The sequence below is a fragment of the Photobacterium sp. DNB22_13_2 genome (genome assembly GCF_052873915.1).
Window position 1 is genome coordinate 1 of record NZ_JBNNXU010000021.1, and the last position, 57671, is coordinate 57671.

Annotated in this window: 54 protein-coding genes, 2 tRNA genes and 1 pseudogene; 10 read left to right on the forward strand and 47 right to left on the reverse strand. The window is 47.1% G+C overall.

The window, feature by feature from the left end; translation table 11 throughout:
* The first annotated feature begins 249 nt into the window (after positions 1–249).
* From tnaC (ACVA58_RS22490) to ACVA58_RS22515, 6 genes are all read left to right on the forward strand, one after another.
* Positions 250–348 carry a tryptophanase leader peptide gene (gene tnaC, locus ACVA58_RS22490; protein WP_446512594.1) on the forward strand — a complete coding sequence of 33 codons (99 nt, stop codon included), beginning with the start codon at positions 250–252 and terminating at the stop codon, positions 346–348.
* Between the two features lie 208 nt (positions 349–556).
* Entirely contained in the window at positions 557–610 is a 54-nt protein-coding gene (gene tnaC / locus ACVA58_RS22495; protein ID WP_446512671.1) for a tryptophanase leader peptide, read from the forward strand.
* A gap of 204 nt (positions 611–814) precedes the next feature.
* Positions 815–2284, forward strand: a complete 1470-nt coding sequence (gene tnaA, locus ACVA58_RS22500; protein WP_446512595.1) for a tryptophanase — start codon at positions 815–817, stop codon at positions 2282–2284.
* 109 nt (positions 2285–2393) lie between these two features.
* Positions 2394–3647: an aromatic amino acid transporter gene (locus ACVA58_RS22505; RefSeq protein ID WP_446512596.1), complete on the forward strand. Its 1254-nt coding sequence runs from the start codon at positions 2394–2396 to the stop codon at positions 3645–3647.
* Between the two features lie 335 nt (positions 3648–3982).
* Positions 3983–4237, forward strand: coding sequence for a hypothetical protein (locus ACVA58_RS22510; protein ID WP_446512597.1), 255 nt, complete (start codon positions 3983–3985; stop codon positions 4235–4237).
* A 249-nt stretch (positions 4238–4486) separates the two neighbouring features.
* On the forward strand, positions 4487–5143 hold the full coding sequence (locus tag ACVA58_RS22515) for a LysE family translocator (protein ID WP_446512598.1): 657 nt from the start codon (positions 4487–4489) through the stop codon (positions 5141–5143).
* Between the two features lie 18 nt (positions 5144–5161).
* Here the strand turns inward: ACVA58_RS22515 and ACVA58_RS22520 are convergent, their stop codons facing one another.
* The gene (locus ACVA58_RS22520) at positions 5162–5677 is read right to left on the reverse strand and encodes a hypothetical protein (RefSeq protein ID WP_446512599.1); all 516 of its coding nucleotides are present in this window, start codon (positions 5675–5677) and stop codon (positions 5162–5164) included.
* Between the two features lie 432 nt (positions 5678–6109).
* Here ACVA58_RS22520 and ACVA58_RS22525 point away from each other — a divergent pair, with 432 nt between their 5' ends.
* The gene (locus ACVA58_RS22525; protein WP_446512600.1) at positions 6110–6979 is read left to right on the forward strand and encodes an Ig-like domain-containing protein; all 870 of its coding nucleotides are present in this window, start codon (positions 6110–6112) and stop codon (positions 6977–6979) included.
* 994 nt (positions 6980–7973) lie between these two features.
* Here the strand turns inward: ACVA58_RS22525 and ACVA58_RS22530 are convergent.
* From ACVA58_RS22530 to ACVA58_RS22640, 23 genes and pseudogenes are all read right to left on the reverse strand, one after another.
* Positions 7974–8417, reverse strand: coding sequence for a hypothetical protein (locus ACVA58_RS22530; RefSeq protein ID WP_446512601.1), 444 nt, complete (start codon positions 8415–8417; stop codon positions 7974–7976).
* A gap of 108 nt (positions 8418–8525) precedes the next feature.
* Positions 8526–8915 (reverse strand): hypothetical protein, encoded by a 390-nt coding sequence (locus tag ACVA58_RS22535; RefSeq protein ID WP_446512602.1) that lies wholly within the window; start codon positions 8913–8915, stop codon positions 8526–8528.
* A 667-nt stretch (positions 8916–9582) separates the two neighbouring features.
* Positions 9583–10086, reverse strand: a complete 504-nt coding sequence (locus ACVA58_RS22540; protein ID WP_446512603.1) for a hypothetical protein — start codon at positions 10084–10086, stop codon at positions 9583–9585.
* A gap of 172 nt (positions 10087–10258) precedes the next feature.
* Positions 10259–10948, reverse strand: coding sequence for a hypothetical protein (locus ACVA58_RS22545; protein WP_446512604.1), 690 nt, complete (start codon positions 10946–10948; stop codon positions 10259–10261).
* Positions 10949–10973: 25 nt separating this feature from the next.
* On the reverse strand, positions 10974–11636 hold the full coding sequence (locus ACVA58_RS22550) for a hypothetical protein (RefSeq protein WP_446512605.1): 663 nt from the start codon (positions 11634–11636) through the stop codon (positions 10974–10976).
* 333 nt (positions 11637–11969) lie between these two features.
* Positions 11970–12824: a tagatose bisphosphate family class II aldolase gene (locus ACVA58_RS22555; protein WP_446512606.1), complete on the reverse strand. Its 855-nt coding sequence runs from the start codon at positions 12822–12824 to the stop codon at positions 11970–11972.
* Positions 12815–14044, reverse strand: a complete 1230-nt coding sequence (gene nagA / locus ACVA58_RS22560) for an N-acetylglucosamine-6-phosphate deacetylase (protein WP_446512607.1) — start codon at positions 14042–14044, stop codon at positions 12815–12817. The genes ACVA58_RS22555 and nagA overlap by 10 nt, the downstream gene beginning before the upstream one ends.
* On the reverse strand, positions 14034–14474 hold the full coding sequence (agaF, locus tag ACVA58_RS22565) for a PTS galactosamine/N-acetylgalactosamine transporter subunit IIA (RefSeq protein ID WP_446512608.1): 441 nt from the start codon (positions 14472–14474) through the stop codon (positions 14034–14036). Before agaF ends, nagA begins: the two co-directional genes overlap by 11 nt.
* Positions 14475–14572: 98 nt before the next feature.
* On the reverse strand, positions 14573–15457 hold the full coding sequence (gene agaE / locus ACVA58_RS22570) for a PTS N-acetylgalactosamine transporter subunit IID (protein ID WP_446512609.1): 885 nt from the start codon (positions 15455–15457) through the stop codon (positions 14573–14575).
* A complete protein-coding gene (gene agaW / locus ACVA58_RS22575; protein WP_446512610.1) occupies positions 15447–16229 on the reverse strand; it encodes a PTS N-acetylgalactosamine transporter subunit IIC in 783 nt (260 codons plus the stop codon). The genes agaE and agaW overlap by 11 nt, the downstream gene beginning before the upstream one ends.
* An 18-nt stretch (positions 16230–16247) precedes the next feature.
* The gene (gene agaV, locus ACVA58_RS22580; RefSeq protein WP_446512611.1) at positions 16248–16721 is read right to left on the reverse strand and encodes a PTS N-acetylgalactosamine transporter subunit IIB; all 474 of its coding nucleotides are present in this window, start codon (positions 16719–16721) and stop codon (positions 16248–16250) included.
* A 37-nt stretch (positions 16722–16758) separates the two neighbouring features.
* Positions 16759–17916, reverse strand: a complete 1158-nt coding sequence (locus tag ACVA58_RS22585) for an SIS domain-containing protein (RefSeq protein ID WP_446512612.1) — start codon at positions 17914–17916, stop codon at positions 16759–16761.
* Positions 17916–19217, reverse strand: coding sequence for a D-tagatose-bisphosphate aldolase, class II, non-catalytic subunit (locus ACVA58_RS22590; protein ID WP_446512613.1), 1302 nt, complete (start codon positions 19215–19217; stop codon positions 17916–17918). Before ACVA58_RS22590 ends, ACVA58_RS22585 begins: the two co-directional genes overlap by 1 nt.
* Positions 19218–19225: 8 nt before the next feature.
* Positions 19226–20002: a transcriptional repressor AgaR gene (gene agaR / locus ACVA58_RS22595; RefSeq protein WP_446512614.1), complete on the reverse strand. Its 777-nt coding sequence runs from the start codon at positions 20000–20002 to the stop codon at positions 19226–19228.
* Positions 20003–20379: 377 nt separating this feature from the next.
* Positions 20380–21147 (reverse strand): transcriptional repressor AgaR, encoded by a 768-nt coding sequence (agaR, locus tag ACVA58_RS22600; RefSeq protein WP_446512615.1) that lies wholly within the window; start codon positions 21145–21147, stop codon positions 20380–20382.
* A 233-nt stretch (positions 21148–21380) separates the two neighbouring features.
* Positions 21381–21713: a DUF4156 domain-containing protein gene (locus ACVA58_RS22605; RefSeq protein ID WP_446512616.1), complete on the reverse strand. Its 333-nt coding sequence runs from the start codon at positions 21711–21713 to the stop codon at positions 21381–21383.
* A gap of 155 nt (positions 21714–21868) precedes the next feature.
* Complete coding sequence (locus tag ACVA58_RS22610) at positions 21869–22597, reverse strand: sulfite exporter TauE/SafE family protein (protein WP_446512617.1); 729 nt, start codon at positions 22595–22597, stop codon at positions 21869–21871.
* 180 nt (positions 22598–22777) lie between these two features.
* Positions 22778–23515 carry a hypothetical protein gene (locus ACVA58_RS22615; protein WP_446512618.1) on the reverse strand — a complete coding sequence of 246 codons (738 nt, stop codon included), beginning with the start codon at positions 23513–23515 and terminating at the stop codon, positions 22778–22780.
* 233 nt (positions 23516–23748) lie between these two features.
* On the reverse strand, positions 23749–24708 hold the full coding sequence (yidZ, locus tag ACVA58_RS22620) for an HTH-type transcriptional regulator YidZ (RefSeq protein ID WP_446512619.1): 960 nt from the start codon (positions 24706–24708) through the stop codon (positions 23749–23751).
* Positions 24683–25918, reverse strand: a complete 1236-nt coding sequence (locus ACVA58_RS22625) for an MdtL family multidrug efflux MFS transporter (RefSeq protein WP_446512620.1) — start codon at positions 25916–25918, stop codon at positions 24683–24685. Before ACVA58_RS22625 ends, yidZ begins: the two co-directional genes overlap by 26 nt.
* Positions 25919–26114: 196 nt before the next feature.
* Positions 26115–27158 (reverse strand): permease, encoded by a 1044-nt coding sequence (locus tag ACVA58_RS22630; protein WP_446512621.1) that lies wholly within the window; start codon positions 27156–27158, stop codon positions 26115–26117.
* A gap of 255 nt (positions 27159–27413) precedes the next feature.
* Positions 27414–27701, reverse strand: coding sequence for a hypothetical protein (locus ACVA58_RS22635; RefSeq protein WP_446512622.1), 288 nt, complete (start codon positions 27699–27701; stop codon positions 27414–27416).
* Between the two features lie 139 nt (positions 27702–27840).
* A pseudogene (locus ACVA58_RS22640) lies at positions 27841–29529 on the reverse strand (immunoglobulin-like domain-containing protein); the annotation flags it as partial.
* A 553-nt stretch (positions 29530–30082) separates the two neighbouring features.
* Between ACVA58_RS22640 and ACVA58_RS22645 the strand changes: the two are divergent.
* The gene (locus tag ACVA58_RS22645; RefSeq protein ID WP_446512623.1) at positions 30083–31531 is read left to right on the forward strand and encodes a cytochrome-c peroxidase; all 1449 of its coding nucleotides are present in this window, start codon (positions 30083–30085) and stop codon (positions 31529–31531) included.
* A gap of 206 nt (positions 31532–31737) precedes the next feature.
* Here ACVA58_RS22645 and ACVA58_RS22650 read toward each other — a convergent pair whose 3' ends face one another.
* From ACVA58_RS22650 to ACVA58_RS22720, 15 genes are all read right to left on the reverse strand, one after another.
* Positions 31738–32373 carry a DUF1190 family protein gene (locus tag ACVA58_RS22650; protein WP_446512624.1) on the reverse strand — a complete coding sequence of 212 codons (636 nt, stop codon included), beginning with the start codon at positions 32371–32373 and terminating at the stop codon, positions 31738–31740.
* Positions 32374–32384: 11 nt separating this feature from the next.
* Positions 32385–32801, reverse strand: a complete 417-nt coding sequence (locus ACVA58_RS22655) for a DUF350 domain-containing protein (RefSeq protein WP_255044786.1) — start codon at positions 32799–32801, stop codon at positions 32385–32387.
* 33 nt (positions 32802–32834) lie between these two features.
* Positions 32835–33467, reverse strand: coding sequence for a YjfK family protein (locus ACVA58_RS22660; RefSeq protein ID WP_446512625.1), 633 nt, complete (start codon positions 33465–33467; stop codon positions 32835–32837).
* 29 nt (positions 33468–33496) lie between these two features.
* Entirely contained in the window at positions 33497–34540 is a 1044-nt protein-coding gene (locus tag ACVA58_RS22665) for a potassium channel family protein (protein ID WP_446512626.1), read from the reverse strand.
* Positions 34541–34563: 23 nt separating this feature from the next.
* Positions 34564–35250, reverse strand: coding sequence for a PspA/IM30 family protein (locus ACVA58_RS22670; RefSeq protein WP_446512627.1), 687 nt, complete (start codon positions 35248–35250; stop codon positions 34564–34566).
* Positions 35250–35648 carry a DUF2170 family protein gene (locus tag ACVA58_RS22675; protein WP_446512628.1) on the reverse strand — a complete coding sequence of 133 codons (399 nt, stop codon included), beginning with the start codon at positions 35646–35648 and terminating at the stop codon, positions 35250–35252. The genes ACVA58_RS22670 and ACVA58_RS22675 overlap by 1 nt, the downstream gene beginning before the upstream one ends.
* Before the next feature lie 244 nt (positions 35649–35892).
* Positions 35893–36639, reverse strand: coding sequence for an ABC transporter ATP-binding protein (locus ACVA58_RS22680; RefSeq protein ID WP_446512629.1), 747 nt, complete (start codon positions 36637–36639; stop codon positions 35893–35895).
* On the reverse strand, positions 36639–37730 hold the full coding sequence (locus tag ACVA58_RS22685) for a FecCD family ABC transporter permease (protein WP_446512630.1): 1092 nt from the start codon (positions 37728–37730) through the stop codon (positions 36639–36641). Before ACVA58_RS22685 ends, ACVA58_RS22680 begins: the two co-directional genes overlap by 1 nt.
* Entirely contained in the window at positions 37727–38986 is a 1260-nt protein-coding gene (locus ACVA58_RS22690; protein WP_446512631.1) for an ABC transporter substrate-binding protein, read from the reverse strand. The genes ACVA58_RS22685 and ACVA58_RS22690 overlap by 4 nt, the downstream gene beginning before the upstream one ends.
* A gap of 240 nt (positions 38987–39226) precedes the next feature.
* A complete protein-coding gene (ptsP, locus tag ACVA58_RS22695; protein ID WP_446512632.1) occupies positions 39227–41716 on the reverse strand; it encodes a phosphoenolpyruvate--protein phosphotransferase in 2490 nt (829 codons plus the stop codon).
* A 19-nt stretch (positions 41717–41735) separates the two neighbouring features.
* The gene (locus ACVA58_RS22700) at positions 41736–42047 is read right to left on the reverse strand and encodes a PTS fructose transporter subunit IIB (RefSeq protein ID WP_317522793.1); all 312 of its coding nucleotides are present in this window, start codon (positions 42045–42047) and stop codon (positions 41736–41738) included.
* Positions 42048–42339: 292 nt separating this feature from the next.
* Positions 42340–43506 carry an AAA family ATPase gene (locus ACVA58_RS22705; RefSeq protein WP_446512633.1) on the reverse strand — a complete coding sequence of 389 codons (1167 nt, stop codon included), beginning with the start codon at positions 43504–43506 and terminating at the stop codon, positions 42340–42342.
* Positions 43507–43618: 112 nt separating this feature from the next.
* The gene (locus ACVA58_RS22710) at positions 43619–44461 is read right to left on the reverse strand and encodes a helix-turn-helix transcriptional regulator (RefSeq protein WP_446512634.1); all 843 of its coding nucleotides are present in this window, start codon (positions 44459–44461) and stop codon (positions 43619–43621) included.
* A 167-nt stretch (positions 44462–44628) separates the two neighbouring features.
* Positions 44629–44943: a PTS fructose-like transporter subunit IIB gene (locus tag ACVA58_RS22715; RefSeq protein ID WP_446512635.1), complete on the reverse strand. Its 315-nt coding sequence runs from the start codon at positions 44941–44943 to the stop codon at positions 44629–44631.
* Between the two features lie 23 nt (positions 44944–44966).
* Positions 44967–46025, reverse strand: coding sequence for a PTS fructose transporter subunit EIIC (locus ACVA58_RS22720; RefSeq protein ID WP_446512636.1), 1059 nt, complete (start codon positions 46023–46025; stop codon positions 44967–44969).
* A gap of 466 nt (positions 46026–46491) precedes the next feature.
* On the opposite strand from ACVA58_RS22720, the gene ACVA58_RS22725 reads away from it, so the two are divergent.
* Positions 46492–46582: transfer RNA gene (locus ACVA58_RS22725), tRNA-Ser, on the forward strand.
* 44 nt (positions 46583–46626) lie between these two features.
* Positions 46627–46703, forward strand: a tRNA-Asp gene (locus ACVA58_RS22730).
* Between the two features lie 465 nt (positions 46704–47168).
* Here ACVA58_RS22730 and ahpF read toward each other — a convergent pair.
* The 8 genes from ahpF to ACVA58_RS22770 all read right to left on the reverse strand — a co-directional run bounded on the left by ahpF (position 47169) and on the right by ACVA58_RS22770 (position 57574).
* A complete protein-coding gene (gene ahpF / locus ACVA58_RS22735; protein ID WP_446512637.1) occupies positions 47169–48761 on the reverse strand; it encodes an alkyl hydroperoxide reductase subunit F in 1593 nt (530 codons plus the stop codon).
* 214 nt (positions 48762–48975) lie between these two features.
* A complete protein-coding gene (gene ahpC / locus ACVA58_RS22740) occupies positions 48976–49533 on the reverse strand; it encodes an alkyl hydroperoxide reductase subunit C (protein WP_428455865.1) in 558 nt (185 codons plus the stop codon).
* Between the two features lie 234 nt (positions 49534–49767).
* Positions 49768–50244: a TetR/AcrR family transcriptional regulator gene (locus tag ACVA58_RS22745; protein WP_446512638.1), complete on the reverse strand. Its 477-nt coding sequence runs from the start codon at positions 50242–50244 to the stop codon at positions 49768–49770.
* A gap of 198 nt (positions 50245–50442) precedes the next feature.
* Complete coding sequence (gene tkt / locus ACVA58_RS22750; protein WP_446512639.1) at positions 50443–52434, reverse strand: transketolase; 1992 nt, start codon at positions 52432–52434, stop codon at positions 50443–50445.
* 80 nt (positions 52435–52514) lie between these two features.
* Positions 52515–53465, reverse strand: coding sequence for a transaldolase (tal, locus tag ACVA58_RS22755; protein ID WP_446512640.1), 951 nt, complete (start codon positions 53463–53465; stop codon positions 52515–52517).
* Between the two features lie 471 nt (positions 53466–53936).
* Positions 53937–55349, reverse strand: coding sequence for a YfcC family protein (locus tag ACVA58_RS22760; RefSeq protein WP_446512641.1), 1413 nt, complete (start codon positions 55347–55349; stop codon positions 53937–53939).
* A gap of 50 nt (positions 55350–55399) precedes the next feature.
* Positions 55400–56464: an alanine/ornithine racemase family PLP-dependent enzyme gene (locus ACVA58_RS22765; protein ID WP_446512642.1), complete on the reverse strand. Its 1065-nt coding sequence runs from the start codon at positions 56462–56464 to the stop codon at positions 55400–55402.
* 183 nt (positions 56465–56647) lie between these two features.
* The gene (locus ACVA58_RS22770) at positions 56648–57574 is read right to left on the reverse strand and encodes a LysR family transcriptional regulator (RefSeq protein ID WP_446512643.1); all 927 of its coding nucleotides are present in this window, start codon (positions 57572–57574) and stop codon (positions 56648–56650) included.
* Between the last annotated feature and the right edge of the window lie 97 nt (positions 57575–57671).

Sequence of the window (57671 nt, forward strand, 5' to 3'; positions counted from 1 at the left end):
CCCTCCCGAAGGGCGAGTTTTCTAAGCTTCTATACTGCGTTATTGTTTCTTGATTTAGAGCCACTAGATCTTCAAAATAATGCCTTGTCTATAAGCTTATAAATTCTCGCTGAACCTGCATCTTGAAGTCGCTTGGGTATACAATTAATTAAATTGCTTGTATCGGTCACATTTATCACAAATAAGTATATCTTAATAAGAATAACTATAGGATAGTTATAGCATTGCTTTTTCTTATAGGAACATTAGATGAGCGTGTACCTCAAATTGCAATCTACGTCGGTGCTAGCACTATTAGCCTGGTATAACTTAGATCACAAACTTTCCTTTCACCTGTCTTCAGAATAAACGTTAGAAGCGCATTCTTGCGCCACCTTAAAAACACTCAAAATATTTAAATTAATTGTTGATTTTTCAAGGGTTAAAATTGCGAAAGCAAAGGTGTCTTAACACTCTGAACCTTGAATACCGACTAAGTATCTTAATTTTCATGTGAGAATGTGAGGTGAATATGTGCTTTCAATGGGCAAGTCCATTGTTGCCGTTGCCATTGGTAATGCAGTGGTACAATGAAGACTATAAGCTATCTGACTTTTTTCCTTCAAGGTGAAAAACAGGAGTAGTTACACTCCTACTTTTTAAATTGAACTAATACTTTCGATATTTCGTTATTTATTTAGCGTGACTTTACTCGTCCATAAATATAATTAGATAAATGTAAGTTGAGAACTGTTATTAGTTGATACCTATTCATACAAAAAGAACACATATTTTATGGTGCTATTAAGCGCCAGGTAAAAATAAAGGCATTATTATGGAAAATTTTAAACATCTACCAGAGCCGTTCCGTATCCGTGTAATTGAACCTGTAAAACGTACGACTCGTGAATACCGTGAACAAGCGATTTTAAAAGCGGGGATGAACCCATTTCTGCTAGATAGTGAAGATGTCTTTATTGATCTGCTGACTGACAGTGGTACAGGTGCTATTACCCAGGACATGCAGGCAGCAATGCTTCGTGGTGATGAAGCATACAGCGGCAGTCGTAGCTACTATGCGCTTTCGAATGCGGTACAAGATATTTTTGGTTATGAGTTGACGATCCCGACTCACCAGGGCCGCGGTGCCGAGCAAATTTACATTCCAGTTCTAATCAAAAAACGTGAAAAAGAGAAGGGACTGGACCGCAGCAAGATGGTTGCACTGTCTAACTATTTCTTTGATACCACACAAGGTCACACGCAGGTGAACTGCTGCGTAGCGAAAAACGTGTATACAAAAGAAGCGTTTGATACTGCAGTCAATGCCGACTTCAAAGGTAACTTTGACTTGGTTAAGCTGGAAGAGGCGATCCTTGAAGCGGGTCCGGCAAATGTCCCGTACATCGTCAGCACCATTACTTGTAACTCTGCGGGTGGCCAGCCGGTTTCTATCGCTAACCTGAAAGCAGTGTATGACATCGCTCAGAAATACGACATCCCGGTGATCATGGACTCTGCACGCTATGCTGAGAACGCCTACTTTATTCAGCAGCGTGAGCCGGGTTACCAGGATTGGACTATCGAAGAGATCACTCGCGAGTCTTATAAGTATGCCGATGGCTTGGCAATGTCTGCCAAGAAAGATGCCATGGTTCAGATGGGCGGTCTGCTTTGTTTTAAAGATGAGTCCATGATGGATGCGTACACCGAATGCCGAACTCTATGTGTGGTTCAGGAAGGCTTTCCAACTTACGGCGGCTTGGAAGGCGGTGCGATGGAGCGTCTTGCAGTTGGCCTCTATGACGGTATGCGTCAAGAGTGGCTGGCATACCGCATCGGTCAAGTTCAATACCTTGTAGATGGTCTGGAAGCGATCGGTGTTGTTTGTCAGCAAGCTGGCGGCCACGCGGCATTTGTTGATGCAGGCAAGTTGCTGCCACATATTTCAGCTGATCAGTTCCCGGCCCATGCCCTGGCTTGCGAGCTTTATAAAGTAGCAGGTATCCGTGCTGTTGAAATCGGCTCGCTATTGCTCGGTCGTGATCCGGCAACAGGCAAACAGCACCCTTGTCCGGCTGAGCTGCTTCGCCTGACTATCCCGCGTGCTACATATACTCAAACACACATGGACTTCGTTATCGAGGCATTCCAGAAAGTGAAGGAAAATGCAGCGAATGTGAAAGGCCTCGACTTTACTTACGAGCCACCGGTTCTCCGTCACTTTACAGCCCGACTCAAAGAGGTTGAGCCTGTGAGACAGGAAGCGCCGAAGAAGGAAATGAAAGTCCTAGAAGAAGCTTAATAACAATAGAGCGCAACCCTTCGGGGTTGCGTTTTTTTCTTAAATATAAATAAAAACACAGTTTAAGTTCATTATTTTAATAACGTGAAATTATAAGAGTGACAGAATTATGGATAAGAGTTTGTCATTACAAGCACGCGACAGTGTTAAGGAAAATAATCCGTCATTAATAGGGGGTGCATGCATTATTGCTAGTGTCTGCGTCGGTGCAGGAATGCTAGGACTCCCGAGTGCGGGAGCAGGTGCATGGACAATTTGGTCAGTTCTCGCGATTACATTAACCATGGTCGTAATGACCGTTTCGGGTTGGATGCTACTGGAGGCATTTAAACATTATGACTTAAAGGTTTCCTTCAATACGGTAACCAAGGATATGCTTGGCGATAAGGTCAACATGTTCAATAACCTGACGGTGTACTTTGTTGGTGGTATTTTATTGTATGCCTACATCACCTCTTCCGGTCTTATTCTTCAAGATATTTTGGGTTTCGATAGCAAAATTGCCTCTATCTTATTTGTGTTAGTGTTCTCCGCCTTTGTGTGGCATTCAACTCGGGCTGTCGACCGGATCTCCGTTGTTCTCATCACATTTATGGTCTTAAGCTTTGTGTTCGGTGTGTCAGGGTTAGCTGTCAATGTCGATATGTCCATACTGTTTGATACGATTAATGAACAAACAATTTACGCACCTTATTCCATGGCAATGTTGCCTGTTGCATTAACATCGTTCGGCTATCACCATTCAGTGTCTTCAATGCGCTCATATTATGGCGAAGAGAGAAAGGCGAAAAACGCGATATTAGGCGGCACTGCAATCGCATTAGGCCTGTATATCTTATGGTTATTCAGTATTTACGGGAGTTTGCCGAGAAGTCAATTTGGTCCTGTGATTGAGCAAGGCGGTAACGTGGATGCATTGCTGACCGCATTAGGCTCAGTTATTGAGTCTGAAAAAGTAGCCAATGCGATCAATATTTTCTCAATGGCGGCAATTCTGTCTTCTTTTATTGGTGTCGGGCTTGGGGTGTTTGACTATTTGGCTGATCTGTTCAAGTTCGAAGATACCAAACAGGGTCGTGCAAAAACCTGGTTGGTGACTTTCTTACCACCTCTGATCATGTCGCTGCTGTTTCCTTTTGGCTTTGTTATTGCCATTGGTTATGCCGGTGCCGCTGCAACAGTTTGGACATGTATTATTCCAGCTCTGCTTGTGAGAAAGTCACGCACACTAGAGAAAGGCAATGAAGGTTTTAAAGCGCCAGGTGGCAACGCCATGATAATGCTGGTAATGGGCTTTGGTGTGTTAACGGCTGTGTTCCATTTCATGTCGATGCTAGGCATACTTCCAGCATTTACAGGCTAGTCAATTTCAATTCAATATCATAATGACTGACTGGTTACCTGGCACGATTAAAAGAAAAAGCAGAGGTAACCCGTCTATTGCAAATATAGGGAGGCAAAATGGTTGCCACAAAGGCTGCTTCCTCTTTGGCACCACCGAATGAGTGTCGCACTTATTATCTGAAATCAGGTAGAAGCACTACTTTAATAGTACAGATGCTAATCTGTAGCACCTTGGTGTTATTATGCTAAAGTGTTGATATTAAATGTGATTTGACAATGATATAACAGACGACCCTGAAAGCAGTGATATGGTTGGCTTATTAAGGTTCTTACATATATAAGTCAAATCAATCAATGAAAAAATATCTACTTGTCGTTTCTTTTGCGCTTCTAACGAGTTTTGCTAGCTACGCTAAACCCACTGTTATTGTTAAGCCTGGTAATGGTCATAAACATCCACCACACCGTGTGGCCAAGCAATATATGCCACCTAAAGGTAAATGCCGCCTGTGGTATACCGGAAGATCTGCTCACAAACAGCCGAAGGTAGGCAGTTGTAAAAAGCTTGGTAAGAAAATTCCACGTGGTGCAGTGCTGCTCCGCGGCTAAGTAAGAACTAAACAACCGAAAAAATTTAATAACGCTGGTGAGGATAACGTCCCTTCAGCGTTTTTTTTGCATCTTACAAAATAAAATTTGCTTCTTACATGCTAATAATCGAAGGCGGAAATTAGGCAATAGTCATCATGACTTATGATCAGACTACGGCTTTCTAGATCAATATCTTGCTTTATTATTTTGGCCATAGATACTGACAGAATATTTGGCTCTTGCCTGACTTTATAGGGATAGTGGGTAATGGAAGTTCTACTGGTTCTTGTTCATGTTGCGTTGATTTGGATACTCGCTGTAGCAACGCCTGGGGCTAATGTACTTTTAACCATTAATACCGCATTGCAATACAATCGTAAACTCGCGATGTTTTCTGCTTTTGGGGTCAGTACGGCAATATTGCTGTGGGCCTTTTTTGGTGGATCAGGCTTAGTTATCTTGCTGTCGACTTTCCCTCAATTGTTTAGCGTGATGAAAGTCGTGGGTGGCAGCTACTTATTGTACCTGGGTTTGCGCCAGATTTACCAAACCCGAAAAACGAAAAGGCTAGGTGAGCTGTTACAAGGTCATCAAAAGATATTGCCATCGAACAGAAAGGTGTTTATCTCAGCTTTTATTACCAGCATTCTCAATCCGAAAACCGGCTTCTTCGTTGTCAGTTTATTCAGCGTTGCTATGCCTGGAAGTATGCCAGGAAGCGAGCCTGGAACTATGAATACAACTATGATCCTAGCCATCATGCTAACCATGTCGTCAATCACGCTGTGCTGGCACTTATTTCTCGCAGTGGCATTTTCACATCAATCCGCGAAAAATGTTTATGCGCGTATTTCAGGTGTGATGGACTATGTGACTGGTGGACTCTTTACCGTATTTGGTATCAAAGTCATGGCCTCGTCATAAGGGCCATTGTCCCCCTTTTTAGGCCGTTCGCCTTATTTTACTTTTGGCTTTATCGAGCATAAAAGGGATAAGGAAAATAGCGAAACAGACCAGCCATGGTCGCACATCATCCTTTACATAAATTCCATACCCAGCTGCGGCCAGCAGGTAGATAAAGGGGATGGTTTTGCTGTGCGCCTTGAGTAATTTTAGCGCCAGAAAGTACCCCACTATCGCATTCAACGTAAGCCACACTAATGATTCCGTCGCACCAATCGATGAACTCAGCGGTGCTGGTAGATATATCTGCGAATAACTCCCCATTGGTGAAATGACATTAGCGGCTAGGTGAATACTGATCCCCGCACATAACCCTGCCGCAATAGGCTTGGCATAGTTTGAGCGCAGTATTAGCAGCATGAGTAATGGCAATAGCACGCTGTGGGTGAGGATAGAGCGGTGGTGCAGCAGGGACATCAGCTGCTTATCAACATCAGGCCAGAATAGACCGAGGTACAGAAACAGCGCGAAAACCACCAAGAGTAAGTGCTTCATGAAATGTCCCTTTCAAAAAGGAAATCATAACTTAGCTGGGCGAGGGTGGGTAGAGGGGGAATGTTGCGTGTATGGATGACTTGAAATTGTGATATCGATTCAGAGAGTATCATCAAAATAATTTAATAAATTATTTTCCACAATAAATATTAATTATTATGAATACTTATTGTTTGTGATGTTGATGCCAGTAACACTGAGAAATAGACAAAAAATAATTGCAAATGTAAATCAATATTCCTTTTTAAGTTAAATAAATAACATCAAAATATAGCGGTTTTTGTTTGAAGCAAATTTTTGCTAGAAACGATTTTTTTTAGGAAATGACTCTACTTGTCGTTATTAAAATTCAACTCATTTTAGAGTTAAATAATAATTTTAGTGCTGCCATATCTATGAGCAGCTATTTATTTCAGTAGGGTCATTTTAGTCATGTGGAAGTTAAATAAATTAGTCGTAGCAAGCATCATCGGCGCTATGAGCGTATCAGTACTTGCAGAAGAGCGAGAAGTGCTTGAAGTATTCGTAGCTCCTTATAATGTCACTATCGATACAGGTGTATCAAAGCCAATGACCGCCCGTGTTCTATACAATGATGGTTATGAGATGTACCCAGAAGGCGTGGTTTGGCATAGCAGTAATCCAGAGGTTTCACCTATATCAGAGAACGGTGTGGCATTTGGTGTTAAGAGCGGTTTGACCCTGATCTCTGCAACTTATAAGGGCGTTAACTCAAGCCAGCCGGCTACCGTTAAAGTTGGTGAGGCTGTTATTGATGAAATTACAGTAGAGCTAGCGCATCGAAATATGGCAGTTGGTGAAACACAGCAAGCTCAAGCACAAGCAACGTATTCAGATGGTTCCCAGCAAGATGTTACTAACTCTGTTGAGTGGCAAGTCGTTAACTCTTCGCAAGAACTTACAGTAACGGATGAAGGCTTAGTTACGGCTCATGAAGGTGGCTATGGATTGCTTATTGCCCGTGCAGATGGTGTGCGCTCACAAGAGATCCGCATTGATGTAAATGAAAGCCAATCAGAGTTCCAGTGGGTTATGCCATTTCCGAACAAAACAACCATGGCTGTAGGTTCTCAATTTACCCCATCTATTCGCGGTCTACACAACTCGGGAAGCCTTGTTGATATTGAAACAATTGATGGTTGGGTGATCGACAACCCTAGCGTTGTTCGCGCGACTGCTGGCAATCAAGCCATTACTGCGATTGGAGTAGGCTCTGCGACCGTTTACCCGATTGCTGCAGGTCTGCAAGCTATTGAACCGGTTATCGTGACTGTAGAATAAGACTCAACGTTTAGAGAGTTGGGGTCGCTGCTAAGCAGCTATACGACAAATAGTCACTTGGCTTTAATCCTTGGTGATTAGAGGCAATAATGCCGGCGCTTAGCCGGCATTTTTGCGCCTAGCTCTCTAGTGTGTTGCTTCGCTATATGTGCTTAGAGGAAAACCTATACCGCCAGAGTGTCGATGGTTGATGCGGATGTATTGTGTTCTTGAGCTTCACTCGCTCAGTGATGAATGGAGAGGTTGGATGTGAAAGCACCATGCGTTAAAGCCAGCTAGGCTGGTTAAGTGAGTCTATCGCTATCTAAATTTGGCCGCTTTTTACTCAAAGACACAAGCCTGAATATGTGAAAATGACAAATTATCGCTGATACGCGAATTAGTGTGCATCCATGCACTTTTTTATTTTCCAGTTCTACACGTCATGTAGAACTGGATTTATATCACGGCTTGGTGAGCTCTTTACAGGTCACTTTCCGACAAAGTTTTCTTCTAATATAGGTTTTGTTACAGTGGCAGCTATAACTGGAAATACAGCTTCCAAGACAAATGCACCACAGATGCAAATGATCAAGGAGCCAGACCTTAAGTATTCGGTTTTACCACATACCGGGCAGGTAAATTGTTCAGTCATAAATCCTATAAATTGATGAACACAGCAAAACCTTACTTGGATTTAAGCTGGGCCGCAGAACTCACGTGAATACTTTAGAGGCATCTCCAAATAGCGAGTCACACGCTACATTTGCCCGTATTACTCGACGGGGGAGGTTACGCTGCGAATATAAGTAATAGCTTGTATTGTTAGTCACGATACTAATCACAAATATCGAACGCAGCTAAACCATAGTCGCCTTTCTCATTGTGAACTGTCGGATAAAGGTATCTCATATTGTTTACTTATGAATTAGCCAAGATCCCACAACTGGATGCTACCCCCCAGACCGACTCGTTACGGGAGTGATGAAGAGCCCCAATAAATTTCCTATAAAAATTAGCGTTTCGACCTGAAACCATCGCTCCAAACTAGCGCCCGATAACAGGGGCCAACGGTATCGCTACATTCAGAAGAATGTACCGCAAGTAAGAGAACTGACTGCCCATCAAAATCGACAGTTTTCCATTTATTGGCAAGAAATTCATAGGGTTTTCCATCCACAACGACCCATAAGAACGTGCCACCAGAACCGCCCCACATAGAAGCCGACGTTGAGCAGGAGAACTGTGATGCGTCCACGATTTCTTCTGGTTGGCCATCACCGGTAAAGTCATGTAATGAGATGGCCTGTTCAGTTGCGTTGAACTCGCCATTCTCAAAACGAGCACATTCTTCTTTAGCTTCCTGAATAATCTCGTTCGCGGCCTGGGACTGATCAGCGCCAAAAGCAAACGGGGACAAACAAAGAAAAATCAGGTTGATATATAAAATGGGCTTCATTCAAACTCTCCTACTTTCAGTACACAGCACATTAAATGTAGCAATGAAGAAGAAAAAAGCCGCTTATAAGATGCTCTATTTATGTAGAGAGCTTTTCCATAACCAGGTTTAACCTTCAGGCTCAATATAAACAGCTGTACCACTTACTGTTTGTGCAGAGACCGGAATCAGATACTGATAATCCGTTCCTTGCCCACCTAGCATCACAGAGTTTCTTGTCCCTGTTGAATCAAGGATTATGCCGTTTGCCCCAATTCTTGCCGCTTGATTTTTTAGCTCTTGAACAGCGTAGTTAACTGAGCCTTGCTCCGTAAAACCAGCGTCACTGGAGGCATTAACAATCGCTATTGGTTCATAGCTTTTCGGTACTTCTAAGTACAAACGAACTTCATTAGGGTCAATGGGCGGGCGAGCTTCACCGACAACAATGGATGAGCCAGACGCACAGCCAAATAAAAATAGGACTGAAATTAGGCAAAGAGCTTTTAAAGCTTTCATTAGTATTATTCTGCAAGGATATGAGTAGAGGATATTTTAATGGCAAACCGCGAGGTGAACCGTAGTCAAATTATTAATAAAGATGTTAATTAGTAAGTATGTTTGATGAAGAGTTTGCTTAAGATAAATAGTGTGGATTCATTTTACGCTAGGTTAGAAAGGAAATACTCGCAGTGCGCATTATGCCGTGTTATGTTCAAAAGCAAAATTAATGATAAATCAATGGTTTAGTGTGTTTTCTTTACAGGGAAAGCGTTCCATGCCTAAACATCATGAACTAAGTGAAAACTACATTTTTCGATTTTTTAAATGCGGATTAAGCATCGAACAGACAGCAGAATTATGTTTTAAAAGTGTGAGGACAATCACGCGGTGGGATGAGGGAAAACCGATACCGCCAGAGTGTCGAAGGCTAATGCGTATGTATTGTGGTTTAGAACTTGATCCACTGAGTGACGATTGGAGGGGCTGGAGGTTGCAAAAAGGATTTCTGATGACGCCTAATCAATGGCCATTAACCCCAAGCAGGATCATCACAGGGAATGCTTTGATAGAAATTGGGGCAGAACGCGACAGAAAGAACTTAAGCACTATTCTAAAAGTAGCGAGAATGGTCCGATAATTGAGAAACAGCCCTCTGAGTAAAGAGGGCCTGATCACTCGAAGCTTAACTACTAGATAAATCGATATTAGACTGAATAGGAATACTATCGTTAAACTCAACAACTTTTTCAAATCCTATTGAAGGGAGTTTTTCGTATATTGAAATCGATAACGAAGCAATTGAAATACCCACAGCAAACAAAGATGCAGTTAATGTTAGTTTGAAACGACGTTCTTGTAACTTAAGATCAGCTAAAACAGAAGCCATGAAAGGAAAGTGAACACACTTAAACTCTTGTCCAATTTGAAACTCAAATAGCCTAACTACTGGGGCATTTCCGTCACCATGGTCACTGTACATATGTTTGTTCGCTAAGTGGTAATAGAGCCTTCCAAAAATAATATCTCCATTGACCCCTAACTTTTTTGCGACTAATTGGCAATCAATGGGAACAAAAATCTTTGACTCTCGTACGGACTTATCATGGTCAAAAGCACAAAAGTCATCATAATACAGGTCGTAAATCACTTGAAGAATTTGAAGGTCTGTGGGGACATTTTTAGCCATTTTTTATCTCATTTCTATATCAGCATGCATCCCAAGAGGGCTACTTGACAAGTAGTGATACATCTTAAACAGTTTATCGATTACGATTAACCGCAGAACTAGAAGACTTTATATGCAGATCAAAAAAGCAAGTCCTACGGTCAAATTTAGCAAGCCACACGTTTATAGACTTTCACCCCGTATTACTAGGCGGGGTGAACGTGCCTATATATATATCATGCAAATATCGGTATTGATGTAATGCAAGTTCCAATTGCTTTTCCGGTATCAAGTCATGATTTTGAGTATATATCTCATTTAACTTTGACAATATCTCGTCATGATTACTTCCAATATCAAGAGTTAGTTGGTCAGGGCTTGGAATAATATGACTATTTGAAATGTTGTATTTACTAACTAATTCATTTGTCTTATTGGTAATTTGATAGAGTTGTGCAAGTAATAACTTCTTAGAGGTAATATTTATCTCATTCACTAATCTATCTTTGCTACCTGTATTTACAATTTCATCATAAATCAATTGAAAATCATCAAACCTTCCTTCTGCTATATCATCATAATCACCAACATCTCTTTGGATTAGACTTAATAGAAATCGAAAGTTGGAAACTCTCGAATCTTGAAGTGCTTTAATAGCATCAATTGCTTCCTGTTTAATTTCCTTGAACTTAAGAGTACTTTTACCTATAGATATTTCATCTAACTCAGAAATGTAGAAAATAATAAGCAATGCAGTAAATAGAACAATAAACAAAGAAATAAACTCAGGCGCTGTTAACTTGGATTTCAAAAAAAGACTATATGAAAAAAAAAGAGAAACTAATGATAATAACGATAATAAAATAGACTTAAATAATTTCATATATCAACACCTTATCAACAAAATTTTATTTTATAGCTTTCCAATAGAATAGTCTTAATTTACCAGAACCCTCTGACTTTGCATTAATAAACAATAGCTTATCTAAAGCAATACATAAATCATGCCCAATAACCGTTTGAATCTTTAACATAGATGTTGAATAAAACAAGGTATATGGCTGTCTATCTTCAGCGGATAAACCTACAAGTACAACACCCAAAGAACTCCATAATGAAACTAAATTAAGCAACTCACGCACCTGTTTATTATAATCTTTGGGTTTCTCATTCATAATTTTGTCATAAATTCCTTTTACATATTTTGATTTTTCATCATCGGTAAAGTTTACATCGTTAATTTCTTGAGTGATTGCTAAAATTAAATCTGACTTTGATTTTCCTTTAACGTAGACGTTTTCTAAATTTCTTTCCAACTTTGTTAAAAAGTATTCTAGCTCTTTATCACTACGCATAACAAACGCAAGATCATTTTGATTTCTATTCTGCAAATAAAGAATAACTAATGCTAAGGATGCAATAATAGGAGAAAAGACACCACCAAAAAATGAACCAAATTCTGACCATTTACTATGCTCTGACCATATGCCAATACCAAAAGCCATAGTGTATAAAGCAATAGGCGATATGATTACAATACATAAAACAGAAAACAACAAAACACGCTTCATAATTTATAAACTTAATACGTAAAATATCCATTATGTTAAATGACTGGCTAAGCTCACTTTTTCGACACACTCAGCCACCTAACACATTAATAATCGTATTTTTGCATATGGATGATTGTAAAACCATACTCGCATGACTTGAAAGTTAGTTACTTATCCAGAAGGCGATTTGAGTCAAACAAAGTGAAGTTTGTTAGGTGTGGTGGTGCAGGTATTTATTTAAAAACAGACGCTTGGCTGCTGTTCGTGAATCACAGATACAATAATGCCGGCGCTTGGCCGGCATTATTATGTTTAGCTCTCTTGTGTGTAACTGTGCCCAGTCGGTACGCGTTAAATTCTGCCCTCACTGCCGCACATGCGGATCTTGTCGATCACGACTTGCTTCATCGCTTCTTTGCCGGGAACGATGTATTTGCGTGGGTCGTTGGCATCTGGGTATTCGGCGAAGTGTCTCTTAACGGCGTCAGAGAAGGCGATTTTCAATTCAGTAGCAACGTTGACTTTGCACACCCCAAACTCGATGCAGCGGCGGACCATTTCATCGGGAACGCCTGATGCGCCGTGCAGCACCAATGGAATATCGACGACTTCGCGGATCTTAGCTAAGCGTTCGAAGTCTAGGCGCGGCTCGGATTTGTACATGCCGTGGGCGGTACCAATGGCGACGGCGAGTGAGTCGATACTCGTGCTGCGAACAAATTCAGCGGCAGATGACGGGTCGGTAAGTAGGGCATCGGCACTGTCGACAATTAAATCATCTTCCTGTCCGCCAAGGCGGCCGAGCTCGGCTTCGACACTGGCATCGAAGCGGTTACAGTGCTGGACCACACTGCGCACGATATCGATATTCTTGTCGAAGGCATAATGAGAGCCGTCGATCATGACCGAGCGGATGCCTTGTTCTACCTTGGTGCGAATGTCCGACAATTCTTCGTGGTGATCAAGATGCAGTACCAAAGGAATTTGATGCTTGTGAGCTGCTTCTTTGCAGATGCTGACCAAGTAATCGGTGCCAGCATATTGGTAGGTGCCCGGCGTACCTGCCAGTATCACCGGGGATCCCATCTCAGAGGCGGTTTCAACGATGACTTGAACGGTTTCAAGGTTATGAATATTGAATGCAGGGACAGCATAGCCACCGACTTGTGCGCGCTTGAGCATTTCACGAGAAGAAATTAAATACATACAGCCTCCTGGCTACAAACATGGTCAGCGTCAAATACAAGGTTGCCGTTAACCCAAGTGTTAGAAATGGTTTGGTTAGGGTGCAGCGCGACCATTGAGGCCTGCTTGCCGATCTCCAGACTGCCGTAGCGGCTGTCGAGACCCAGTGATTGTGCGGGGGTCAGTGAAGCCCGCAGCCAAGCCTGTTCCAGTGGCAGGCTTAGCCATTGCATAAGGTTGAACACGGCTTTGGGCAGGGTTAGGGTGCTGCCTGCCAGGCCACCGCTGTCGGTGGTGGCAATACCGTCGTTGACGTTGACCAAGTACTCGCCTAATTGGTACTGACCATCTGGCATATTGGTCGCGCGCATGGCATCGGTGATCAGCGTCAAGCGCTCGCCACAGCAGCGATGGGCAATATCAATTGCAGTCGGGTGGACATGGTGGCCGTCGGCGATCATCTCGACATAACTGTGGGGATGACACAGCCCTGCTCCGACCACACCGGGATCTCGGTGGTGCAGCCCGCGCATGCCGTTGTAGCAATGGACAATGCCATTAGCGCCGGCATCCAAGGCTTGTTGAACCTGATCAAAGCTGGCATCGCTATGGCCTAGCATCACCTTAATACCTTGAGAATGCAGGTATTTAATGGCCTTAATCGCACCGGATTTTTCTGGCGCAAGGGCCACGGTCAGCAGTTGGTTGTCGGCATAGGAAATCCAGCTGTCCAGCTCATCGACATCCAGTTCGCGGAACCACTCGGTTGGGTGGGCACCGCGGTTTTTCTCGGTAAAATACGGGCCTTCAAGGTACGCGCCGAGGAGTTCGGCACCTTCAACACCGTGCTGTCGGCTTTTGCCGACTTGGGCCAGTGCTGCCTGAATAGCTTTGACCGGGCCGGTAACTGTAGTGGCGACAAAACCGGTGACGCCAAGGCTGGCGAAATAAGTCGACATAGCATTTAGGCTTTCATGGCTTGCGTCCATCACATCGCAGCCCACCGCGCCATGGACATGGCTGTCGATAAGGCCGGGTAGCAGATACTGCTCGCCTAAATCGGTCACTTCGCTGTGGCGTTCTGTTGACTCTGGCGAAATGGTTGATTTGGCCGAAAAGGACGAGAAGGGCGCAATAGCGACGATAGTCCCTTGGCTGTCGACACTGACCACGCCATCGTCCAGCCACTGCGTGCCTGCGAGGACTTTGGCAGCGCGATAATGGCGGAGATCAGATCCCATCTTCAACGGCTTCCTGTTGTTGTGGCGCTTTGCTTGCCATTTCATCAGCAAGGCTGGTGATCCCGCGGTGGCCACAGATCAAGGCTTGATCACGAAATTCGTTAAGGGTTAATTCATCACGTTCTAGCAGCATTTCCGCTGCCATTTGTAAGTTGGTGCCAGTGACCACTTGGATATCGTCCCGCTCTTGGCTGATCAGCGATGCGGTACGAAACGGTGTGCCGCCTAGCAGGTCGGTAAGAAAGACAATGCCTTCGCCAGAATCGAGCTCTTGGACCGCGGCGCGCATGGCTTTGTCGAGCTGGGCAGTGGTGCTTTCCATTGGGAAATCAATCGCCTTGAATTGCGTTTGGGTACCAATGATTTGTTCAATGGCTTGCTCGATGCCAGAGGCAAAACCACCGTGGCCTGAAAGAATGACTGCGATCATGTTGTTGTTCCTACTTGAAGGGCCGGCCAGTCCCGGCCCTTTTGGTTTTATTGCTGTTTATTTGTTTCTGCTTTTACGGCTGTTGTTGCTATTGGCCTTTATAGGATGCCCAGCATGCGACCTGCGACACCGACAACGACGGTGATACCGATAAGGCGCAATGGGCTCCAGCCACGTTTAACCAAGCTGTACATCGCCAAGGTATAAAGCAGTGGTAAGAAGGCTGGCATCAGCTTATCGATCACATCGGCCTGCAGTTTGACCACCGCATCACCGGCGGTGATTTCAGCGGTCGTCGAGAGGCGGACATAGGTTGCGACCAAGGCGCCAATTACCGTCATACCCACCATTGAGGCAGCGTGGCCGACCTTCTTGGTGTTGGCCTTGATCATCGGGATAGCCGCGACTCCCATCTTGTAGGCGTAGTGGGCCAAGCCGAAGCGCAAGCCAAAGTGCACGGTGTTAAACATCACCATGAAGAAGATGGCACCCATAATGGAGCCTTGCAGCGCAAGGTCGGCGCCAATACCACCACAGATAGGCAGCAGGGTGAGCCAGAACATAGCATCGCCAATCCCGCCCATCGGCGCACCGACTGCAATCTTGGTGCTCTGGATACTGCTGATATTCTGCTTGGAGCGCTCCATTGCCAGGATGATCCCCATGACAAAGGTCACCAGGAATGGGTGAGTGTTGAAAAAGCCCATATGGCCCTGCATGGCTTTGGATAAGTCAGCCTTGTTGGTGTGGATCTTTTTCAGTCCGGGCAGTAGGCCATACAGCCAGCCTGATGCCTGCATACGTTCGAAGTTGAATGAGGCTTGCAGTAACAGTGAACGCCATGCCATGCGGTTGATGTCGGCTCTGGTGAGCTCTGCCCCCACTTCCTTATTTTCATATTCATCCGGGGCGACCCCCGGGGCTGGTTGTACGTCAGTGTTGGTAGGACGTACGTTCAATTCGTCGCTTACATTAGATACCATCTTCGTAGTCCTCTACTGTCGGTGTGGTCGTCACAGGCGTTGGTTCTGACTTGCGCATGTAGTCGATGATGGCCATGGCTGTTGCGGCGCTGGCGATGGCCAAGATTGGAAGCTCTATCCATGCGGCAGCAACAAAGCCAAGGATGAAGTAAGGGATGTAGGCGTTCTTCATCATGATTTTCATCAAGACGGCAAAACCTATCGCTGGCATGATGCCCCCGGCTACGCCTAACCCGTCAATCAGGTTTTTAGGCAGTGCCTCAACGATATTGCCGGCGTGTTCTGCACCAAGGAAAACCGGTAGGAAGGCGCAGAGGAAGTAGAAGGTACCTAGTACAGCTAGGGCAAAATAGTTAACGCGTTCAATACCGTCGGTATCGGCATTTTGGGCATACTCGTCACACTTGGACATCACTGCCGACATTGCCGAGAACAGTAGGGTGATACCCATCTGAACTGCGACCGCAAAAGGTACCGCAACACCGACGGCGACATTAGGCTCGACTCTGGTAGTGATGGCAAAAGCCGTACCGACAATGGTACCGATAATAACGTTTGGTGGCTGTGCACCAGCAAGAGGGGCGAGGCCCATCCAAATCAGTTCTAGCGTACCACCGACCAGAATACCGGTTTGCAGATCCCCGAGGATCAGGCCGACCAGCGGTCCAAGTACCACCGGGCGGTGGAAGTGGGTAAGACCATTGAAGAGATCTAACCCGGCTAGAAAGGCAAGGATGCCAAGCATCAATGCTTGTAAAAATCCTATTTCCATAACGGTTGTCCTTATGAATTAAAGTAGGGTGAAGAGATCTGTCGCACTTTCGGTGGGTACTCCCTGAACGGTGCAGGTCACACCCAGTGCTTTTAGTTTGTTGAATTCCTCGATGTCATCGGCATCAACCGAGACAGTCTTGGCAATGTGGTTTTTTCCTTCCACGTAATGCATGTTGCCGACGTTGATGTTGTTCACGGGTACACCGCCTTCAACCAGCATGCGGAATTCTTTTGGTGTTTTGCAGACCAGTAGGATGCGCTGGCGATCTGCGGCTTTGTGGATGGTGTCGATGGTCTTTTGCACGGTCCAGAAACGGATGGCTATGCCATCGGCTAACACCATTTCCATCAGGTTCTGCTGGATGGTGTCGCTGGCAACTTCATCGTTGGCCACCACAATGATATTGGCATCGGCAAATCCGACCCATTGCACTCCAACCTGGCCATGGACAAGACGCTCATCAATTCGGCTTAGTACGATATTTGGCATAGTTCATTCCTTTGTTTTTTTGTTTATCGCTATTGGATTACAGTGAGTACGGGTGAATAGTGACGCCCTGTACGACTCGGTTTACCTCTCCGGTCGGGCATGGGTTATCTGGCCCAAGACCTAGCTGGAGAGATTTTTCAAACGCTAACATTTGGCTGAACACGATGTAGGGGAAGCAAAGCCAGCTGTCAGGAAGTTCAGGTTGCCCAAGCTCGAACACATGCTCGCCATCGCAGCGACTGCCGGTGAGGGCAATGTGGATCCCAACGTGGTTGTCATTCTGGATTTCGTTATAGAGATCCAGATCGTATTGGCGGGTATAGGGGTTATTCGACAGGTATTGGATCACCACGGCCTGCTCGTTGATGGTGAATTTCGGCCCATGGCGAAAGCCCAAAGATGAGTCGAAGGCGGTCATTACTTTGCCCGCGCTCAGTTCAAGTGATTTAAGTGAGGCTTCGCGGGCAACACCTGCCAAGCCGCCACTACCAAGAGTGATTAAGCGTTGGTAAGGCTGGGCTGCGAGTGTTTTGACTGTGTCCTGCCATTCGCTGATTTTGCCTTCACACAGGGTGGCGACCTTGGCGATGTTGGCATTGCGCTGCTCGGGACTTTCACTGCCGAGGATGGAGATAGCCGACATCAACATGCAGCTGAAGCTGGAGGTCATGGCAAAGCTCTGGTCATTTGAACCATCCGGCATATGCAGGCAGAAGGCATTGTCATGGCTGTTGGCATGACGAGACAGCTTGCCGTCCGGGTTGCAGGTCAGAAAGAGGTGGTAGCTGTTCTCGACAAGCTGGTCGACCAACTCGACAGCAGCGACACTTTCAGGGCTATTGCCCGAGCGGGCAAATGACACTACAAGGGTCTTGCTGTTTGGGTCGAGGTATTCTGCTGGGTTAGAGACCAGATCCGTGGTGGGGATAGACGCGACATTAAAGCGGTTGGCCGTTTGGATAAATGGGGCTGCCGCATCACCGACAAAGGCCGATGTTCCTGCGCCGGTTAGGATAATACGCAGCTTGGGATCCGCCAGCAGCGGCTGTAGAAATGCTTGCCAATGAATGGCCTGATTGTCGAGGATCTGGGCCAGATTGCGCCACAGCGCAGGCTGGTGGCTGATTTCCTTGGCGGTGTGAATGCCGTTGTGCTCGGTCAGCCATTGGCTGTTGTAACCCAAGAACGTAGTCATTAGATGTGCTCCTTAATTAAAGCGGAATTGGAGAAACAGGCACGCGCATAGATATCAGTGACTTCCATCACCTTGTGAATCGCTATATCCCTTGGCGAATGGCTCAGGAGCTGTTGTGAAATAGCTTTTGCTTGGTTCGGCAAGTACTGGCTGAGAATCGTCAGGGGGATAGGGTTCTGGGCTAGATTCTCAAACAGTTTCTGCTGTGCCTGTTGTACGTCGGCGTGGCTCCAGTAGTAGCGAATGCGGTCACTAAGACTGTAGGTACAGTCGAGATATTGCTGGTGGCCGCGGCTGTGGTAATGCTGGCGCCAGTAATCGGGTTCTTCGTGCATCACTTGCTCAATGGTGCTGCGCAAGTGGGCAGCTTGTTGTGGGCCCAGCCATTCCAGTTCGGCACGGTCGAGTGCAAACAGTGCTTCGCGAAGGGCAAACGTCAGGGCAGGGCCGACTTTGAGAATGGCAAAGTGATCCTCAACCAATTGGGTGAATGTGTCCGGGGTCTGGTAATCGGTCGAGTGGGCTTCGAAAACCAAGTGCGGCTGGCTTTCAATCATCTTGCTCAGTGGTTTGGCAAGCTCGCGCTGGTAGTGGTGAACCGAGTGGTGGTCAAACTCGACACCGGGCTGTACTACCAAACCAATCACTCGTGGCCAGACATAGCCAAGGCCGATATCGGAAAAGGCTTGATGGTGCGCATTTAGAGTGTCCAGCGCTTGTTCTGGTTGGGTAACGGCCAAGCCGTCGAGTGATTCCAATGCGCCGCCCGGTGTCGGTACTTCGGTTCCAATGACATAGACAGGGGCTTCGCCACCGCATTCTTTCCAGCTTTTCTCGGCAACTTCGCAAAGTTTGGCGGCACGTTTGGCCATAGTCAGCTCACTCAGCGGTAAGCTGTCATCGGCACAAGGCATCGAACAATCGAGGTGGATTTTCTTGAAACCGGCTTTGACATAATCGGCGATCAGTACTTCTGATCGCGCCATTGCTTCACTGGCTGTGAGTGACTGCCAGCTGTTAGGACCCAGGTGGTCACCACCGAGCACGATGTTGCCATGAGGAAAGCCAATGCTGTCGGCGAGCTCAAAGACCCGCTTGGCAAAATCACTCGGCGTCATTCCGGTGTAGCCACCGTATTGATTTACCTGGTTAGAGGTCGCCTCAATCAGCACCAATTGGTTATCTTGTTTGGCTTGGCATAATGCGGCTTCAAGGACCAGTGGGTGGGCTGAGCACACGGAGTAAACGCCAATTGGCTGTCCTTGTTTGTGTGCTGAGATAATGTCGAGTAGTGGTTTCATCTTGAGTCCTAGCAATCTGTTTTATCAGCAATAATCACTTCAACACCGAGCGCCTTTAAGGCAGAGAGAGTCTCTTCGGGGATCTGGCTGTCAGTGATGAGGGTGTCTATCTGCGAGGCGGCGCGGATCATGCAAAAACTTTTGCGGCCAAACTTACTGGAGTCGGTGACTGCAATGATTTGGCGCGACACGTCGCACATCGCCCGGTTGATTTGGGCTTCATGTTGATCGGGCGTGGTGACTCCTGCTTCTAAGTCGAAGCCATCGACGCCGAGAAAGAGTTTATCGAACAGGTAGGCACGCACCTGTGTTTCGCCTTGGTGACCAGTCAGTGAGCAGGAAGATCGGCGCAGGTTGCCACCAACCACATGCAGGTCGATATTGTCGTACCCGCTAAGTTGATAAGCGGTATTGAGCGCATTGGTCATAACGACCAGTTGTTGCTGCTTGGTGAGGTATTGCGGCATTTTGGCGATGGTGGTGCCGGAGTCGAGAATAATGGCCTCGCCATCTTTGACCAAAGCCGCTGCCACTTTGGCGATGCAGTCTTTTTGGTCGCGGTTGATCTGGCCTTTGCGATGCAAGGGTTGGTCGAACGCAAAGTTAGGGTTTAAGGTGGCCCCGCCATAACAGCGTAAAATGCAGCCTTCTTTCTCTAACAGGTTGAGATCGTGACGGATAGTAACGGCAGAAACGTTGAATGTTTCAACGAAATCGTCCACTTTGCCCGCACCGTTTTGACGGATATGCATCATGATTTTTTGTCTGCGTTCGGCACTTGTCATAACACCCTCCAATAACCTTTCATTCTTTTTCGTTTTTCAGCGAAAAATATTTCATTTCCTTTTGATTCTTATTGAAGCACTGGCTTGAAAGAAAAAAGCGAAGGGAGATCACAATGGGGAAGTGAAGGGTTTTTCACCCAAAAACCTTTCGTTTCTCCTAAAGCGAAAGGTTGTGCTTTTCGATGTGGTGGGAATATATACAACAAATCCCTTTGTTCTTGCGGGTTATTCAGTGGTGGAATGAAAGCTGGATTAATATCCAGGTGGGTGATGGTATTTCGAAGTGAATCCTGTTTGAGATCACAAGTTTGATTTTCAGGTCAAAAATATGAACTCAAGGTATAGATATATTATGGGCAAAGGGAATCGACAGGGGGCTAGTCGACGATAATAATCTCTACCCCAAGCAGGGCGAGTTGTTCGACATATTCATCCGGGATGCCGCTGTCGGTGATAAGCACATCGATTTCTTTTGCCTTGGCAATAAGACAGTAGCTTTGTCGATTAAATTTGGATGAGTCGGTTACAGCGATAACTTGCTGGGCAACGTTGATCATGTTGCGGTTGATGGCCGCTTCACCTGAATGAGGAGTCGTGATCCCGGCTTGCTTGTCGAATCCATCGACGCCAAGAAACAATTTATTGAAACGGTAGTGATTTAGCAGACTCTCACCGCAACCGCCATGCAGGGAATAGGAATTTTCCCGCATTTGGCCGCCGGTAACCATGACTTCAATATCGGGCTGGTTCGCTAACTGATAGGCGACGTTGATGCCATTTGTCATCACGATCAGGTTCTTTTTTCCCTCTAGGTTGAGGGCGATTTGCTCTGTCGTCGAGCCAGAATCAATGATGATGGTATCGCCGTCTTCGATCAGTTGCGCTGCCCGTTTGCCCAATAGAGACTTTACCGTGCGGTTGAGTTGCTTCTTGTCATTGAGCGGCCTGTCGAAGGTAAATTGGTTATTGAGGGTCGCACCGCCGTAGCAGCGGGTGACACAGCCTCTCTTCTCGAGGTAATTGAGATCGTTGCGGATGGTAACGGCAGAAACCTTGTAGCGATCAGTGAAATAGGCCACCTCTCCCTTGCCATGCTGCTGGATAAACTCGAGGATTTCTGTTCGGCGCTGGGAAGTTGAAGGCATAGGCTGCTCGTTACCAAGTGACAAGTCGTAAGAACGGTAAATCTGTCCTGTTGGACAGTAAAATGCTTGTATGCCCAATACTGTATAACAAATTTTTATTGATGCAAAATCATGACTTTACAAGGGGGAGATTTTGCGGAATGAAAGCGTATTTCAAAGGTCTTAGGTGATAGAAAAGGGTTAGCCCTACTTTTATATACTAACTTCCACGTAAACTTATTGATCGTAAATAGCTACCGGCAGTCGTAAGCGGTGCCAAGCAAAGAGACCGAAGTGGTGAAGTTGTGCGGAGTCATGATCACCACGGTATCGGCTCCGATCTGATGGGCGTTGTTTTTTAGCTCGTTAACTGCGCCTTGAATCAGTGCGTCATTGCTGTAAAACAGGTAGGAATACCAGTGGCCTTCATTACCAGTGACTTCACCCACCCAGTTGCATTTATCGAGGCTAGGCAGGCTGGTGGTTAACACGCGTACATGAGTGGCTTGCGAAAGCAAATCTTCGCTTGGTGCTGCGCAACCGGCTAACAGCAGACTAACGAAACCTGCCAAGAATATATTTTTCATCGTCTTTTCAAACAGCCTACTGAAGAGGTCACAAATCGGCGCTAGATTATCACCATAATGGCTTTGCACTAAGTGATTTTTTTGTAACGGTTATGCTTAATTTCATTCCTAGCAACCGTGTGCTTTCAAGGACTTCTATGCATGGCATCCAAGCATCAAAGTCCGCTCATTCCTTGATAAATGGCAGTTAACCCACTGGTTAGGCAAAGCAGTAAAGCGAATACTCTGACCATAGCTTGAGGAAGGTTGTTAACGACTTTGTTGGCTAGCCAGTACCCCAATAGACCGGCTGGTAGCAATGGCAAGGTGATCTGAATATGCTCGACGGTGAAGTGGCCGTAGAAATACAGTATCACCAGTGACATGATTGAGGTGATCACAAAGAACGCCGATAAGTTGCCGCGCAGTTTGGCTGCTTCTTCATGTTGCATCAGAAGTGCCATTGGCGGGCCGCCAATGGAAGAGCTAGTACCCATCACGCCTGACAAAAATCCGGCAACCAGCATTCTGTTCGGTGTTGGTTTTAATCTGTAGGGCAAGGCACTGATACCTACAGCAATGAGTACCATGGCACCCAGCCACAAAGAAAGTGTTGCACCAGAAACCACAGTTAATAAGTAACCACCGAGGAGTGAACCAGGCACTCGTCCAATAATCGCTGATTTTAAGCCGCCAATTGAAACATTACTTCGTAACTTGAATGCATTTATCAATGAGATGACAAGCGCAACCAAACAGATTGGGGCGGGAACATAGTGCGGTGAAAGTTGAAACAGTAAAGGTGCAGCGACTATCGCCAAACCAAAGCCTATAGCCGTTTGAACAAAAGAGCCAAGAAAGATAAGGGTGGCAGCGAAAAGAACAGTGGACTCAAAATCAAACATTAATAAACACCAAAAATCTTTTTATAACAGCGATTTAACGCTATGACTGTTGTTTGGCCATAGCATATCATGCAGAGTGGTCCGGCTAGAAGCAGGCTTATTAGGATTTGCACAGAAAAAGGTTTCGGAGAGAAATGTAGTCGGGCTGGTAATGGTATTGGGCAGAGAGGTTGATACCTGTTATCTCTCAGGAAAAATCGAGTAAAATCTGCCATTGATTGAGTCGGAAAGTGTTGCTACTCGAGTTGAAACAGAGCGCCAGCTATCAATACGTGCCAGCAGTAATTCCGTCGTCAATTCATGAAGAAAACTTGGGATGATTGCCAATTGATCACAATAGTTATCACTTTCATCGGTTAATCCAAACTTTTGAGATACTGCCTGTACTAATTGATCACTGTGTTGTTCTTTTAAATACTGCCTGAGGGCATGAAAAAAGACGTGATAGTCCACTTCTACATGGGCATCGCCTTCCCGCCATACCGTAAGCAGTACTTTTCGGTAAGGGACGAGCAGTTCACCGTCTGTGTCTTTATGCGTGTCTAGGTGGCCTTTATCATCTTCAAAATAATCATCTGGCCCGTATTCTGTCGCGTCTTTGGGATTAAACCTTATGGCGAAATGGCCATCATTTCCAATTAGGCTGGTCATCTCTAGGCAGTAATTCGTCAATTCTGTAGGGGAAAAACCTATATAATCAAAAACCTCACAGCACAACTGTCGAATACCGTAATCGCAATTGATAGTGTAAGCGTATTTGAATGCCCCCTGTTTCTGTCCGAACTTAAGCCATTGCTTAAAATCAGCAATCTCACCTAGCTTGGATGAATGGCGAGCGTCGTGGTAAAGCTCGGTTTCGATGTCATTAACTATAACTAAAGTGCTTTCTATAATCTGTTTAACGTTGATAGAAGACATGCTTTAAATTAAGTCCAGATTGAGTGATCAAACAGTGGGGGTGGATTTGGATATATAAGTCTCAGTCTATCAGGTAAGGCTAACACCCGTCCTGTACCCTGATCGTGGAATTTTGCATATAACCGTTTGATTGTCTCTTTCCGGCTGTACTCGTTAGGAGGAAGCTACGGCTGTGCTTAATGGAACCACTGCTTTTGCAGGGATGTAGATGGTTCAAGCCCAAATATCCGATTTTATTCATTAATGCCATACAGTTTTTTTATGGTCTCTTTGAGCCACGCGATTTTTGGATTCTGGCTATTACGCTTATGCCAAATCATGGTGAATGGGATCAGCAAACTGTCCAGTTGCTGTTTATCTAGCGGAATAGGCAGCGCAACCAAATCAGGATGCATTTGCTGGCAATAACGCTGGCAATATTCTGGTGCGGTGGTGATCATCAGGTGTCCCGGTTGGGCGGCCATGAATAAGGATTGCTCGAAGCTTGCCATGGTCAGGGCGACATGGCGAGTAAGCCCTTGCTCCGCCAGTACTTCATCCAATGCCCAGCTTTCGCTTTTCTCCCACACGATATTGATATGCGGGTATTTGAGAAAGGCGTCCATGTTCCATTCCTCTTGCAGTGCCGGGTGATCTTTGCGTAGGTAGATTTGCGGCAAGTCAGAAAACAGCACTTCAAAGTCGATGAAATAAGGCAGTAAATCCAAGGACTCTTTCGATCGAGGGTGGCTCTCCCTACCGGTAAATCCAATATCAGATTCACCACGGGTGATGGACTCCAGCGAGTCATAGTCCCAGTTACTGACCTTCACTTTGGCATCCGGATAGCGCTGGTATATCTGCTGCGAGAGTTCATTGAACATGATCAGCAGCAACGGTGATTCCATAGTGAGGTTGAAGTGAACGCCTTTGGGTGTTTCATCGCCACGCTTGGCCAATAACTGGCTGCCAATTTGTAGCCAGTCGGAGAGATCGTGTGCCATGCTGAGCGCCAACGGGGTCGGTTTGAGGCCCTGTGGGGTTTTGATAAACAGAGGATCATCAAACCACTCTCTCAGCTTGTTGAGGGATTTGCTTACCGTCGGCGGGGTCACATTCAGTTTCTTAGCCGCCTTGGTGACACTCTGCTCCTGCAGCAATAGCTGCAGGGTGAAGAGCAAGTTGAGATCAAGGCGTGCTAGTGATTTCTTCATTGGCTTTACAACAGGTTGGCATCATAGGCATTGATACCAATAATATTAGAGCGGCTGAAAGAACACCACCCAAAGCCAAGATGATAATGAGCATATTGAGTGCCGAGACACCCAGTAGACCCATTAACCAGATATAAAATGCCGATGTACAAACCTGGGCAATTCCAAGGATTGAACTTGCCATACCAGCGCGAAGAGAAAACGGACTCAGAGCTTGGCTCATGGTGACACCGAAACCGATGGAAAAACCTGCACAGATGAGGCCAAAGCCTATCAAGTTGGCAAGCGGATCCAATAGCCCGAGGCTTGAGCCCATCAAGACGGTTGCCGCAGTGGCAAACAGCCCTTGTGAGAACAGCATCAAGCTACGCTGCTTGAATACACCTAGTAGGAAAGGGGCTGAAAATGAAGCGATCATACTGACCAGTGCGGTTAAGGCCATGGTGGTCGAGTACCCGCCACGATCAAAGCCCATTCCTTCCATTACCAGCATTGGTGAGGCATTTACATAAGTCAGAATCGTCGTGACACCGATTGAGGTGATGACAACACGGCTGATGAAAAAGCGCTCTAGAAAAGGTTCGGCAGAATGTTTGGTCGCAGTGGTCTCGTTCAACTGAGAGGTCTTTGGCTGTGGCGTCTTAGCCTTGCTTCGGCGGTTCGCATTGCTTTCTTTTAGAACAAATATCGACAAGAAACAAACCAACACCCCCATGCCTGCCATGGTGGTGAACAGACTTGGCCATGGAAACTTGAGCATGATGAGGTGACCGATCACTGGAGCAATCACAGGCACAATACAAGTGATCCCGTTGAGCATCGAAAGTACCTTGGCGCGGCGTTGATCATCAAGCGTGTCACGGAGGATAGCAAAGGAGACGACATAGCATGATCCAGCGCCGATCCCTTGGGCAAACCGGGCAATCAAAAATGTGGTACTGCTTTCAGCTTGTCCACCCAGTAGGGAGGCAAAAATAAAAATGAATGCACCCGAAATGGCAATGGGCTTGCGGCCGATTGTGTCGGAAAGCTTGCCTGCAAAGAACATGGTGGTTGCCATGCCTGCGAGGTAAATCGAGAATGCAATGTGGAGCTGTGACTCTGTGGCCCCTAAATCTTGGGCGATTTGCGGCAAACCAACCAGATACAAATCAATCGCTGTAGGGTACAGAAGAACGAGTGCAAAACTGCACAAAAGAAACCGGATCATAAAAACCTCTTTGTTGTGTCGCGAGGAGTGTAGTGGGGATCCGGTTGACTCACGAGTTGCCATTTTGACAACAGGTATTTCCATTGGCGACATAGCGAGAAAAATATAAGGGTTTAAATAAAAAGCCGACCTCGTAGAGGCCGGCTTGATGCTGTGCTCGTTATGTTTAGGCTATTGTTTTCGCCTACTATACGGCTTAGCCAAACAGATATGTGTACATGTAACCTGCGCCAATCGCCATACCGAGGATCACTGCGAGGAAGGCGGCAATCATCTGGTTCTTGAAGATAGATTTCAGCAAGATAACCTCAGTCAAACTTGCACCCGCACTACCAATGATCAATGCCATTACTGAACCCATCGCCATGCCTTTTTTAACCAGTGCGGCACTTAGTGGGATCACTGCTTCAGCACGAATGTAGAGTGGGATACCAATCACTGCAGCAACAGGGATCGCATACCACATACCTTCACCAGCGTACTTGGCAATCAAGTCAGTCGGAATAAAGCCGTAGATGAAAGAACCAATTAGAATACCTAGCATCAGGTAAGGAAGTACTTGCTTAAAGTCTTTCCAGGTTGAATGCCAAATGCGTACCCAACGGCTTTCTTCTTTCACTGTCATTACCGCTTCACCGCAGCCATTGACTTCAACATTCACTTCTTCTTTCGTTCCACAGCATGATGTTGCTGGAGCCGCTTGGGTACCACAAGATGACGCTGGCTTAGCCTTTGGTGCAGTATCACTACAGCTACTGCCATAGCTTGAACCTGCATCAGCCATTTGATAAGCCTCTTCGCGGACATAGCGCTCGAAGCCTAGTTTTTCCAATACGTAACCTGCAATGACCGATACAGCCAGAGCCACAGCGAAATAGAACACCGCGACTTTGATCCCGAAGGTCACCACAAACAAGCCGATGATCACTGGGTTAAGCAGTGGGCTGGCAAACAGGAACACCATCATCGGGCCAAAACCTGCACGGGCACGCAGGAGACCTTTTAAGAAAGGAATGGTCGAGCACGAACAGAATGGTGTGATAGAACCTAGCAGGGCTGCAATGAAATAGCCTTTACCGTTGCGTGAGCTCAGGATCGATTGGATCTTCTTGGGGGTCAGGAATTCCTGCAACACGCCGACCAGATAACTAATGACTAAAAATAGAACCGTCAGTTCTGCGGCTAGAAATAGGAACATACCTGCGGCTTCTTTGAACATTGTTACGAATTCAGGACTCATGTTTACTGCCTCATTTGGACATATATTTCGATATGTGTCGAAATATATGCTCGAAGCAGTTTTGTGTCAATTTATTATTTCGGTAAAAATGGAAATAACTTCAAAAAAAGAACGGGGGAACATCAAATAATGAGGTTAAGCTTATGATTATAAATTGATAAATATTAGGTTTAGCTAAACGCTAGCACTGATGAAGTGCTGACTGGTATTTATTGGTTCTTGTTTTGGTTGTGATTGCTTGGGTTGTCCTTGGGCTTATACCTCGCGCTTTTCCCGTAAATCTTGTCTATCGAGTAAGGCGCTGTGGGTCACCTTGGTGCACTTTATTAATTCGTTATGGTTGAGCTGTCGTTTCGCTAGCTCTTGGGATATCGCATCAAATCCACCGCTGTATGTATCGTAGAGTTCATCCGGTGTCTGGAATCCCACGTCATAGCACAGTGTGTAGGTCGAAATGGTTGCAGCCTCAGTCTGTTCGGTATTCAAATTGACTAACAAGATTAGCCCTGCGATTGCTGAAGCAGAAGTGTATTGGATAATCACGAAGCGCCCTAATGCTTGTTAAAAATGAGCGCGAAGCATACAGGCATTGAAAGGCGTGGACTTACCATATTGTGCCAGCAGGGGATCCCACTGGCACTCTTAGATTGTATTTAGATTGTCGAGTCAGTAGTGATTACTGGCAAGATGCAGCACCTTTTTCTTCCCAAACACCCCATTGGCCGGTTGTGCCGGGTTCATCTCCCCTGGTCCACCACTTTGCAAGCCAGAGTTTACCGTTGTGCGTCACTTCATCATTGGCAACATAGGTGGCTGCACCATCCCACGCATTTGGACAGGCCGGTTGGCTGTCGTCATATACCTCCACACTGCGCTGGGTGCTGTGGGTGTCGTTATTGCCATATGTTGCCGTATACGTCAGGCTATATATGCCAACTTTACTGGTATCAACATTGCCAGCTACCGTGGTTTGCGCGGTAATATCACCATCGATAGGGTGGGTAACCGTGACACCGGCCATCGGGTCGAAACTGCTGTTGATGGTAATACGAACATCATTCACACCTTCAAAGACGGGCACTAAATCGTATACCGTTACTTTGCGGGCTTGGTTGGCACTGTTTCCTGCATTATCGCTGACATTGTAGGTTAGGGCGTAATCACCCACGACATTGATATCTACGCTGCCAGTGATTTTGATGCTGGCTGAAATATCGTTGCCATTGAAATCAACAGCAGCAACACCGGTCATAGGATTAAACGCCGTACCTCGAACGACTTGGGTATCGGTTATGCCGGTAAATACAGGTGACTTATCAGGCTCTGGTGGCTGCTGGTTATGGACGTAATTACCGTAGTCTTTGATGAATTTGTCATTGTATGCTTGTCCTGCACTGTTTGTGCCCATGTCCCAGTTGACTGACCAAGTCATGACACCGCGCATGGGTTGACCTTGTGCTTTCAAGCGGTCGAAAGCGGCATACAAGGCGTTAGGATCGTCGACATAGCCGTTGTTGGCCCCATCGATATTAGCCGGGATACCAAAGACCAATTTATCATTGGTAATCGTGGTATATCCACGGGTACCGTTAATCAATGAGTCGGAAATATAATAGATAAACTCTTCTTTTCTTGCGTCATTTTGTGAAAGCCAACCAATATTCCCCTCCACATATACGCCGTCACCACCTTGGTTATAGAACTGCGGGTTAATGAAATCATAGTCGCCTTCTAAGCCCTGAAGATATGGTAGGTATTTACCATTGGCCGTGGTGAGATAAGGGAACTCCGGTGCCATGGTGATCATAAAATTCTTACCTTGGGCGCGGTAGTGATCTTTCACGATACGGAGGGCGGCGGGAATCACCGTTTGGTTATCAGCAGCAGTGATCGCATTTTGCTCAAGGTCGATATCCAACCCATCGAAGCCAAATTTGTCGGTCAGGCGGATTACCTCATCGGCAAAGGCTTGTTCATCACCGGTTTTGAGCTCGACATGCGCATCGGCACCACCGAGCGCCAACAGTACACTCCGCCCTTGGCTGTTCAAGGTGTTGATTTGATCGATGAAAGCCGATTCAGTTAGGCCAATAGCGGGATCAAGCTCGAAGGTTGGGATACGGCCCGCATTAAGATCAAACACTTTCATGAAAGACACATTGACGACATTGTAGTCAGGGTGGACTTCCGTTAAATCAATACACGGGGCCAGTCCGCCGCGGTAACCCGCACCGTCACACCAGTTGTGCCAGTAGCCGACGACGACATTGCTGGTTTGTGCCACCATTTCATTGGCTTGCGCTGAAACGGAAACAGTGACTGTTCCCATGAGCATCGCAGCAGAGAGGAGGGTCAGTGGTATTTGTTTCATGTTCACTCCTTTGATTGTTATTAGATTTACTTGGTCTTGTTTGTTTGGCTTTATAGTTTTATGTGTAAGCTAATTCATACATAAAAAGGATTAAATAATTTTGGACGCAAAAAAAGATCTGGATTCAAAATATTTAATGCAAAATTATGCTTTCTTGATTTAATCTCGATAGGCGTCTAACAATAAATTTTTGCAGATTAAAGTTTCCTGATATTCCACAAAATTATTTCAAACGTTTTTGCTCACTTAGCATTACCAACGCCATGCAGGTAACTATCTATTTATGAGAGAAAAGCTAATTGAACATATGTATTTATTTGTTCATTTTTAATAAATTTATGTAGTGATTTTATCTAAATCTTATTGGCTCTTGTTTCTAACTGTCTGTTGGTGTTGGCTTTTTCTCACTTGTCAGAAACAAGAACAATTTCACTGATTAGGCTTTTAATTAAGTGTTGTTAATGGATTCTCCATTCTCACAAATAATTGGCAGTAATAATAAAATCAGACTGCTCATAAAAATAAAATTAATTAGGCTAGGTTGGAGTGTTGTATGAATACCTCCCGTTATCTTTTGGCTGTTGCATTGATTGCGACAGTTACGGCATGTCGTGAAGACTCTGATGACTCAGGCTCGTTAGAAGCGAGTTCAGTGGGGACTGAAGTTGTTCAGGAGCCTTCAGATACACAACCTTCGCAAGATTCCCCCGCAGATGAGCAACCCAGTGGTGAATCACCAGTACCGCCCCCCTCCAATGGCGATGATGGCCAAGGCAGCGAACCGCCGCCGCCTCCTCCAGAGGCAAAGCTTGATATTGATGGCTTGCCTCTACCTGAGTTATCCGCGAAGCATGATTACGAAGCTTATTTATCGGCACAGCCAGAGTACTATACTCGGATCTCTTCACCGTTTGGTAATGTGGATTCACAAAACAACACCCCGTTTGGCAACAGAGTAACCAATGCTGGTGCAAACCTGGGGCGGGTTATTTTTTACGATGTCCGTTTATCGGCTAATAATTCGGTTTCTTGTGCCTCATGCCATATTCAAAAGCACGGCTTTACTGACCCGAAAACTTTTAGTGACGGTTTTGATGGCGGGAAAACAGGTCGCCATTCCATGAGTTTATCCAATGCGACCTACTACAATAATGGGAAATTCTTTTGGGATGAGCGTGCTGACACCTTGGAAGAGCAAGTATTGATGCCAATTCAGGACGAGGTGGAAATGGGTATGAACCTGTTCGATCTTGAAGTCAAAATGGCAGAAACTAGCTACTACGCTGAACTGTTCAATGACGCATTCGGCGATGAGGCGATTACCAGTGATCGTATCTCCCGTGCACTCGCTCAGTTTATCCGTACCATGGTTACTTACGATTCTAAGTACGATCAGGCATTTACTGTTGGTGAGTGGGATGACCCTGATTTTGCAGCAGTGTTCAGCGAGCAAGAAATGCTGGGACTGAAGCTGTTCTCTGGTTTCCCCGGTACCGAGCGTGATTCGTTGGGCTGTATTGCCTGCCATCAAACCAGTGCTCATTCGATGGATCAAGCCCATGTAAATGGTCTTGATGCGGATACCAGCAGTGATCAAGGGGCGGGAAATGGCTTCTTCAAGTCACCATCACTACGCAATATTGGCGTTGGTGCCCCGTATATGCATGACGGCCGCTTTGAAACTCTGATGGATGTGGTTGAGTTCTACAACAGTGGTATACAGCGTCATCGTATCTTAAGCCCTGATTTAACCAGTAACGGCCAAACTGGGGGGACCCCAATAAGAATGAACTTGAGTCAGCAAGAGAAAGAAGCACTGGTCGCTTTCTTGGAAGCGCTGACGGATGACACATTCTTGACAAACCCGATTTATCACGACCCATTCTTCCCGAATACGGTTGAAGGGCAATTACAAGCCATCATTGATCAAGTGACTGAGCAACAGGACAGTGAACAGCAAGGAAGCGAGCAACCTTCGGATAGCGGTGAGTCATCACCGTAAACGGTATCGCGTTACTTTGCAGTAAGCAAAAAAAACCTGCAACAAGGATGTGCAGGTTGTTATGAAAGGAACAAATTGACGAGATATGAACTTGTCATTGTTAACTACGCGGGAGGCGAGTTTGTAGATCAGATCGTATTGTACTTTTTGATGAGAATTGATTGGCTTCTTTTCAAAAAGTGATGTTGCGATGTGAGATTGGCAGCTTATCCTCCCCATCCTTTACTGCCGCTTGAGGAGCGGCTGCTGCTCCAGCCTGATTTGGCCGAAACGGTCGAACCAAACCCACCACGTGAAATGGTGCGGCTTACCGTTGGTTTGGGTTTCATGTGATCTTTGCTGACCCGTACCTTGGTTTTCTTGTAGGTGCTGCGGCCGTAGTCGTTGCCATCAGCTGTCGTCCAGCGATCATAGAAAATACTGCCCGGATAATAAGAGCGGAACATTGGTTGTGAGTAATAGCCACGATTACTGTCCATCATTCTGGCAAACATGAATCCCGCCATTGCTGGCATAAACCAACTATTACCTTGTGGCTGCACACAGGCGTTGGAACCAAATTCCGCTTCGCAATCGTAGCGGGAATTGTATTTAGGCGCGGTACGAGAGGCTTCCTGTATGGCAAACTGGTAAGCGGCCTGGCACTCCTCCGTGGAATTTGGATTGTCATCGACACAATCATTAAGCGATTCATAGATGACTGCGTCATCTGCACTGTCGCTGCAACCAGAAAGTACGGCGGTGGCCAAAACGGCGGTCATAGGGCCCGTCATGGAGGCTATTGACACCGGGCGCCAGTTTTTCTTCATGCTGGCGAGAACGACGTGTTTACTGCGTTTCATGGCATTCCCCCTTAGTACGTCATACAGGCGGCGTTGAGTAGGCCCACTGATACAGATGTTGCTGCCATGACGATACCTGCGGGTATTTCACCGGCTTCAATACGCTCGACAATCTTTGGCATAAAGCCAAAGCGTAAAATAGCAAAGGCGATTAGCTGGGCAAACAAGGCGACCACACCCCAAATAGCAAAATCGATCAAGTTAACAGAGTTCGTCGCAGCGCCTGCGATAGCTAAGCAGTAGCCGATAATGGAGCCGGATAAACCAATGGCTGCGGCAATATTCTGGTCTTCTTTTACCAGCTTCCACTCATCATGCGGAGTAAAGCGGACGTAGACAAACTTGAATAGCATCAAAAAAGCCAATGACAGCGAAAAATAAAGCAAGAATGCGCCGAGGCCAGCGAGTGAGTTGGTGAGTACTTCCATGTTAATCCTATTCTTAATCTAAATAATTGAATATTAGCCTATTAGCTTGAAGTCGGTTGGGGTTAAATCGAAACCGGTGCTAATGGCGAGGCAACGCTCAGCTTGATTGCGGTAGATTTTTTCTTCGCCGGCAACGAGTAGAAATTCGAATTGCCCATTACCTGTGTCGCGCTCATAGATCATCACAAATTGGTCTGTTTCAGTCACCGTACCGTCTTCTAGCCAGGTTTTTTCTGTCATAGCGACAGGGCGGGTGTTGTCCCACACTTTGTTGAATTGATATCCTTCCAACTCCTTGTTGGGCTTAACGATCTCATTATCCAGCAAATTCTGCCACTGGCTCTGGGTATCAATGGGGCGGGACTCGTAAAAGTAATAAAGCTTAACTTCGCTGATATCGGCTTCGGTTGTTCCGTGGGTTAAGATTTGGATAAATCCATCGTCATCAGTGTAGTAGCGAAGAAGCCGTGTTTGCTCGTCGAGATGGACTTCACCTACCGCCTTGATCAGCTGGGTACGGGATGCGCCTTCGATAATAAGATCTGGCTCGATTAAGCGTAGTTTCAGATCATCAAGCTCGAAGGCACCACCCAGCCTCAATCCAAGGATTTCAGGACTGCTTGGAGGCGAAACTTCTGGCTGCTTCTTCTTGAACCAATCGAACATAAATACTCCGTGTATTTAGGTGCTGATAGCTAGGGATTATCTACGCACTGAGCCCAATTGATTTGCTCAACACGCTCATCAGCGATATAAAACAGTTTGGCACCGGGAGTGACCTCCCGATCCAATGGCGGATTCAACTCGACCCCTTTGCCTGTGTCTATGGCAATAAGAATAGCTTCATGTTGTTGCTTGAAACCGTTGAATAGCGGGGCAATGGTGCTCGGTGCCGCTGTTGCTGGAAATTGCACAGCATATTGGGTCATTCCCTTGTGGGTGCTGAGCAATTCGTGATGCAATTCGCTCGAGCCCGGATCGATTGCAGCCTTGGCTAGCATCTCGACCGCTACAGAGGGAATACACTCGACATTGGGGCAATGATGCTTGAGCAAGCCACTCAATGATTCGTCATTGAAGTAAGCCAAAATATGGGCGTTTGGATTCTGGTTGGCACAGAATAGAGCAGCAGACAGGGTGACGTCATCTTCGCTGTTATCAATCACAATACAGCTCGCTGTGTCGACCCCGGCTTTGGCCATGGCCTGGCTGTCGGTGAAGCTTGGGGCACGGACAAACTCAACTTCCCCTGGCAGTGGGTTTTCAATATCTGGGCGGACACACAGGACAATTGCGCGGTGGCCTTTTTCTTCGTGTTGCAGCATTTTGATCAGGTGCAGGGTACGCTGCTCGTTCCACCCCAGCACGAGTATGTGGTTTTCCACCGATACTTTCCTCCGGCCTAACAGCCCCTGTTTCCAATAATCAATAAAGACACTTGCAACCCGGCCGACCGCTATGGCAAATAGCCCCAGCCCACCGGGGATCACAAACAGCATGACGACCCATTTTCCTGCCACAGTGGTTGGCGACATATCGCCATAGCCAACGGTAGAGGCACTGACCACCAAGTAGTACAAAAAATCGGTAGGGCTTTGGATTAAGGCTGATTCTCCTACTACAGATAATAGGGCGTAGCTAATAGCGGTATAGCCGATAACCAATAGAAGGAGGTTTCTGCCACTTAGCGCATGGAAGTTCTGAGCCGCCCAGCGGCGGAATAAGAGCCATAATGACATACTACCTCCCTATCAAGCGGCAACTACTGGCCCAAAATTCGCTTAAGTTCATCTTCGGCTGATGATTGTTTTCCTGAGGTGATCCCAGCCTCGGCCAGCTTTTTGTCCAGACTACTGCCTGACTGCTCATCGGCCATTTCGGCGGCAGCTTCTAGTTGAGCTGACTTTTCGGCTTGGCGCTGTTTGATTCGTTCAAGGGATTCAACGGCCGTATGCATTTTGGCATTGGCGCCGACATTGGTGGCCGATACTGCCGATTGGGCTTTTTGTACTGCTTCGTTGGCCTTTACCACATCCACTTGCTGTTCCAGTTGGCGCAGTTTGTCCTTAGCTTGGCTGATGTTGGTACGCATCTTCTGCTCAGAAGCGACGAACTGGTCAAGGTAGGTTTGTTCGGCTTGCTGTTCATTGCGAAGCTCCGCAACTTTTTGTGCACATTCAAGCGCTAACTCTTGTTGACCTTTTTCCATCGCACCACGGGCATGGCCTTCGTATTCTTCGATGCCTTGCTCGAACCCATCCACTTTCTGTTGGGACATTTTACGCTTGGCGACGATATTGACCAATGCTTCATCTGAGCGTCGGAGCTCTTGCTTGGCTTCTCGGATCTCTTGATCAAGGATGCGCAGGGCTTGGTTGTCAGCCGCCGCTTCTGCTGTTTCGTTTACACCGCCTTTAATCGCGGTAAACAGTTTTTTCCAGACACTCATTACGCAACCTCCTTGAGGTGGTCTTGGTACAGTTCGATAAACGCTTCGACATTGCGGAATAGGGTCGCGACCTCAATCACAATGCTTTCCGCTTTAGATTGGGAAGACAGTGAACCAAATGCTACGTAGTAGTCATTACCGCCAATTTGATTGATGCCGATAGTCGATAGCGGGAACATCTTGTGGGTACGAAGGATATCGTTGTTAAGAGAGGTCAGGTCAATGACTTGCTCAGCAGGGAACAGTAAGACTTCAACCAGAATTTGCTCACCAGATACGGCCAGAAAGGCTTCGATATTATCTTCATTGCGGATAACCAGTGTTTGGTCATTTTCTTCAACTGCCCAGCCGTCGTGTTCACTCAGAAGCGGGATCAGTTCGGATACTTGCCACGTCATAGTTGCTACCTTTTGTTAGGTGTCAGCGGATTGAACGAAAAATCTCCTCTTATTATGAGGTTAAATTATTCAATTACCATGAAATGCTGTTTTTTTGTTGGTTTTTTGTGAGCTATTTTATGCCCTTTTAATGAGGGACGTTAGTGGGGAAGTGCTCGATAAGCCAATAAGTGGAGAGTAAAACCCCCGGTTTAGATGCTGCGCAAACGGCAGTGCCATCAATCGGGGGGATGGCTATAGCAGGTTAGGGCTGTACAACAACGACCGGTGTATCATTGAGTTGGATAATCGATGAGTTGACATCAAATACATCATGGATCAGCTGCTGGTCGATAATCTGCTGTGGATCGCCATAGGTAAACAGCTTGCCCTGATGCAGCGCAGCCACTTTGTCGGAGTACTGAATTGCCAAATTCAGATCATGTACCACCATTAGCACACAAGCTGAATGCCGGTGGGTATACTGCTTCACATACTCCAGTAGCTTGAGCTGGTTGTTCATATCCAAGGCGGCGGTAGGCTCATCGAGAATCAGAACTTTTGGCTTATTGATCACGGCTTGAGCCAAACCTACCATTTGACTTTCACCGCCGGACAGCTCGGTACACACTTTGTTGGCGAGGTGCAAAATGCCAATGCTATCGAGTAAAGCCAAAGCTTGTTCGGCACTGTTTGCTCGGGTAAATAATGAGCTGACACCGACATGCATGGTTGTGACAAGTAATTCGACTACTGTAATACAGGCGTTGATGCGGTGATCTTGAGGCAGGTAACCAATATCCTCCAAGGCAAGCGGTGTTCCCTGCCAAGAAAACAGGTTGGACTCTCGTTTGATGAGCTTGGTCATCTGTTTGAGTACGGTGGATTTTCCTGCCCCGTTCTTACCAATCAGAGATACCATTTCTCCCGGATGAATCGTCGGAAACGTCAGGTCATCCAGCACCTTATGCGAACCATATGAGACAGAAAGATTATTGATTTTTAAAGCCATCAGAACTTACCGCCTTTTTTGATGATCAAAAATAGAAAGAACGGAATACCGACCATCGACATCACGACAGTTAACGGCAGAATAATACCCGGCATGATGGTCTTGCTGGCAATCGATGCGAGCCCGAGTAGTACCGAGCCCAACAAAAATGATGCCGGCAAGAAGAAGCGTTGATCTTCGCCTAGAACCATCCGGGCAATGTGCGGTGCAACTAATCCGACAAAGCCTACGGCACCAACAAACGAAACCGAAAGGGACGTGATCAGTGAGACTAAAAGCAAGGTTTTGATCCGCAGGCGGTTCACATTGATCCCCATCGATTCTGCGCGCTCTTGGCCGATCTTGAGTGAGGATAGCTGCCATGAATCTTTCATCATGATGCCCAATACAACGGGTAATACGATGGCTAAAATCGCGATCTTTTCCCAACTTCCGCGGTCGAGCGAACCCATTTGCCAAAAGACCAGTGTCTGCAGTTGGGTTTCGGTGGCTATGTACTGCATCATGGTCAGCATGCTGTCGTAAGCAAACATGATGGCGACACCAAATAACATGACCCCTTCGATGGAGATTCGTTTTACCGATGAAACCCCGGCAATCATGAAGGTGGTGAGTAGGCACATGACAAAGGCCATCACGGCGACCTGATATTCCACCGGGATAAATGGGATAGCGATGATGTTGGTGATCACCAGCGAAGCCCCGAATCCTGCGGCCGCTGAGACACCGAAAGTGTATGGGTCGGCCAGTGGGTTGTGCAGGGTCGTTTGCATCTGCGCACCTGACAGTGCCAGTGCACCGCCAACCAGCGGAGCCATTAGTGACATCGGCATCCGGATGTCCCAGATAATCACCCGGCTGGCAATATCACTGGATGCGGGGTGGAAGATCCCACCTAGTACCTGCGCCAAGGTTAAGCCTTGTGAGCCAATCAGAATATCAGCGACGACGCATGCCAAGCTCAATACAAAGAAAGAAGCCAGGGCGAGCTTCTTTTTTCGATTGCGATCCCGGTGCTGCTGTAAGGCTGCTTCAATCGAGTCGCCTGCTTGTTCCATTACTGGAGCGGACGATAGGGCTATATCTCTCACTTTGTTGCTCCTCTGGCCATATTCTTAGCTGTTTCCTGAGTCATCGTCTCGAAGTTGTTTTGGCCAAATACTCCGCTGGCTTGGCGGTTGGCAAAGCGCTGGTTCATTTCTTCGAAGGTTTTTTCCGGATCGAGATCGGCAAACTGTTCAGGGTGGATCCACTTGGCGAAGTATTCCATTGCGACCAAGTTATATGGTGAGTTGTAGAACGGCATGTAGATGGAATACACATCCTTGTTCTGGTAGCCGTTGACCGCTTTGAGCCAAGTACGATCCATCAGTGATTGGGTTGCTTTAGCGATGGCTGCGTCGTTAATAGAGGTGTCTTTGATGGAGGTGCCATTGAGTGATGGGTTAGGGGGCATCGCGTAGCCAAGTGGGATCCCTGCGGTTGGGTTGCCATGTTTATCAATCCAGCCAGTGGTTTGCATGATGTAAACATCAGGTCGCGCCGCGATGACGCTCTCCGGCGACATTTTACCGGTTATGGCACCTTTTAATGGCTTATCGGCGATATTGGTGGCTTTTAGGAATGGCACGTAGGCGCCCATGTTACCGGTGGCAAATGTCTGGCAGCATGAACCGTCATAGCCGGCTGCGCGTTCGATAAACACAGTTTTGTTGGTTTCGGATTCTGGTAGCTTTTCAACTGCTTGCGTTAGGGCTTTGACGTGTTGTTGGTAATAGTCGGCAAACGCCTCACCTTGAGTTGCACGACCTAGCGCTTTGGCTAAGCTGGTGACGGATTGGACGGTATTTTTGACTGGGTCTTCGCGAAAATCGATGGCAATGACTTTGATACCTGCTGTGTCGAGCTTGTCGAGCAGGCCCTTCTCTTGTGCCAGGGCAATATTGGACATATCAACCACAAACACATCCGGCTTGTTTTTCATATTGATAAAACGTTCGGCATCAAATTCACCGGATTTAATTTTGCCAATTTTCAGTACGTTGGCCAGCTGTGGGTAATCTTTGATATAGCTGGCGTACATGCTCGGTGCAGATAGGCGCATGTCATCACGCCAAGCGACCAGATGGCTCGCAGCTTCTTGCTGGTAAATGATTTCCAATAACGGGAAAACGCGGCCTGTTGATAGCGCAACATGCTGAGGTTGTTGCTCTATGGTGACGGTGCGACCGGCCACATCGGTGACGGTGACCGGAAAAGTATCGGCTAATGAGGTGGAGGAAAAGCTGGCGCAAGAAAGTAATACAGAAGAGGTGAGCAAGGTACGCGATAAAACTGACTTATTCATAGTTGATTTTTATGTGCTAGAAATATGAATCGTCATGCTAATGATAATACTTATCACTTTATATATCGTTTATTGGAATGTTATTTCCCTTAAATGTAAATAATGTAAATTTATCAATGGATTAACCTTTTTATATTTGTGGTTAATTGGCAGTAAAAAAGCCCCCTGACCGTCCGAATGAATCAGGGGGAAGCTTGGGTCTAGTGCTTGTTATTAGGGAAAGCCAAGTTAAGGGACGAGTTAAAGAGCGAGCTCTTGCTCTAGGAACTGGATCATCGCGGCTTCATTGTTGCAGCTTTTCAGTTTGTCCCTGAAGTCCTGATGGATCAACTTGCGAGCAAGACCGGAGAAGATCCGCATATGCTGATCACCTTGGTCTTTATTGAGTGTCAGCATGATGATGAAGTCCACATCACCAGAGTCAGACTGCCAATCAATAGGGGTCTTCAATTGGGCAATACTAATACTCGAATGGCGGATGTTGTCTGACTTGGTATGCGGAATCGCAAATCCGTGTCCAAGACCGGTAGAGAATACCGCTTCGCGAGCCCAAATATCATCCTCCAGCGCATAGGTATTATCGGTGCGACCTTGAAGGTGCAAATTGCCAACCAATGCCTGGATCGCTTCTTCCTTGTTGGCAAAATCAGCTTGTTTGAACACACATTCTATGCCCAGTAAGGGTTTGTCTGTTCCTTGGTTTGCTGCTTTATCCAGTAGGTCAGTGACATCTTCGATGGTCGGACACTGGCATGCTTGCGCAAATAGTTGTTGGCAGTGCTCAAACGTTAGGTTATTCAAGGCTGCTTTTGTGGCGGTGATCTTTGGTGCGCTCATGCTGATTTCATCAAGGCCTGAACCGACTAGCAATGGTAGCACCTTGGTATCCGCGCCGAGTTCACCGCATAAACCAACCCAGCGGCCATGTTCATGGGCCGTACTCACGACTTGCTGCAGCATCCGAAGAAATGCGGGGGCAAGGCTGTTGTAGAGGTGTGACACCTGCGCGTTATCTCTGTCGACGGCCAGTAAATACTGAGTCATGTCGTTAGAGCCGATGCTGAAGAAATCCACTTCCTGGCAGAACTGATCGATGATAAAGGCCACCGCTGGGATTTCAACCATGATCCCCAGCTGCAGTTGCTCGGAGTAGGCAATGTTGCTGCTATCGAGTTCGGCTTTGACTGCAGTAAGCTGTTGCTTAACCCAGCGGATCTCTTCAATGCTTTGGATCATTGGGATCATGATTTTGGTGCTGCCGTATACCGATGCGCGCAGTATGGCACGAAGCTGGCCGCGGAACAGTTGCTCGAATTGCGGGTAGATACGCACGGCACGGTAACCAAGGAACGGGTTCGCTTCTTCTGGCAGCTTTAGGTAGTCAATGGGCTTGTCACCACCGATATCCATGGTGCGAATGATAACCGGCTTGCCGTCGGCCGCGTCGAGCACTTCGCGGTAGTGGTTGAATTGTTCGTCTTCATCTGGTGCGCTATGGCGGTCCATGAACAACATTTCGGTTCTGAATAGACCAATGCCTTCTGCGCCATTGGTAAATGCTGCCGGTGCTTCAATTGAGCAGGCAATGTTGGCGGCAATTTCAACTTGATGACCATCGACCGTAACTGCGGGCTGGTGGGCATATATCTCTTGCTGCTGTTGTTCCTGTTGGCGCAAGGTTAGGGCGCGTTGGAAGTAGCGCTTGACTGGCTCACTACAGTCAGTGGCAAGGACACCGAGCTGACCATCGATATAAGCCAGGGTATTGAGTGCAGTGCTGCACTGGCTGATCTCAATGCCAGATAGGGTTGGAATGCCAAAGGCACGCGCCAAGATCACCGTGTGTGACGTACTGCCTGCATGGGTGAGTACCAGCCCTTGTAAATGGCCTTTATCCAACCCGATGAACTGGCTCGGGGTCAGATCACTCGCCAGTACGATGCTTGGCTCTGTCAGTTTAAATTCGCGCTGGCATTGGACCTCGGGGTAAGCGCTCATCAACAGCTGGGTGGCGACATCTTTGATATCCAATACCCGCTCACGCAAATAAGCACTGGCAGATTGTTGGAGCTGGGTGCTTAACTTGTCGACGGTCGCCAATATAGCGTTGGCGGTGGAGTGAGTGCTGAGCAAATTTGTTATGCCAGCAACGAAGCTGCTGTCGTTCAATATGGCCAGATGCGCCGAGATAATTTCTTGTTCATGCTTGCTCGCCGTTGCTGTCATCACAGACAGGTGGTCGGCGACCTGCTGGTGGGCATGTTGGAAACGTTCGGTTTCCTGTTCGAAAATGTCCGTCGCAAACTGGTTAAGGTTGGTTTGGCTAAAAGTGATTAACTTACCTTGGCCGAGACCGGTGGCAAGACGGGTGCCGTGTAGCAAAGTTGGTTGATGGCGCATCAGCGACTGGGGCAAGGGGAACTCATCAATACTGGCGATAGGATCAAGCGCTTCATCGCAATGAGGAAACTCAGTGGTGATGAAGGATTCCAACGCACGGCAGGCGGATTGGCTGTCTTGACCATCAAAGATCAGAGTACAAGCATCGTCGAGTAGGGTATCAGTACCGACCAGCGCCAAAACACTTTTGGCATCGCCCTGATTATTGTTGCGGTGGTTAACCAGCGTGATGGTACAGCTAAATTGGCCGCAGACCTTTTCTAGATGGGTGGCCGGGCGAGCATGAATACCATTGGGTAATTCACAACGGAAAGCAAATTGGTGTTTCATGGATACTACTGCCTTGTAATTAATGCGCTAACAGCTGCTGACATTGAGAGAAAACCCGGCGAGGACGCTGAAGGGCATCTTGGATAGTGACTTCGAGGCAACGTTGGTTCTTGAAGCGATCGCTATGTTCGATGTTGATGTCGGCGGCGAGCACGACCACATCGGCGCTTTTGATATCTTGCTCGCTAAGGCGGTTTTCGATCCCCATGGCGCCTTGCGTTTCGACTTTGATGGTAATGCCGAGCTTCTTGGCGGTATCAATCAATTTGTCGGCGGCCATATAAGTATGGGCAATGCCGGTTGGGCAAGCAGTGATAGCGACCACTCTCATTATTTCTCTCCAATCGTTTGAATTCCTATGTGATCACTATAAGGAGAGGCGAGAGATCGCGGTAGAAGATAAAACAACCCTCTACTGGACTTTTGTAGCGTCCGTTTACAAGCGTGATAACCCTCCCATTTTATGAGGTGTATGTGGCTGATTCGGCGCTATTTGCAGGGCTGAGAGTGGCTGTTTCAGGTGCCCTGATATGTGTGAGCTATTCATTTTGTAACTGGATTAGCATTTTTAAGGCATGCGCTCGAGACTTGCTCGGTTGGCGCTGTATTGATGAATGCTGTAATCATTCATCAGGCCAATGCCATGATGGTTGACTCAGGATGTCTTGTCCCGGGATTACGGTTTGGCCTAGCTCTTTTTCTAATCTTATTGAGTTACATTCGGGATACTGCTCAAGTGCCGCAATCAAACGTGGGGAATGGGATACGACCCATAACTGGCTATGTTTGGTTGCATGAAGGATCAGTTTGGCCAATGCGGGTAGCAAGTCCGGGTGCAAACTTGTTTCTGGCTCATTGAGTACCATCAAGCTTGGAGGGCGAGGAGTCAGCAAGGCGGCGACCCAAAGCAGAAATCGCAAGGTACCGTCTGAGAGCTCCGCACCGGTAAGCGGTCGCAGTAATCCCGGCTGGGAGAATTCGAGTGAAAAACGGCTATCGGCATGGTGGATAATACGGATTGAGGCGCCGGGAAAAGCGTAGTCAATGGCCTTGAACAGCGTGTCTTTGTCACCGGTTTCGATAATCGTTTGCAGGGCTGCAGCTAGATCTCGACCGTCGTGATGAAGAACCGGAGTGCGGGTGGCCAGTTGTGCCTGGCGGGCTGGGGCATCGCGGTCGGTTCGGAAGTGGTCGTAAAACCGCCAGCCGCGGATGATCTCACGCAGTTGGAAAGCCTCAGGTGTCGCAACGGGATCTGCCATTTGATCAAACAAGCTATGGTAGCTGGCAATGTGTTGGGAGATGACTTGCCATTGCCGCCCGTCACGGGCTTTTATCATCGCGGCCTTACGGTCGATCAGGCTACTGGCCGGACGGTAAACCGGACCGTTCCAGATGCACTCGCGCTTAATTTCAGGATCTTGACCGAACATCGTTATAGCTGAAGGGATCGGAAGACCAAGTGAAATCGCATAGCTGAACTGGTCGGTTGCAAAGCCCAGTTTCATCCGTTTGGTATTCTGCCTGACACTATATTCGACAGCCTGATCACCCTGCCTCATAGCCCGCGAGAGTGTCTCAGGTCCCGCCCAGAATGTTGATTCCAACCCGCCTTCTTTAGCAATCGCTGGGACAACGCCACCTTGGGCCGTTTCTGCCAGTAACCGTAACGCTTTGTAGAGGTTTGATTTCCCCGTACCATTTTCGCCTGTGATGACATTAAGTGGTCCCAATGGCACCTTGAGATCAAGGATTGAGCGATAGTTTTTGATAGACAGTGTCGTTAGCATAATGGCGATAGCTTATAATAAAACACAGTTCACAATAACAGGTATAGTAAGGGAGGGTAAAGTGCAATGTACCTTCTAACTGGCGACGATATAACTCGCTAAAGCGATATTATTAATGGCAACGGTATTCGGTGGGGGTCTTGCCTGTTTTTCGTTTGAATACCCGGCAGAAGTAATTGGGGTCGTGATACCCGCAGCGCTGGGCGACCTCTTCTAGGCGGAAATTGTAGCGTTTTAGCATGAACTTGGCGCGTTCTAGCCTTACCCAAGAGATATAGTCGGCGAAGCGCATATGCCCTTCTTGGCGAAACAGTCGTGAAAGATGATTCGGTGAGATATTGAACCGGGCCGCGACCGTATTGCGGTTGATGTTGCGGTGGAAGTTTTCCTGCACGTAAATGCAAATTCCTTTGAACATATCTTCACTGCGGCGGCTGGTATCTTCTGTTGGCTGAGTCAGCATGTCCCTGCAGTAACTGAGTAGAGCGAGCATCAAGAACTTGTCGGCTGGTTGTTTCTGTTTCTCATAAGCAAGGGTCGAGAGTGCGGTCAGGATATGATCAATAGCGCGGCCTGTGCGCTGCGGAACACTGTATTTGACTACATCGTAAAAACCTTCCTCATTGTCATGTTTGCTGACAAGGCTAAATCCCAACTGACTCTTGCCGAAAAGCAAGCTGAGTACTGAACACTCCTTGTCCCAGCTAGGTTTGTTCCAAGCATTGGCCGGAATAAACAGGGCATCACCGGGGCCGAGAAGGATGCTTTCAATTTGATGCTGCGGACTTTCTAGTAAGTTTTCATACTGCCCGTTAAAAACCAGCTCGAGGCGAGGAAAGTTGACTTGGTAACTGGCCTCTGGCGGTGGGGTGTCATCACCAGCGAACCAGATGCTATTAAATGCGCTGCTGTCTGAAATAACATTGTCGAGAAGATCAGAGAAGGTTTGCTTCATGTCACTACGTCTACCAAATCACTTGCCTGAGGCGTAAATATCATCAATATAATACCATTCAATTATCTGCTTTTCCGATATGATATTCTGTAAATTGTTGGATAGGTATCATTTTGCATAATAAAAAAAGCCTTGGCTGTTTATAGCCAAGGCATTGAGGAAATGAATTATGCTGAAGCTAGATGCGCTTCGATTTTATCCATGATTTGAGGGGCTTTCTTCACGGCATCTGCCACACCGATACGGACTGTTTTTTTGCCTTTGAAGCGCTCTTCGTTTTTGATCGCGATATCTTTGGTCAGGATGATAATGTCAGCATCTTCTACTTCAGATAATAGAATTTCATTTTCAATACCGATTGAGCCTTGTGTTTCAATCTTGACTTCCCAGCCTTTGGCTTTTGCGGCTGTTTCCAGTGCTTCTGCTGCCATGTAGGTGTGTGCAACGCCTGATGGGCAAGAGGTTACGCCTAGTAGTTTCATAATGTTTCTCCCGAAAATATGGTTTAGTCGAATTCTAATTCAAGGGTGTCTTCTGCCTTGTCTTCTACTTTGGCGTCTTGACGTTGTTCAATAGGTTTTTTCAATGCGTTGACCATTAGGGCGGTGGTTAGGGCACCGGCTGCGATACCGACGATGTAGAACAAGCGCCCGTCGACTACAGGAAGGACGATCAAGCCGCCCCATGGTGCATGGTTAAGGACGTTGAACATGAAGCCAACCACGTTACCGACCATACCGCCGACGACGATAGAAGGTAGGACACGCATTGGGTCGGCGGCAGCGAAAGGAATCGCACCTTCGGTAATGCCGATACAGCCCATGATGCCTGCGGCCTTGCCGGCTTCGCGTTCTTCATCGGTGTAGCGTTTTGGTGAAAGTAGGGTTGCGAGGAACATACCAAGTGGTGGAACACAGATAGCGATACCGACGCCACCCATCAGCCATGGTTGGGTGCCCACTTGAGTTTGTGCGAACAAGGTAGCGACTTTATTGATTGGGCCGCCCATGTCGAAGGCAGTCATGCCGCCAAGTACCATACCCAACATGGCTTTAGAAGCTCCCGCCATACCCTGTAGCCACAAGTTCATGCTTTCCATTGCCATCGCAATAGGCGTACCGATCACCCAGATCACCAGGCCAGAGACAATAAAGGTGCCGCCGATTGGCAGGATAAAGTAAGTCGAAACGGCTTTGAGTTTGTTTGATAACGGAATTCGTTTTAGCTGCAAAACGACATAGCCCGCAATGAAGCCAACAATGATGGCGCCAAGGAAGCCGGCTTGTACTTGATTGGCAAGGTAAGCACCAATCATACCCGGCGCAAGGGCAGGTCGGTCAGCGATTGAGTAGGCAATATAGCCGCCAAGTACGGGCACGAACAGGGTGAAACCTGCGATACCCATGTCCCAAAGTCCTTCTAGGAATACGCCTTCCGGTACCGCGCCTTTACCTCCCAGCATGACAGACAGAGCGAGTAATACCCCACCCGCAACAACGAAGGGGAGCATGTGGCTGGTACCCGTCAACAAGTGTCTTTTTAACACTGACAGTTGGCTTTTCATTTCGAATTACTCCATGTTTTTATGGTTTATTTTTTTAGTTGGCTCGTCTGCCAACGCAATAGGGTTGAGCGATGTTCTGAGACAGAATGCTGTCTGGATGGCTGTAATTATGGGGCGGGTAACAACACGAAACTATTGGATAAATAGGCCATTAGCTGGACTTTTGTATCCTGAGAAATGAGATGTGATTTAGCTCTCAGAGTAATAGTGAGGGGGATCACTAAATGGCTTATAGAAATACTTTTTGAAAGTATTGAGGTATTAAAAGTCCAGTTAAAGAGGAAAAATCCAGAAAAATGTTGGCGTGGAAATTTAAAAGTTAAAGGTTAGCGGGAGGGAAAGCAGTTTTTATATTTGAACTGCTGGTTTTTTATTAAGATTCTCCGTGTTTGGTGGTTATCTAAGCAGTTGAATGTTTTGGGGGTTTACAAGACCAACTGTTGCGACTAATATACATCGCACTTACGGAGAGATGGCTGAGTGGTTGAAAGCACCGGTCTTGAAAACCGGCATACGTTTGTAGCGTATCTAGGGTTCAAATCCCTATCTCTCCGCCACATTCTAGAAATTGGATGGTTACCATCGAGTTTCATACAGAATTGGAGCGGTAGTTCAGTTGGTTAGAATACCGGCCTGTCACGCCGGGGGTCGCGGGTTCGAGTCCCGTCCGCTCCGCCACTACAACGAAGCCTCAGCAGAAATGCTGGGGCTTTTTTGTATGCGTTGAATTTGGCGTTCGCCCTTTGGTCGAATGAGTCCCGGTCGAGTGCGACCCCAGCCCTCCGCCAACGACATTAGCCCGATGCGAAAGCGTCGGGCTTTTTCGTATTTACCGCTCCCGAAAGTGCTGCGCACTTTCGGGAGCGGGCCGGGGTGCCGGACCATCGAGTCCATCCGCTCCGTCACTACAACGAAGCCTCAGCAGAAATGCTGGGGCTTTTTTGTATGCGTTGCGTTTGGCGCAGGTAAATTAGCTTGCAAACATGAGATTGGAGCAAGCAAAACGCAATGCTATCGTGCTCTTGATTTTTAAGAGTCATTTCAGGACGAAACATATAAAACAAAAAAAGCCACTTCTGATTTCTCAGAAGTGGCGTCGTAAATCCGACAAAAGAACGATAATCTTAAGGCTGGATATATTCCTTATGCTGTCTCGGCAACCTTAGCTGGTGCAGGGTTACGGATTAAGAAATCGAAAGCACCTAAGCTTGCTTTGGCTCCTTCACCCATCGCGATAATGATTTGTTTGTATGGCACTGTTGTTACGTCACCCGCTGCAAATACACCCTTCATCGACGTTGCGCCGTGTGCGTTAATCTCGATTTCACCTCGTGGTGATAGTTCAACGTTAGTCCCTTTCAACCATTCGCTGTTTGGCATTAGGCCGATTTGAACAAAAATACCGGCAAGTTCGATTTGCTTTAGTTCATCGGTGTTACGGTCTTTGTACTCAAGACCCGTTACTCGGTTACCATCACCCAGAACTTGCGTTGTCTGTGCCATCTTGATGATTTCGATGTTTGGTGTTGCGTTCGCTTTATCAATCAGAACTTGGTCTGCTCGTAGCGTATCAGCAAACTCAAGAACCGTTACATGCTCAACGATACCGGCTAGGTCGATAGCAGCTTCTATACCAGAATTACCGCCACCGATCACGGCTGTTTTCTTGCCTTTGAACAATGGGCCATCACAGTGTGGGCAGTAGGCAACGCCCTTGTTGCGGTATTCTTGTTCGCCCGGTACGTTCATCTCGCGCCAGCGAGCACCTGTGCTGGTGATGACAGTGCGAGCTTTCAATACCGCGCCGCTCTCTAGCTCGACATGGATGTAACCATCAGCTGTTTCTTCAGCGTCGATAATGTTAGCTGCGCGCTGCTCAGTCATTACCTCGACGCCGTATTCTTTTACGTGCTCTTCAAGGCTTGCAACTAGCTTTGGACCCGTTGTCGCTTTTACCGAAATAAAGTTTTCGATAGCCATAGTGTCCATAACCTGGCCACCAAAACGCTCGGCCACAACACCTGTGCGAATGCCTTTACGGGCTGCGTAGATAGCTGCTGAAGAACCCGCTGGGCCACCACCGACAACGAGAACATCGAAGGGTTCTTGCTTGCTTAGGCTTGCCGCTTTCTTCTCTGCTGCACCTGAATCTACTTTGTTCAGGATTTCTGCCAGTGACATACGGCCTTGGCCAAAGAGTTTTCCGTTAATGAATACGCTTGGTACTGCCATGATGTCGCGAGACTTCACTTCGTCCTGGAATGCTGCGCCGTCAATCATGGTTGTTTTAATTAGCGGATTAATAGCAGACATCATGTTGAATGCCTGTACGACCTCTGGGCAGTTCTGGCACGATAGTGAAATAAAGATTTCAACGTTTAACGGCTGGCTGAGATCTTTGATTTGCTCAATGGTTTCGGCATCAAGCTTAATTGGGTGACCGCCGGTATGAAGTAGGGCAAGTACCAGAGAGGTAAACTCGTGTCCCATCGGCAGGCCGGCAAAGCTAATTGCTGTGCCTTTTTCTTGGTTCACCACTTGCATGATTGGCTGGCGCGAACTGGCGCTGTCATCACGGGTGACGATAATTTTGTTTGTTAGAGACGCGATATCATCTGCCAAAGCTTGAAGCTTATTAGCGGTTTCGCTGCTATCAAGGCTAAGTACTAGCTGTACATCTGTTTTAAGGTTTTCTAGGTATGCTTTAAGCTGTTGCTTCATTGCTTGATCTAACATAATCGTGCCTACTCTTAAATTCTGTTTCTTGGTATTGACCAATACCTTCTTGCTTTAAAGGAATATAAAAAGGGGGCGCAAGTCGGCTAACATTTTGTGGGATGGATTGTCTTTGGCTGCGGATAGCTTGTTTGGGGGCGGCACGCCTCAGCCCTTTAGGAGGTAGGCCAAAGCGTGCCTGTCAAACTGAATAGTGTCCGCTATTCAGTTGATTTTAAATTTTACCAACTAGGTCTAAAGATGGTGCTAGAGTCTCTTCACCTTCTTTCCATTTAGCAGGGCAAACTTCACCTGGGTTAGCGGCTACGTATTGTGCTGCTTTAACCTTGCGAAGTAGGTCTTCAGCGTCACGGCCAATACCTTCCGCAGTGATTTCCATTGCTTGGATAACGCCTTCAGGGTCGATTAGGAAAGTAGCGCGGTCTGCAAGACCTTGACCTTCACGCATTACGTTGAAGTTGTTAGTGATAGTGCCAGTCTGGTCACCTACCATGAAGTACTCGATAGTACCAATTTTATCTGAAGTGTCGTGCCATGCTTTGTGAGAGAAATGCGTGTCAGTTGATACTGAGTAAACTTCTACGCCACGAGACTGAAGTTCTGCGTACTTATCTTGCAGGTCAACAAGTTCTGTTGGACATACAAAAGTGAAATCTGCTGGGTAGAAGAAGAATACTGCCCACTTACCTTTTACGTCCTGCTCTGTGATTTCTACGAACTCGCCGTTTTTGAATGCAGTCGCTTGGAATGGTTTGATTTCTGTATTGATCATGCTTTAACTCTCTTTCTCATTTATCGTGTTTGACGCTGTCCCGCGTCGATGGAGATATAATGCATTGATACCGAAAAATTTAGAAATCGGACGTTTCTATTGATTTGATAGGCGAAAGCTATGTTATATACCCAAGTAACTTGGGTATATAACAAGCCGTCATAGAAAGAAGCTATTAAAAGAAAACGCGCCCTGCCAGTAATGGAGGGGCTGATTCATATAAACTCTGAAACCTTAAGCCGCTTTGCTTGTTGTTAGCATAAAGAAACTACGGCCAAGTAGACGAGGGAGATCGTTTTCTTTTACTTCGGTACCAAACGTCTCTTCGATGAGCTTTTCAAGATCCCACCATGCCTGCCTGGCTTGCTCTGTGGCGATATGGTGGGATGTATTGTTGAGCAGCAACTGTATAACAGCATTGAAAGTGGGATGGGTCATTGCGACTTCAAACGAGGCACTAAATGCCTCCCTGCTTGATAAATCGAGCTCATTGAACACTGTATTGAACACCTTGCCATCCAATGCCGCTAAGAAGTGCTCTTTCTTGTTGAAATGGTTGAGAATGCCACCTCTTGAAATGCCCGTCATGGTTTGCAAGCGGGTGTAGGTCATCTTGTCGTAGCCGACTTGTGGGTCTAGCAGGCATTGAATGACCGCCTGCAAAATTCTCTGACGGGTTTTCAATGCTTCTTCTGGGGTTACCTTTGCCATGGTGCTTCCTGTGTTGTCCAAGAGTAATGTAATGGTTTCATGGCTCAATAAATAGAACTGGTATTTATTGGTATATTGTACGGTATGTGGGGTGTTATCAGCAACTCAATATTGATAAAGATTTTCGGTGATGGTCATATTGCAGATATAAAAAAGCCAGGCGACTGCCTGGCTTTGAAAGGTAATGGCTATTTACACTTACGCAAGTAGCTCTTTAGCTGTCTCAACGACGTTCTCGGTTGTGAAGCCGAACATCTTGAATAGCTCACCCGCAGGTGCAGACTCACCGAAGCTTGTCATACCGATGATACGGCCGTCGAAACCAACGTATTTGTACCAGAAGTCAGCAATACCCGCTTCGATAGCAATACGTGCAGTGACGTCAGATGGCAGTACCGCTTCACGATATGCTGCGTCTTGCTTGTCAAATGCATCTGTAGCAGGCATAGACACTACGCGTACTTTCTTACCTTCAGCCGTTAGCTCAGCTGCAGCACTTACTGCTAGCTCAACTTCAGAGCCGGTTGCGATAAGGATAAGTTCTGGCTTGCCTTCACAATCTTTCAGGATGTAACCACCCTTAGCGATGTCAGCGACTTGTGCTTCAGAACGCGGCTGCTGGGCTAGGTTCTGGCGTGAGAAGATCAGCGCTGTCGGGCCGTCTTTACGCTCGATAGCCAGTTTCCAAGCCACTGCCGATTCAACCTGATCACATGGACGCCATGTGCTCATGTTTGGTGTTAGACGAAGTGATGCAATCTGCTCAACCGGTTGGTGAGTAGGACCATCTTCACCCAGACCGATTGAATCGTGAGTGTATACCTGGATGTTTTGCACTTTCATCAGTGCTGCCATACGCATTGCGTTACGCGCGTATTCCATGAACATTAGGAAGGTTGCACCGTATGGTACGAAGCCACCGTGCAGTGCGATACCGTTCATGATGGCTGTCATGCCGAATTCACGTACGCCGTAGTGGATATAGTTGCCTGAGAAGTCGTTAGCTTCTAGCGACTTAGAACCAGACCACATCGTCAGGTTAGAAGGCGCAAGGTCAGCAGAACCGCCCATGAACTCAGGTAGGACAGCTCCGAATGCTTCTAGTGCATTCTGAGAAGCTTTACGTGAAGCGATATTAGCAGGGTTGGCTTGTAGATCAGCGATAATAGCACTTGCTTTCTCTTCCCACTCAGCTGGAAGGTCGCCATTCACACGGCGCTTGAACTCAGCAGCTAGCGCTGGGTGAGCGGCTTCATAAGCGGCAAGTTTTTCATTCCAAGCGGCTTCTTTCGCAGCGCCAGCTTCTTTCGCATCCCACTCAGCTGAGATGTCAGCAGGGATTTCGAATGGGCCGTGATTCCAGCCTAGGAATTCACGTGCTGCTGCGATTTCGTCGTGGCCTAGTGGTGCGCCGTGACAGTCGTGAGAGCCAGACTTGTTAGGTGAACCAAAACCGATGATAGTTTTAGTACAGATCAGTGTTGGACGAGGATCGGCTTTCGCTGTTTCGATAGCTGCGTTGATTGCGTTCGCATCGTGACCGTCTACTGCTGGGATTACGTGCCAGCCGTACGCTTCGAAACGCTTAGGCGTATCATCAGAGAACCAGCCTTCAACGTGACCGTCGATAGATATACCGTTGTCATCCCAGAAGGCGATCAGCTTGCCTAGACCTAGAGTACCAGCAAGAGAACACGCTTCGTGAGAGATACCTTCCATCAGACAACCATCGCCCATGAAGGCGTATGTGTGGTGGTCTACGATGTCGTGGCCGTCACGGTTGAACTGAGCAGCCATGGCTTTCTCTGCCATTGCCATACCTACAGCATTGGTGATGCCCTGGCCTAGCGGGCCGGTTGTTGTTTCAATACCCGGCGCATAACCATACTCTGGGTGGCCTGGTGTTTTAGAATGAAGTTGACGGAAGTTTTTCAGATCGTCAATTGATAGCTCGTAACCTGTAAGGTGAAGCAGTGAGTAGATCAGCATTGAACCGTGGCCGTTAGACAGCACGAAGCGGTCGCGATCAGCCCACTCTGGGTTTTGTGGGTTGTGGTTCATGTGGCCACGCCACAAAACCTCGGCAATATCAGCCATACCCATAGGTGCACCTGGGTGACCAGAGTTTGCCTGCTGTACACCGTCCATGCTCAGGGCACGGATTGCATTTGCCAACACTTTACGTTCCATATTTGTATCCACTATGAATTTGTCTTAATCGAAAAAGGAAGAAAGCGGCATTGGCCGTTTTCAAAATTATATCTGCAGGGCTATAAACGCTCTGCAATCATTGTTTCAAGCTTGCCCTGATCGACAGCGAAGTTACGGATACCTTCTGCTAGTTTCTCAACAGCCATTGGATCTTGGTTGTGATCCCATAGGAATTCAGCGTGAGTCATTGCTGCAGGACGTTCTTTAGTGCCGTTAGAGTCGATTAGTTTCTCTACAACTTCACCTTCTGCTGCTTCTAGTTCAGCGAGAAGTTGAGGTGCGATAGTCAGACGGTCACAACCCGCAAGTTCTAGGATCTCGCCGATGTTACGGAAGCTTGCGCCCATAACGACAGTCTTGTAACCGTGCTCTTTGTAGTAGCTGTAGATGCTAGATACAGAAATAACACCTGGATCTTCTTGAGCTTCGAAGTCACGACCTTCTTTGGCTTTGTACCAGTCCATGATACGGCCAACAAATGGAGAAATCAGGTAAACACCCGCTTCGGCACAAGCACGCGCTTGAGCAAATGAGAATAGAAGAGTTAGGTTACAGTTGATACCTTCTTTTTCCAGTACTTCCGCAGCGCGGATACCTTCCCATGTAGAAGCCAGCTTGATTAGGATGCGATCATTTGTAATACCGGCATCGTTGTACATTTTGATCAGCTGACGCGCCTTGGCAATGCTGCCTTCAGTGTCGTAAGAAAGGCGAGCATCAACTTCGGTAGAAATACGGCCAGGGACCACGTTTAGGATTTCTTTACCAATGCTTACGGCTAGCATGTCACAGGTGTCTTGGATTTGTTGTTCTTTGTTATCACTCTGTGCTTTTGCGTAGGCAATAGATTGTTCGATAAGAGGAGCGTATTCAGCAATTTGAGCCGCTTTAAGGATCAGTGATGGGTTAGTGGTCGCATCTTCAGGCTTGTACTTACTGATAGCTTCAATATCGCCGGTATCGGCAACAACAGTAGTTAGCGCGCGCAGTTGTTCCAGTTTAGTGCTCATAAATATCGACCTTATCCTCGTTGGGCTTTGTTTCAATGCTAGCTAAAATTCCGGCTAGTAAAGTCATAATTACGTCTTCTTAACCTTTCCTTATCAGACCAAAAACAAAGTTAGTGAGCAGATGGATCGCTTAAGAACAATTGATGATTCGATAATTAGCGTTTTGGCATATTTTGTCAATCGGAATTCTTCTCAAATCCTGTTTTGATCTCATTATTTTACTCGCCTTATGTTATTTAGGCCGTACTTGTCGGTTGTTGGGCGCAATTATTGCCAATACACATGAGTCCCGGGGGTGAGCATATGATCTGGTCTTTGATCATGTGTGTGCTGGCGGGCGCGATATAAGCTGGCTGGAGGGGTGGTGAGTTGTTGCTTAGCGGTGGGTATCTTTGTGTTGGAGATTTACCGGCGGAAATGAACGGCCCCGGGAGTGGCGATACTCCCGGGGCAGACTGCTGGTAGGTAGGGTTACATGGTGACGCCGATGGAGAGGATGATGCAGTTTAGCGCAACAAAGAAGGCAACCAGCGGTGCGATAAATTTCAGCCAAGTTACATAAGGGATACGCGCAATGGCCAGACCGCCCATCAGTACACCGTAAGTTGGGGTTACAAACAGGACAGTACCAATTCCGCTCATAAAAGCGGTAACGACTAATTCGCGGCCAGTGTTGGCAAAATCACTCAATGGAGCCAGGATAGGCATGCTCATCACTGCCAGGCCGGAGGTAGACGGTACAATAAACGACAGCAGCATTTCAATCCCGTAGACGGTGTTGATAAACAGTACCGAGCTCTTGCCGGCAACAAGCCCTTCGGCATAGTTAAGAATGGTATCGGTGATATTGCCCGCTTCCATTACGACAACGATGCCACGTGCAACACCGACAATTAATGCAACCCCGATGAGATCGGCAGCACCGGCGACAAACGAGTCAATCAGGTCATCTTCGCTCAGGCGGCCGACAATCCCGCATAGGATCCCCATGAAAATAAACAGGGTTGCCATCTCAGCCATCCACCAACCAAGAACGGATACACCGTAGATCATGATAGTGAATGTCAGGATAAACAGTACCAGTACCGCTTGCTGCGGGCCGGTCAGCACCGGCAGGTTGCTGGTGGTGTCTTTGTTGCCAAGAAAATGCTGTTCGTGATCATTGCGCAGGTGGGCAAGCAGTGATGACTCTGGATTGTTCTGAACCTTTTTGGCGTAGCGCATGACGTAGCCGATACCGACAACCAGGGCGATTGCCAGAATTGCGAAGCGCAACTCTACACCGCTGAGGAAGTCCACGCTGGCCGCGTTAGAGGCGATCACCGTACCAAACGGGTTGATAGTTGAGCCCAGGGTGCCGATCCCGGTACCCACGAAGATCACGGCAACGGCCACCAGAGGGTCAAAGCGTGCAGTCATGAAAATGGGGATAAGAAGGCCGTAAAATGCCAGTGATTCCTCTGCCATGCCGTAGGAGGTACCGCCGAGCGCGAACAGAACCATCAGGATCGGGATCATATAGATTTCTTTGCCTTTCAGGCGCACCATGATCCTCGCAATACCGGTATCAATTGCCCCGGTTTTGGTGACTATCCCTAAAAAGCCACCGACCATCAGGACAAAGAGGCTGACATCAATGGCCCCGATGACGCCGCTGATAGGATCATAGAAACCGGAAATGGGTGCCATTAGTGTGTCGAAAAAACCTTGCGGCGATGATTCAATTATTTGGAACGAGCCAGGTAAAGGGACTTCACGGCCGAGTTGTTCGTTCATCTCGCGGGTGTATTTCCCTGCTGGCAGTATGTAGGTCAGCATGGCAAAAAAAGCTATCAAGAAGAACAGGATGGTAAATGTATTGGGAAACTTTTTAATTTTTAGCATGGTGCTTCCTTAGCTGGTTGTGGTTCGGTCCTGCATTAGTTGGGTCGAAATTAAATGAAGCGTTTGGTGACGTATTCGGATGTCATGCATTGCAGGACACCCCCGTAAGAGAGTTCGAATTCGACCAGGCTGCCTGTGTGGTAGTCTGTCTTGCTGTCACTGATGTCGATGATCAGGTGGTCGCTACTGCCGCCGATAACGATGATGTCCTTGTCTTTGGGGGTGATCTCGCTGATATCGACATCTTGCTTGCCGATTGCGCAAATGGCGCGTTTACGTAATCCCCGGTCAACAAACTCAGGCTTGTTGCCAAAGGCATCGAGGGCTGTGGAATTGATCGGTACTGAAGGTTTTATTTTGAGCTCGACGATTTCGGCGGTGAGCTCAAAAGTATCTTGCCGGGTATTGGGGATTGGATCATCGTTTAAGCCAATACCCATCAGGAGTGATGCCCCGAGCCTGAGCTGATTGATATCTTGCGGAAGCTGACCGTTGAGCATCAAGGGCAGAGCGGCCGAGCTGGCGCCGGAGATGTATTTCAGCGTGATGCCCAGTTCCGATTCAATCTGTCCGGCGAGGCTGACCAGTTTGCTCTGGTTCTCTGATGTGGGCTCCACTCCACCGAAGCAGGCAAGGTTGGTGCCGAGACCGACTACCTCTATGCCAGGCAGCGCCATTGCTTTGTGAGAAAGCGCGATCGTCTCTTCTTCATAGAACGCCCCTTCGCGGAGATCACCCAAGTCATGCATGAGGATAATCTGATGAGTCTTATGTTGCCTGACTGCCGCGTTAGACAATGCCTCCAATGTCGTGAGTTCTGAGTTGAGGGAGATATCGGCATAATGCACCACATCGTCGGCCTCGCTGATGGCGGGTATCCTTAACAGCATTTTTTCCGCATCAAGCCGCTGGAGTTTTTTTAAATTGGCAATGCGTGAATCGGCCAGCAGGTGAATACCGCCGTCGATAATTGCCTGGCCAACCTCCGGATAGGCGCAGGCCAGCTTGGTTACGCCTGCGGGATAAACGCCGTAGCTGTGGCAGGCGGAAACCATATGCTGGGTATTTTCGGTGATCGTATCTAAATTAATATTAATGCAAGGGTAAGTGCTCATTTCATTACCTTTAGGCAATATTGTTATTTGCTATTATTGAGCGCTATTTATGGGTAAAGATAAATAATGAGTTTTGTATGGTTACTTTGGAAAATGACAATGTATTATTTTTTGATGAAATAATATCCGCAGGATAAGAAATTTTATCCCGCGGTAGAATTATTGTATTTAAAACACAGTTTGTTATTTGGAGAGGGGGAGCGTAGATGGTTGCTGCTGGTGCGCCATGGTGATGGCACGAATTAATTCAGAGGCAGCCTTTGATAATTCTTTTGATTCAAGGGTGGTCAAATGAAATTTGGCAAAATACTCCAGAGAAGGGGCGTTAACTTTGACCATTTCTCCTCGCTGCGCCCAAATCGATGCGTAGTGATCTGGCAGATAACCCACAAAATTGCCGGATAGGATGAGATGGGCTGTGGCTTCCATATTGGTACTGCAGGCGAGATGGAGCAGATCTTTGGTATCGCTAAGCGGTGTGATTTTGTGGGACAGACCACGCTCTACAACTGGAAACTGGCGTAGTTCCTGGGGGGTGATCTCCTTTGATATCGAGAGTATTGGGTGACCGGGTACGCAGTACAGGCACTGTCTTTCGCCAAACAAGTAGGTATATTTCAATCCGTCTTTGGGGACTTCGGAAGAGGTGATCCCTACTTCTGTTTTACCGTCGAGCAGCATCATCTCTATTTGATAGGAATCCCAGATATCAGTGTTAATAGAGACTTTCGGGTGCTCACTGCAAAAGATCCTGATGGCTTGTTGGATTTTGCATTGCGGGTTGGTGGCAATGTTATCGGTTAAGGCAAGCTTAATATGGCCGTGGGAAACATTTCTGATGCTATCGAGCTGCTCTTCAAAATGGAGAATATTATTAAATAGTTCCTGACATAACTGGTAAACCTTGAGGCCATCATGGGTAAGACGAAAGCCTCTGCGTCCCCGGTGGCAGAGCGTCATACCGAGCCGGGTTTCCAGATCGTTCATTCGGGTGCTAATTGTTGATTGGTGCATGTTTAATTTAAATTGTGCTGCGGAAAAACCACCTGAATCAACGATTGTCGCAAATAAGTGGAGGAGTTTAATGTCACAGTCATTAATTTTTCGCATCTCATATTCTCATTTTTATTATTGATTTTATGATCGAATGATATGCTGTTCTGAGATCTATACCCAAGTTACCTCAAGGTGCAGGATTCAGAGGGTT

Bases quoted from the DNA above. Each gene is read 5' to 3' on its own strand.
- ACVA58_RS22535 (WP_446512602.1), bottom strand. From the start codon at position 8,915: ATGAAAGCTTTAAAAGCTCTTTGCCTAATTTCAGTCCTATTTTTATTT.
- ACVA58_RS22590 (WP_446512613.1), bottom strand. From the start codon at position 19,217: ATGAAACCACTACTCGACATTATCTCAGCACACAAACAAGGACAGCCA.
- tnaC (WP_446512594.1), top strand. From the start codon at position 250: ATGAGCGTGTACCTCAAATTGCAATCTACGTCGGTGCTAGCACTATTA.
- ACVA58_RS22545 (WP_446512604.1), bottom strand. From the start codon at position 10,948: ATGAAATTATTTAAGTCTATTTTATTATCGTTATTATCATTAGTTTCT.
- ACVA58_RS22630 (WP_446512621.1), bottom strand. From the start codon at position 27,158: ATGAGTCCTGAATTCGTAACAATGTTCAAAGAAGCCGCAGGTATGTTC.
- agaR (WP_446512615.1), bottom strand. From the start codon at position 21,147: ATGCCTTCAACTTCCCAGCGCCGAACAGAAATCCTCGAGTTTATCCAG.
- agaE (WP_446512609.1), bottom strand. From the start codon at position 15,457: ATGGTATCTAATGTAAGCGACGAATTGAACGTACGTCCTACCAACACT.
- ACVA58_RS22515 (WP_446512598.1), top strand. From the start codon at position 4,487: ATGGAAGTTCTACTGGTTCTTGTTCATGTTGCGTTGATTTGGATACTC.
- agaV (WP_446512611.1), bottom strand. From the start codon at position 16,721: ATGCCAAATATCGTACTAAGCCGAATTGATGAGCGTCTTGTCCATGGC.
- ACVA58_RS22615 (WP_446512618.1), bottom strand. From the start codon at position 23,515: ATGTCTTCTATCAACGTTAAACAGATTATAGAAAGCACTTTAGTTATA.
- ACVA58_RS22665 (WP_446512626.1), bottom strand. From the start codon at position 34,540: ATGTCATTATGGCTCTTATTCCGCCGCTGGGCGGCTCAGAACTTCCAT.
- ACVA58_RS22745 (WP_446512638.1), bottom strand. From the start codon at position 50,244: ATGGCAAAGGTAACCCCAGAAGAAGCATTGAAAACCCGTCAGAGAATT.
- ACVA58_RS22525 (WP_446512600.1), top strand. From the start codon at position 6,110: ATGTGGAAGTTAAATAAATTAGTCGTAGCAAGCATCATCGGCGCTATG.
- ACVA58_RS22675 (WP_446512628.1), bottom strand. From the start codon at position 35,648: ATGACGTGGCAAGTATCCGAACTGATCCCGCTTCTGAGTGAACACGAC.
- agaF (WP_446512608.1), bottom strand. From the start codon at position 14,474: ATGATCGCAGTCATTCTTTCAGGCCACGGTGGTTTTGCCTCTGGCATC.
- ACVA58_RS22700 (WP_317522793.1), bottom strand. From the start codon at position 42,047: ATGAGAGTGGTCGCTATCACTGCTTGCCCAACCGGCATTGCCCATACT.
- ACVA58_RS22650 (WP_446512624.1), bottom strand. From the start codon at position 32,373: ATGAAACGCAGTAAACACGTCGTTCTCGCCAGCATGAAGAAAAACTGG.
- ACVA58_RS22645 (WP_446512623.1), top strand. From the start codon at position 30,083: ATGAATACCTCCCGTTATCTTTTGGCTGTTGCATTGATTGCGACAGTT.
- ACVA58_RS22520 (WP_446512599.1), bottom strand. From the start codon at position 5,677: ATGAAGCACTTACTCTTGGTGGTTTTCGCGCTGTTTCTGTACCTCGGT.
- ACVA58_RS22770 (WP_446512643.1), bottom strand. From the start codon at position 57,574: ATGCGAAAAATTAATGACTGTGACATTAAACTCCTCCACTTATTTGCG.
- yidZ (WP_446512619.1), bottom strand. From the start codon at position 24,708: ATGAAGAAATCACTAGCACGCCTTGATCTCAACTTGCTCTTCACCCTG.
- agaW (WP_446512610.1), bottom strand. From the start codon at position 16,229: ATGGAAATAGGATTTTTACAAGCATTGATGCTTGGCATCCTTGCCTTT.
- agaR (WP_446512614.1), bottom strand. From the start codon at position 20,002: ATGACAAGTGCCGAACGCAGACAAAAAATCATGATGCATATCCGTCAA.
- ACVA58_RS22720 (WP_446512636.1), bottom strand. From the start codon at position 46,025: ATGAAAAGCCAACTGTCAGTGTTAAAAAGACACTTGTTGACGGGTACC.
- ptsP (WP_446512632.1), bottom strand. From the start codon at position 41,716: ATGAAACACCAATTTGCTTTCCGTTGTGAATTACCCAATGGTATTCAT.
- ACVA58_RS22670 (WP_446512627.1), bottom strand. From the start codon at position 35,250: ATGAGTGTCTGGAAAAAACTGTTTACCGCGATTAAAGGCGGTGTAAAC.
- ahpF (WP_446512637.1), bottom strand. From the start codon at position 48,761: ATGTTAGATCAAGCAATGAAGCAACAGCTTAAAGCATACCTAGAAAAC.
- ACVA58_RS22680 (WP_446512629.1), bottom strand. From the start codon at position 36,639: ATGGCTTTAAAAATCAATAATCTTTCTGTCTCATATGGTTCGCATAAG.
- ACVA58_RS22605 (WP_446512616.1), bottom strand. From the start codon at position 21,713: ATGAAAAATATATTCTTGGCAGGTTTCGTTAGTCTGCTGTTAGCCGGT.
- ACVA58_RS22555 (WP_446512606.1), bottom strand. From the start codon at position 12,824: ATGTATTTAATTTCTTCTCGTGAAATGCTCAAGCGCGCACAAGTCGGT.
- ACVA58_RS22610 (WP_446512617.1), bottom strand. From the start codon at position 22,597: ATGTTTGATTTTGAGTCCACTGTTCTTTTCGCTGCCACCCTTATCTTT.
- tkt (WP_446512639.1), bottom strand. From the start codon at position 52,434: ATGGAACGTAAAGTGTTGGCAAATGCAATCCGTGCCCTGAGCATGGAC.
- tal (WP_446512640.1), bottom strand. From the start codon at position 53,465: ATGAGCACTAAACTGGAACAACTGCGCGCGCTAACTACTGTTGTTGCC.
- ACVA58_RS22530 (WP_446512601.1), bottom strand. From the start codon at position 8,417: ATGAAGCCCATTTTATATATCAACCTGATTTTTCTTTGTTTGTCCCCG.
- nagA (WP_446512607.1), bottom strand. From the start codon at position 14,044: ATGGGATCTGATCTCCGCCATTATCGCGCTGCCAAAGTCCTCGCAGGC.
- ACVA58_RS22715 (WP_446512635.1), bottom strand. From the start codon at position 44,943: ATGAAACTACTAGGCGTAACCTCTTGCCCATCAGGCGTTGCACACACC.
- ACVA58_RS22540 (WP_446512603.1), bottom strand. From the start codon at position 10,086: ATGGCTAAAAATGTCCCCACAGACCTTCAAATTCTTCAAGTGATTTAC.
- ahpC (WP_428455865.1), bottom strand. From the start codon at position 49,533: ATGATCAATACAGAAATCAAACCATTCCAAGCGACTGCATTCAAAAAC.
- ACVA58_RS22505 (WP_446512596.1), top strand. From the start codon at position 2,394: ATGGATAAGAGTTTGTCATTACAAGCACGCGACAGTGTTAAGGAAAAT.
- ACVA58_RS22510 (WP_446512597.1), top strand. From the start codon at position 3,983: ATGAAAAAATATCTACTTGTCGTTTCTTTTGCGCTTCTAACGAGTTTT.
- tnaA (WP_446512595.1), top strand. From the start codon at position 815: ATGGAAAATTTTAAACATCTACCAGAGCCGTTCCGTATCCGTGTAATT.
- ACVA58_RS22705 (WP_446512633.1), bottom strand. From the start codon at position 43,506: ATGCTAACGACACTGTCTATCAAAAACTATCGCTCAATCCTTGATCTC.
- ACVA58_RS22690 (WP_446512631.1), bottom strand. From the start codon at position 38,986: ATGAATAAGTCAGTTTTATCGCGTACCTTGCTCACCTCTTCTGTATTA.
- ACVA58_RS22625 (WP_446512620.1), bottom strand. From the start codon at position 25,918: ATGATCCGGTTTCTTTTGTGCAGTTTTGCACTCGTTCTTCTGTACCCT.
- ACVA58_RS22760 (WP_446512641.1), bottom strand. From the start codon at position 55,349: ATGCTAAAAATTAAAAAGTTTCCCAATACATTTACCATCCTGTTCTTC.
- ACVA58_RS22655 (WP_255044786.1), bottom strand. From the start codon at position 32,801: ATGGAAGTACTCACCAACTCACTCGCTGGCCTCGGCGCATTCTTGCTT.
- ACVA58_RS22710 (WP_446512634.1), bottom strand. From the start codon at position 44,461: ATGAAGCAAACCTTCTCTGATCTTCTCGACAATGTTATTTCAGACAGC.
- ACVA58_RS22550 (WP_446512605.1), bottom strand. From the start codon at position 11,636: ATGAAGCGTGTTTTGTTGTTTTCTGTTTTATGTATTGTAATCATATCG.
- ACVA58_RS22585 (WP_446512612.1), bottom strand. From the start codon at position 17,916: ATGACTACGTTCTTGGGTTACAACAGCCAATGGCTGACCGAGCACAAC.
- ACVA58_RS22660 (WP_446512625.1), bottom strand. From the start codon at position 33,467: ATGTTCGATTGGTTCAAGAAGAAGCAGCCAGAAGTTTCGCCTCCAAGC.
- ACVA58_RS22765 (WP_446512642.1), bottom strand. From the start codon at position 56,464: ATGAGCACTTACCCTTGCATTAATATTAATTTAGATACGATCACCGAA.